General features: G+C 72.7%; 49 protein-coding genes (1 of these 49 cut by a window edge). 29 read left to right on the top strand and 20 right to left on the bottom strand.

Annotation, left to right across the window (positions count from 1 at the left end):
• Window positions 1-117 precede the first annotated feature (117 nt).
• The 3 genes from ABTZ17_RS13655 to ABTZ17_RS13665 all read right to left on the bottom strand — a co-directional run bounded on the left by ABTZ17_RS13655 (window position 118) and on the right by ABTZ17_RS13665 (window position 2,900).
• On the bottom strand, window positions 118-1,077 hold the full coding sequence (locus tag ABTZ17_RS13655) for a ParB/RepB/Spo0J family partition protein (RefSeq protein WP_352195757.1): 960 nt from the start codon (window positions 1,075-1,077) through the stop codon (window positions 118-120).
• Window positions 1,074-2,306, bottom strand: a complete 1,233-nt coding sequence (locus tag ABTZ17_RS13660; protein WP_352195758.1) for a ParA family protein — start codon at window positions 2,304-2,306, stop codon at window positions 1,074-1,076. The genes ABTZ17_RS13655 and ABTZ17_RS13660 overlap by 4 nt, the downstream gene beginning before the upstream one ends.
• A gap of 135 nt (window positions 2,307-2,441) precedes the next feature.
• On the bottom strand, window positions 2,442-2,900 hold the full coding sequence (locus ABTZ17_RS13665; protein WP_352195759.1) for a carboxymuconolactone decarboxylase family protein: 459 nt from the start codon (window positions 2,898-2,900) through the stop codon (window positions 2,442-2,444).
• Window positions 2,901-3,651: 751 nt separating this feature from the next.
• Between ABTZ17_RS13665 and ABTZ17_RS13670 the strand changes: the two genes are divergently transcribed.
• Together ABTZ17_RS13670 and ABTZ17_RS13675 are read left to right on the top strand one after the other, a co-directional pair.
• Window positions 3,652-5,043: an MFS transporter gene (locus ABTZ17_RS13670; protein ID WP_352195804.1), complete on the top strand. Its 1,392-nt coding sequence runs from the start codon at window positions 3,652-3,654 to the stop codon at window positions 5,041-5,043.
• Between the two features lie 584 nt (window positions 5,044-5,627).
• A complete protein-coding gene (locus tag ABTZ17_RS13675) occupies window positions 5,628-6,110 on the top strand; it encodes a winged helix DNA-binding protein (protein WP_352195760.1) in 483 nt (160 codons plus the stop codon).
• A gap of 54 nt (window positions 6,111-6,164) precedes the next feature.
• On the opposite strand, the gene ABTZ17_RS13680 is transcribed toward ABTZ17_RS13675, so the two are convergent.
• Window positions 6,165-7,301 carry a helix-turn-helix domain-containing protein gene (locus ABTZ17_RS13680; protein WP_352195761.1) on the bottom strand — a complete coding sequence of 379 codons (1,137 nt, stop codon included), beginning with the start codon at window positions 7,299-7,301 and terminating at the stop codon, window positions 6,165-6,167.
• A gap of 120 nt (window positions 7,302-7,421) precedes the next feature.
• On the opposite strand from ABTZ17_RS13680, the gene ABTZ17_RS13685 reads away from it, so the two are divergent.
• Entirely contained in the window at window positions 7,422-8,354 is a 933-nt protein-coding gene (locus tag ABTZ17_RS13685; protein ID WP_352195762.1) for an alpha/beta hydrolase, read from the top strand.
• A 1,062-nt stretch (window positions 8,355-9,416) separates the two neighbouring features.
• On the opposite strand, the gene ABTZ17_RS13690 is transcribed toward ABTZ17_RS13685, so the two are convergent.
• On the bottom strand, window positions 9,417-10,346 hold the full coding sequence (locus tag ABTZ17_RS13690) for a ScbA/BarX family gamma-butyrolactone biosynthesis protein (RefSeq protein ID WP_352195763.1): 930 nt from the start codon (window positions 10,344-10,346) through the stop codon (window positions 9,417-9,419).
• 111 nt (window positions 10,347-10,457) lie between these two features.
• On the opposite strand from ABTZ17_RS13690, the gene ABTZ17_RS13695 reads away from it, so the two are divergent.
• Both ABTZ17_RS13695 and ABTZ17_RS13700 read left to right on the top strand, forming a co-directional pair.
• Window positions 10,458-11,093 (top strand): ScbR family autoregulator-binding transcription factor, encoded by a 636-nt coding sequence (locus ABTZ17_RS13695; protein WP_352195764.1) that lies wholly within the window; start codon window positions 10,458-10,460, stop codon window positions 11,091-11,093.
• A 244-nt stretch (window positions 11,094-11,337) separates the two neighbouring features.
• Entirely contained in the window at window positions 11,338-12,108 is a 771-nt protein-coding gene (locus ABTZ17_RS13700; RefSeq protein WP_352195765.1) for an SDR family NAD(P)-dependent oxidoreductase, read from the top strand.
• 211 nt (window positions 12,109-12,319) lie between these two features.
• Here ABTZ17_RS13700 and ABTZ17_RS13705 read toward each other — a convergent pair whose 3' ends face one another.
• Entirely contained in the window at window positions 12,320-13,063 is a 744-nt protein-coding gene (locus tag ABTZ17_RS13705) for a TetR family transcriptional regulator (protein ID WP_352195766.1), read from the bottom strand.
• 206 nt (window positions 13,064-13,269) lie between these two features.
• Here ABTZ17_RS13705 and ABTZ17_RS13710 point away from each other — a divergent pair, with 206 nt between their 5' ends.
• Both ABTZ17_RS13710 and ABTZ17_RS13715 read left to right on the top strand, forming a co-directional pair.
• Window positions 13,270-14,484, top strand: a complete 1,215-nt coding sequence (locus ABTZ17_RS13710; RefSeq protein ID WP_352195767.1) for an IS701 family transposase — start codon at window positions 13,270-13,272, stop codon at window positions 14,482-14,484.
• A gap of 508 nt (window positions 14,485-14,992) precedes the next feature.
• Complete coding sequence (locus ABTZ17_RS13715; protein WP_352195768.1) at window positions 14,993-15,331, top strand: DoxX family protein; 339 nt, start codon at window positions 14,993-14,995, stop codon at window positions 15,329-15,331.
• Window positions 15,332-15,362: 31 nt separating this feature from the next.
• Here ABTZ17_RS13715 and ABTZ17_RS13720 read toward each other — a convergent pair whose 3' ends face one another.
• Genes ABTZ17_RS13720 through ABTZ17_RS13730 form a run of 3 tightly spaced genes read right to left on the bottom strand, consistent with a single transcriptional unit; the run spans window position 15,363 to window position 16,616 of the window.
• Complete coding sequence (locus ABTZ17_RS13720) at window positions 15,363-15,551, bottom strand: hypothetical protein (protein ID WP_352195769.1); 189 nt, start codon at window positions 15,549-15,551, stop codon at window positions 15,363-15,365.
• Between the two features lie 32 nt (window positions 15,552-15,583).
• Window positions 15,584-16,045, bottom strand: a complete 462-nt coding sequence (locus ABTZ17_RS13725) for a hypothetical protein (RefSeq protein WP_352195770.1) — start codon at window positions 16,043-16,045, stop codon at window positions 15,584-15,586.
• Window positions 16,046-16,055: 10 nt separating this feature from the next.
• Complete coding sequence (locus ABTZ17_RS13730; protein ID WP_352195771.1) at window positions 16,056-16,616, bottom strand: hypothetical protein; 561 nt, start codon at window positions 16,614-16,616, stop codon at window positions 16,056-16,058.
• Window positions 16,617-16,756: 140 nt separating this feature from the next.
• Here ABTZ17_RS13730 and ABTZ17_RS13735 point away from each other — a divergent pair, with 140 nt between their 5' ends.
• The 9 genes from ABTZ17_RS13735 (at window position 16,757) to ABTZ17_RS13775 (ending at window position 30,856) form a co-directional block, all read left to right on the top strand.
• A complete protein-coding gene (locus ABTZ17_RS13735) occupies window positions 16,757-17,200 on the top strand; it encodes a winged helix-turn-helix transcriptional regulator (RefSeq protein WP_352195772.1) in 444 nt (147 codons plus the stop codon).
• Window positions 17,201-17,348: 148 nt separating this feature from the next.
• Window positions 17,349-18,335: a DUF1702 family protein gene (locus tag ABTZ17_RS13740; protein WP_352195773.1), complete on the top strand. Its 987-nt coding sequence runs from the start codon at window positions 17,349-17,351 to the stop codon at window positions 18,333-18,335.
• 144 nt (window positions 18,336-18,479) lie between these two features.
• On the top strand, window positions 18,480-19,460 hold the full coding sequence (locus tag ABTZ17_RS13745) for a DUF1702 family protein (protein ID WP_352195805.1): 981 nt from the start codon (window positions 18,480-18,482) through the stop codon (window positions 19,458-19,460).
• Window positions 19,457-21,379, top strand: coding sequence for a CRTAC1 family protein (locus tag ABTZ17_RS13750; RefSeq protein WP_502994670.1), 1,923 nt, complete (start codon window positions 19,457-19,459; stop codon window positions 21,377-21,379). The genes ABTZ17_RS13745 and ABTZ17_RS13750 overlap by 4 nt, the downstream gene beginning before the upstream one ends.
• Window position 21,380: 1 nt before the next feature.
• A complete protein-coding gene (locus ABTZ17_RS13755; protein ID WP_352195774.1) occupies window positions 21,381-22,664 on the top strand; it encodes an enediyne biosynthesis protein in 1,284 nt (427 codons plus the stop codon).
• A complete protein-coding gene (locus ABTZ17_RS13760; RefSeq protein WP_352195775.1) occupies window positions 22,661-28,471 on the top strand; it encodes a type I polyketide synthase in 5,811 nt (1,936 codons plus the stop codon). The genes ABTZ17_RS13755 and ABTZ17_RS13760 overlap by 4 nt, the downstream gene beginning before the upstream one ends.
• On the top strand, window positions 28,468-28,968 hold the full coding sequence (locus tag ABTZ17_RS13765; protein WP_352195776.1) for an acyl-CoA thioesterase: 501 nt from the start codon (window positions 28,468-28,470) through the stop codon (window positions 28,966-28,968). The genes ABTZ17_RS13760 and ABTZ17_RS13765 overlap by 4 nt, the downstream gene beginning before the upstream one ends.
• Window positions 28,965-29,510, top strand: a complete 546-nt coding sequence (locus ABTZ17_RS13770) for a flavin reductase family protein (protein ID WP_352195777.1) — start codon at window positions 28,965-28,967, stop codon at window positions 29,508-29,510. The genes ABTZ17_RS13765 and ABTZ17_RS13770 overlap by 4 nt, the downstream gene beginning before the upstream one ends.
• Window positions 29,507-30,856: a cytochrome P450 gene (locus ABTZ17_RS13775; RefSeq protein WP_352195778.1), complete on the top strand. Its 1,350-nt coding sequence runs from the start codon at window positions 29,507-29,509 to the stop codon at window positions 30,854-30,856. The genes ABTZ17_RS13770 and ABTZ17_RS13775 overlap by 4 nt, the downstream gene beginning before the upstream one ends.
• A gap of 114 nt (window positions 30,857-30,970) precedes the next feature.
• On the opposite strand, the gene ABTZ17_RS13780 is transcribed toward ABTZ17_RS13775, so the two are convergent.
• Complete coding sequence (locus ABTZ17_RS13780; RefSeq protein ID WP_352195779.1) at window positions 30,971-31,714, bottom strand: helix-turn-helix transcriptional regulator; 744 nt, start codon at window positions 31,712-31,714, stop codon at window positions 30,971-30,973.
• A gap of 25 nt (window positions 31,715-31,739) precedes the next feature.
• Entirely contained in the window at window positions 31,740-32,831 is a 1,092-nt protein-coding gene (locus tag ABTZ17_RS13785) for a ParB/RepB/Spo0J family partition protein (protein ID WP_352195780.1), read from the bottom strand.
• Between the two features lie 326 nt (window positions 32,832-33,157).
• Here ABTZ17_RS13785 and ABTZ17_RS13790 point away from each other — a divergent pair, with 326 nt between their 5' ends.
• The 5 genes from ABTZ17_RS13790 (at window position 33,158) to ABTZ17_RS13810 (ending at window position 38,848) form a co-directional block, all read left to right on the top strand.
• Window positions 33,158-33,688 carry a DUF5987 family protein gene (locus tag ABTZ17_RS13790; protein ID WP_352195781.1) on the top strand — a complete coding sequence of 177 codons (531 nt, stop codon included), beginning with the start codon at window positions 33,158-33,160 and terminating at the stop codon, window positions 33,686-33,688.
• Window positions 33,685-35,340: an FAD-dependent oxidoreductase gene (locus ABTZ17_RS13795; protein ID WP_352195782.1), complete on the top strand. Its 1,656-nt coding sequence runs from the start codon at window positions 33,685-33,687 to the stop codon at window positions 35,338-35,340. The genes ABTZ17_RS13790 and ABTZ17_RS13795 overlap by 4 nt, the downstream gene beginning before the upstream one ends.
• Window positions 35,341-35,591: 251 nt before the next feature.
• Entirely contained in the window at window positions 35,592-36,080 is a 489-nt protein-coding gene (locus tag ABTZ17_RS13800; protein WP_352195783.1) for an acyl-CoA thioesterase, read from the top strand.
• 317 nt (window positions 36,081-36,397) lie between these two features.
• Window positions 36,398-37,198: a TIGR03084 family metal-binding protein gene (locus ABTZ17_RS13805; RefSeq protein ID WP_352195784.1), complete on the top strand. Its 801-nt coding sequence runs from the start codon at window positions 36,398-36,400 to the stop codon at window positions 37,196-37,198.
• Between the two features lie 126 nt (window positions 37,199-37,324).
• On the top strand, window positions 37,325-38,848 hold the full coding sequence (locus tag ABTZ17_RS13810) for a prephenate dehydrogenase (RefSeq protein ID WP_352195785.1): 1,524 nt from the start codon (window positions 37,325-37,327) through the stop codon (window positions 38,846-38,848).
• A gap of 151 nt (window positions 38,849-38,999) precedes the next feature.
• Here the strand turns inward: ABTZ17_RS13810 and ABTZ17_RS13815 are convergent, their stop codons facing one another.
• The 3 genes from ABTZ17_RS13815 to cmdF all read right to left on the bottom strand — a co-directional run bounded on the left by ABTZ17_RS13815 (window position 39,000) and on the right by cmdF (window position 42,494).
• Window positions 39,000-40,031 (bottom strand): carboxymuconolactone decarboxylase family protein, encoded by a 1,032-nt coding sequence (locus ABTZ17_RS13815; protein WP_352195786.1) that lies wholly within the window; start codon window positions 40,029-40,031, stop codon window positions 39,000-39,002.
• A 160-nt stretch (window positions 40,032-40,191) separates the two neighbouring features.
• On the bottom strand, window positions 40,192-40,653 hold the full coding sequence (locus ABTZ17_RS13820) for a hypothetical protein (RefSeq protein ID WP_352195787.1): 462 nt from the start codon (window positions 40,651-40,653) through the stop codon (window positions 40,192-40,194).
• 305 nt (window positions 40,654-40,958) lie between these two features.
• Window positions 40,959-42,494 carry a tyrosine 2,3-aminomutase gene (gene cmdF, locus ABTZ17_RS13825; RefSeq protein ID WP_352195788.1) on the bottom strand — a complete coding sequence of 512 codons (1,536 nt, stop codon included), beginning with the start codon at window positions 42,492-42,494 and terminating at the stop codon, window positions 40,959-40,961.
• A gap of 327 nt (window positions 42,495-42,821) precedes the next feature.
• Here cmdF and ABTZ17_RS13830 point away from each other — a divergent pair, with 327 nt between their 5' ends.
• Genes ABTZ17_RS13830 through ABTZ17_RS13840 form a run of 3 tightly spaced genes read left to right on the top strand, consistent with a single transcriptional unit; the run spans window position 42,822 to window position 45,678 of the window.
• A complete protein-coding gene (locus ABTZ17_RS13830) occupies window positions 42,822-44,465 on the top strand; it encodes an MFS transporter (RefSeq protein ID WP_352195789.1) in 1,644 nt (547 codons plus the stop codon).
• Between the two features lie 9 nt (window positions 44,466-44,474).
• On the top strand, window positions 44,475-44,930 hold the full coding sequence (locus tag ABTZ17_RS13835) for a hypothetical protein (protein ID WP_352195790.1): 456 nt from the start codon (window positions 44,475-44,477) through the stop codon (window positions 44,928-44,930).
• Window positions 44,917-45,678, top strand: a complete 762-nt coding sequence (locus ABTZ17_RS13840; protein WP_352195791.1) for a 4'-phosphopantetheinyl transferase family protein — start codon at window positions 44,917-44,919, stop codon at window positions 45,676-45,678. Before ABTZ17_RS13835 ends, ABTZ17_RS13840 begins: the two co-directional genes overlap by 14 nt.
• 93 nt (window positions 45,679-45,771) lie before the next feature.
• Here ABTZ17_RS13840 and ABTZ17_RS13845 read toward each other — a convergent pair whose 3' ends face one another.
• Window positions 45,772-46,179, bottom strand: a complete 408-nt coding sequence (locus ABTZ17_RS13845) for a DUF6415 family natural product biosynthesis protein (RefSeq protein WP_352195792.1) — start codon at window positions 46,177-46,179, stop codon at window positions 45,772-45,774.
• A 106-nt stretch (window positions 46,180-46,285) separates the two neighbouring features.
• Window positions 46,286-47,470: a helix-turn-helix domain-containing protein gene (locus tag ABTZ17_RS13850; RefSeq protein ID WP_352195793.1), complete on the bottom strand. Its 1,185-nt coding sequence runs from the start codon at window positions 47,468-47,470 to the stop codon at window positions 46,286-46,288.
• Between the two features lie 143 nt (window positions 47,471-47,613).
• Here ABTZ17_RS13850 and ABTZ17_RS13855 point away from each other — a divergent pair, with 143 nt between their 5' ends.
• Window positions 47,614-48,195 carry a Uma2 family endonuclease gene (locus ABTZ17_RS13855; protein ID WP_352195794.1) on the top strand — a complete coding sequence of 194 codons (582 nt, stop codon included), beginning with the start codon at window positions 47,614-47,616 and terminating at the stop codon, window positions 48,193-48,195.
• 27 nt (window positions 48,196-48,222) lie between these two features.
• On the opposite strand, the gene ABTZ17_RS13860 is transcribed toward ABTZ17_RS13855, so the two are convergent.
• Window positions 48,223-49,281, bottom strand: coding sequence for a proline dehydrogenase family protein (locus tag ABTZ17_RS13860; protein ID WP_352195795.1), 1,059 nt, complete (start codon window positions 49,279-49,281; stop codon window positions 48,223-48,225).
• 379 nt (window positions 49,282-49,660) lie between these two features.
• Entirely contained in the window at window positions 49,661-50,947 is a 1,287-nt protein-coding gene (locus ABTZ17_RS13865) for a helix-turn-helix domain-containing protein (protein ID WP_352195796.1), read from the bottom strand.
• A 386-nt stretch (window positions 50,948-51,333) separates the two neighbouring features.
• Here ABTZ17_RS13865 and ABTZ17_RS13870 point away from each other — a divergent pair, with 386 nt between their 5' ends.
• Window positions 51,334-51,945, top strand: coding sequence for an acyl carrier protein (locus ABTZ17_RS13870; protein ID WP_352195797.1), 612 nt, complete (start codon window positions 51,334-51,336; stop codon window positions 51,943-51,945).
• A gap of 142 nt (window positions 51,946-52,087) precedes the next feature.
• Here the strand turns inward: ABTZ17_RS13870 and ABTZ17_RS13875 are convergent, their stop codons facing one another.
• A complete protein-coding gene (locus ABTZ17_RS13875; protein ID WP_352195798.1) occupies window positions 52,088-53,221 on the bottom strand; it encodes a serine hydrolase domain-containing protein in 1,134 nt (377 codons plus the stop codon).
• An 89-nt stretch (window positions 53,222-53,310) separates the two neighbouring features.
• Window positions 53,311-53,979 (bottom strand): DUF4097 family beta strand repeat-containing protein, encoded by a 669-nt coding sequence (locus ABTZ17_RS13880; protein WP_352195799.1) that lies wholly within the window; start codon window positions 53,977-53,979, stop codon window positions 53,311-53,313.
• Between the two features lie 561 nt (window positions 53,980-54,540).
• Here ABTZ17_RS13880 and ABTZ17_RS13885 point away from each other — a divergent pair.
• The 3 genes from ABTZ17_RS13885 to ABTZ17_RS13895 form a co-directional block, all read left to right on the top strand.
• Complete coding sequence (locus ABTZ17_RS13885) at window positions 54,541-54,687, top strand: hypothetical protein (RefSeq protein ID WP_352195800.1); 147 nt, start codon at window positions 54,541-54,543, stop codon at window positions 54,685-54,687.
• 23 nt (window positions 54,688-54,710) lie between these two features.
• On the top strand, window positions 54,711-55,451 hold the full coding sequence (locus ABTZ17_RS13890) for a thioesterase II family protein (RefSeq protein WP_352195801.1): 741 nt from the start codon (window positions 54,711-54,713) through the stop codon (window positions 55,449-55,451).
• Window positions 55,452-55,544: 93 nt separating this feature from the next.
• Window positions 55,545-56,059 carry the 5' portion of a carboxymuconolactone decarboxylase family protein gene (locus ABTZ17_RS13895; RefSeq protein WP_352195802.1) on the top strand. The gene runs 49 nt beyond the window's last position, so 515 of the gene's 564 nt are visible here — the first part of the coding sequence; the start codon lies at window positions 55,545-55,547; the stop codon falls past the right edge of the window.

Below are 56,059 nucleotides of genomic sequence, written 5' to 3' on the forward strand. Positions count from 1 at the left end.
GCTCTTCCTATCTTTTTCCCCATCTTCATCCGTTTGTGGGGGTTATACCGGCTTTACCCCCTTTAACACCCCCACGTGCTGTTCCGTGACGGGCGGTTCGGATCCGGTCCGTGCTGGTCAGGCGCGGGCCACCAGGATGTTCGTGACCGCGGTCAGTTCGGCGGGGGAGAGCTGGGCGATCAGTTCCTCGGCGATGCCGGTGGCCGTGGCCGCGTGGATGTGGATCGGGGGGCGGGCGGGCCGCTCGGTGGTGCTTCCCGTTGCCTCGGCTGGGGGCCGGGGAGTGGTGGGCGAGGAGGTCGTCGCCGCCGGTGGGGGCGTCGTGGCCGGGGTGGTCGCGGTCGGCGGCTGGGTGCGTTGGCGGGGCGGGGTGGTCGGTGCGGTGGACTCCTCCGCGGCCGCCGCCTGCTGGTCCTGGGGGAGGCGGCCGATGCGGCGGGCCGGTTCCACCTTGAGTTCGCCGGTCTCCACCTTCTCCTGGAGGCTCGGGGTGAGGTTCAGGAGGCTGAGGCGCTGGGAGACCCAGGCCGGGGTTTTGCCGAGCCGTTTGGCGACGGCCGCCTGGGAGCCGTGGACGTCGACGAGCTCCTGGAGGGCGCGGGCCTGGTCCATCGGGGCCACGTCCACGCGGTGGATGTTGGCGATGAGCGCCGATTCCAGGATGTCCGCGGCGCTCGTGGAGAGGGCGTCGTTCACGTGGATGTGCATGGTCTTGAGGCCGGCCAGGCGGGCGGCGGCCAGGCGGCGGTTGCCGTCGATGACCACGTACGGGGCCCGGCCGAGGCCCTCGATCTGGCCGGGGTGGGCCTCCATGAACGCCATGCGGGTGGCGACGGCCAGGGGCTGGAGCTGGCCGCGGACCTTGAGGGACTCCGCCATCTCCTCGATCTCGGTGAGCTCTTCGCGGAGGTTGAACGGGTTGTGGGTGAGGGCCTCGATGGGGACCTCGGAGGGTGGGAGGACTCCGGAGGTGGGGGCGCCTGTGGCCTCCGCGATGGCGGCGCGGCGGGAGCTGACACTCACGGGCTGGGCGGCGGCGAAGGACGCCGAGACGCGGAGCTTGTCTGCCTTGCTCATGAGATCTCCCGTGCGAGGGCCCGCAGGACCACGGCCTGGTCGCCCTTGGGGGCGTAGACGAAGAGGGGCTGCTTGAGGCGGACGGCCTCGCGCTGCTCCTTCAGGTCGGGGACGACGGCCACGACCCGGGGGTCCTTGATGTCCAGCCAGGACTGGAGGGAGGAGGTGGCGATGTAGCCGCGGCGGCCGTCGTAGAGGTTCACGACGAGGCCGAGGTAGTCGATGTCGAGGCTGAGGTCGTCGCGGAGGTCGTTGATCTGGGAGGTGAGGAGGTCGTAGGCGTCGGCGGAGGAGTCCTCGGCCTGGACCACGATGAGGGCGCCGGAGGCGCCGGGCTCCTCGGAGGGGCGGCGGCGGCCGTAGTAGATGGCCGCGTCCATGGAGAGGCCCAGGCTCGGCGGGCAGTCCACGAGGATGACGTCGTACTCGGACTCGATGGGGGCGAGGGCGCGTTCGAGGGCGGCCTCGCGAGCGCGGACGGTGGAGAGCCGCACGTCGAGGAGGAAGGCGTCGGTGCAGGAGGGGAGCAGGTGCAGGCGGTCCCCGAAGCGTTCGTCGGGGATGGGGACGATGAGGTCCTGGAGGGGGCCCTGTCCCTCGCCGGCCATGTGGCGGGTGAGGCTGTCCCCGCCGATGGGGGCGGGCTGCTGGCCGAGCTGCTTGGTGAGGTGGCCCTGCGGGTCGAAGTCGACGAGGAGGACGCGCATGCCGAGACCGGGGAGGTCCTCGCGGTCGAGGACCGGTACCTCGTCGGTGTGCTGGGCGAGCTGACGGGCGATCCGTACCGGGTACAGGCGGGCCGGGTCCTCGGCGAGGGCTTCGGCGGTACCGGCGGTGATGGCCGTCTTGCCGACGCCGCCCTTCTGGTTGCAGACCACGATGCGGCGGACCACGGAGGGGCGCTGGACGGTCGGGGCCGGGTTCTTCTCCAGCCACAGTTGGACGGCCTGGGCCAGGCCCTGGATGAGGGAGACCCCGCGGTCCCGGGCGTGGGTGCGGAACTCTTCCCACTGGCCGGCCGGGAGCCAGGTGGAGAAGGACTCGGCTCCGGAGGTGGTGACGGGGGAGGGGGTGGAGGCGAGTGCGGTCCAGTCCGCGATGCCCTGGTGCACGGCGTCCTGGATGTCGACGCGCAGTTGGGCGGTGCGGACCTTCAGCTCCTGGCGGAGCCACGGGGGCAGCTTGGAGACGACCTTCTCTCGGTCGGCCTGGGACGGGGACGAAGTCATGAGGGGGACTTTACTAACGTTCTGTTGGGAACGTGGCACCAACACGGAAAATTACTAACGTTGGGCCGTTGGGGGACGTGGGTGGGGGCGTTAACGGCGTTAACGCCGTTAACGCCCCCGGGGCGGTCGGGTGGGTCAGGACCAGGGGGCGCCCGCCTGCTGGCGGGTGGCCAGGTTGACGCGGTTCCAGAGGTTGACCGTGGCGATCGAGAGGATCAGGGCGGCGAGCTGCTGCTCGTCGTAGTGCTTCGCGGCCTGCTCGTAGACCTCGTCCGGGACCGCGTTGCTGATGTCGGCGACCCGGGTGACCGCCTCTGCGAGGGCCAGGGCGGCCCGCTCGGCTTCCGAGAAGTACGCGGTGTCGCGCCAGCCGGCGATCGCGTGGATCCGCTCGTCCGTCTCGCCGAGCTTCTTCGCGATCCGCGGGTGCACGTCGAGGCAGACGCCGCAGGCGTTGATCTGGCTGGCTCGGATGTGGGCGAGTTCGAGGGTGCGCTCCGGGATGCCGGTGGCCGTCACGGCCTTGCCGAGTGCGGCGAGGGCGGGCATGGCACCGGGGACGACGAGGGCGGGATTGCCCATGCGAGCGGTCATGGCGGGCTCCTTGGCTTGAGGGGAGGGGACTGGAGGGGAGGCGAGTGGAGGGGAGTGGTGCGGTGCGGGTGAGTGGCTGGGCCGGGTGGTTCGGGCTTGCACAGCACTGACGGTGGGGGGTCGGGAAGTGTGACCGGGGGCGGCGGGATTTCTTTTGGAGGGGGGGCGGGCTGGGGGGTTCGGAGGGAGTCGGAGGGGGGCCGGAGGGGGTGGGGGCGAGAAGTTGATCATTAACGGCGTTAACGCCGTTAACGGTCCGGGGTGGGAGGAGGGCCGGCTCGCGTGCGCGGGCTCCCGAGGGCGGGTGTGCGGGGGTGGGTGCGTGGGGGTGGGTGGGCCGGGGTTCGGGTCATGGGGGTGGGGGCTTCCGGTCAGGTGGGGGAGTTGCGGGGTCGGGGGCGGTGCGGGGTCGTTAGGGTCCGCCGTGGCTCGGGGAAGGGGACCGGCTCGAGATCGCCGGGTGTGGGTGAGCGCGGGGTGAGTGGGCGGGAGGGGGCCTGGGTTCGAGGTCGTGCCTCCGCGTCCTGTGCGGGGCCGGGCGGGCGTCGGTGGGTGTGGGCGGCGGCGGAGTGGACGGGGTGGTGGGGTGTCCGAGGACGTGGTGCGGGGGACCGGGGCGAGTGCGGCCGGAGGTCGTGTCGGGGAGGGGGCGGCTGCCGGCGGTGGCGTTCGTGGGATCGGTGAGCTGGGTGGGCCCCGTGGGCTCGGTGGGGGAGGAGGTGGTGGGGGTGGTGGGGGTGCGCTGGTGGGGGTGTGCCTCGGGTGGTTCCTCGTGATGGTCGACACGACCGTCGTGACGGTGGCCCTTCCCGCGATCGGGGCGGGGCTCGGGGGCGGTACCGGGCTGTTGCAGTGGGTCGTGGACGCGTACGCGCTCGCCTTCGCCGGGCTGTTGTTGACCGGGGGTGCGCTCGCGGATCGGTTCGGGGCCCGGCCGGTCTACCTCGGGGGGACCGTGGTCTTCGCGGTCGGGTCGGTGGGATGTGCGCTCGCGGGTACGGGTGCCGCGCTCGTCGCGGCCCGGGCCCTGCAGGGCGTGGGGGCGGCCGCGCTGATGCCGAGTTCGTTGTCGTTGATCCGGGCCGCCTATCCGGATGCCCGGAGGCAGGCCCGGGCCGTGGGGATCTGGGGCGGGCTCGGCGGAGTGGCCGCTGCCTTGGGGCCGCTGCTCGGTGGGGCGCTGCTGACGGCGGTGTCCTGGCTGGCGTTGTTCTGGTTGAACCTGCCGCTGGCGCTGGTGACGTTGTTCCTCGCGCGGAGGTTTCGGGAGGAGCGGGGCGGGGCTGTTCCCGGGGACGGTGCGAGAGGCGAGGGACCGGGGCCGGGGCGGGGGCGGGCACCGGGTGGACGACGGGGTGGTGGGTTCGATGTGTGGGGGCAGGGGGTCGCGTTCGCCGCGTTGGTGCTGTCGGTCGCGGGGGTGATCCGGCTGGGGCACGCGGGAGGTGGTGGTGAGCTCGCGTCCGGGGCGGCGTTGACGGTGGCGGGGGTGGCACTGGGGATCGCCTTTCCGTACGTGGAGCGGCGGCAGCCCTCGCCCGTGGTGCCGCCCGGGCTCTTTCGGAGGAGCTGTCTGCGGGTGGCGGTGGTCACCGGGTTCGCGGTCAACTTCGGCTTCTACGGTCAGTTCTTCCTCGTGACCTTGTACGTGCAGCAGGTGCGGGGGCTCTCCTCGTTGATGACCGGGCTGCTGCTGGCAGTACAGGCGGGCGGGGCGGTGGCGGGAGCACCCTTCGGAGGCTGGGCCACGAACCGGTTCGGTCCGCGGACCACCACCCTGGTGGGGCTCGTGCTGGGGACGGCGGGGTTCCTGGCCCTGGCCGTCTCGGACGCCGGGTGGGGGTTGGGGTGGTTGGCCCTCGCGTTGTTCGCGATCGGGTTCAGCATCGATACGGCGATGACCGCCGTGACGGCGCTGGTGTTGAGGATCGCTCCGCGGGGGCAGGCCGGGGTCGCGACCGGGCTGTTGACCACGATGCGACAGGTGGGGAGCGCCTTGGGCATTGCGGTGCTGGGGGCCGTGGCCGCGGTGGCCGGGGGAGCGGGCGGCGAGGACGGATTTCGGGTGGCGATGGCGGTGGCGGGGGCGGCCTACTTGCTGTCGGCGGTGGCGGTGCGGATCGCTGCGCCTGGAGGGCGGTAAGGGGAGGGGAGTGGTGCTGACGCCGCGGACGCTTGTGCGGCGTTGAAGGGGCTGGGGCTGGGGCTGGGGCTGGGGCTGGGGCTGGGGCCGGGTGGCGCGAGTGGATCATTAACGGCGTTAACGCCGTTGACGCTGTGACGGGGCGGTGGCGGGCGGGTGCGGGTGCGGGGCGCGTCGGTGTGGGTGGGGTGGGGACTGTTGGTGTTGGTGGCGCTCCCTGGGAGAGAGGGCGAGTGGATCATTAACGCCGTTAACGGTGGCGTGGTCGGTCGTGGCTTTGGCCGTTGCGTGGAGGGAGAAGTGGATCATTAACGGCGTTAACGAGGCTGGGGCGTTCCGTGGGTTGGTGGGGCGTTAACGCCGTTAACGGGTGGCGCTGTTGTGGGTGGGGAAGGACCGGCCGGGGTGTTGAGGGCTCGGGCTCCTGGTCGATGACGACCGGTGTGGAGATCCCCGGCGCGAGGGTGAGTTGACGACGTTTCCGTTCTGGTGGTGGGGGTGGGCGGGCGGTGTGCTGGGGTGGCCGAGGAGAAGTCGATCATTAACGGCGTTAACGCCGGGTGGGGAAGTGGATCATCAACGGCGTGGACCAGGGGCGGCTGACGGATCAGGCCCCGGCGGATCCGGGTGCTGCGGACGAGGTGCTCGCGCACCAACCGGTGGGGTACTGGAGCGGGCTGGTGCACGAGGTGGTGACGCGGCGGCTGCGGGATCGCATGGCTCGGCTGGACGTCACGCAGCCGATGTACTGGGTGTTGAACCGGGTCGCGGGTGATGAGGAAGCCCCGGCGCGGGAGGACGTGGGCGCGCAGCTGACGCCGCTCGCGGAGGGGCCGTACGAGATCGCCCGGGTGGTGGAGCAACTGGCGTACCGGGGGCGGTTGCGGGTCGGTGCTCGGGGCGAGCTGTACCTCACGGAGGAGGGGGAGGCGGCTCGGGTCAGGCTGCGGGGAGTGGTCTCGGAGTTCCGGGCCGAGGTGCACCGGGGGATCGGGGACGAGGAGTACGTGGCGGCGTTGAAGGTGCTGCGGCGGATGGTGGCGAACGTGGAGGGCGAGGCGCCGTAGGACGGTCCGTGGGGAGGTCGCCGGGGGCGTTGACGGGTGTTGGTGTTAACGCCGTTAATGATCGACTTCGGGGGAGTCGTGGAGGCGCCAGGCCGTGAGGGCGAGGTGGGCGCGGGTCAGGCCGGTGGGTGTGGTCGGGTCGAAGCCCAGGGGGCGGGCGAGTTGGTGGAGGCGGCGGGCCACGCTGCTGTGGTGGAGGTGGAGGAGGCCCGCGGCACCGCGGAGTGAGCCGGTGGTGCAGTACGCGTCCAGGACCGCGAGGTCGTCGGGGGTGGCCGGGTCGGTGGCGAGGCGGTGGAGGGCCTGGACGTCCGGGTTGGCGCGTACGGCCTCCGGGGGCAGGTCCGCGAGGAGGGCGAAGGCGCCCAAGGCCGCGTGGGCGAGGACGGGTTCGCGCGGGGTGGTGAAGCGGAGCGCGGTGCGGGCCTGTCGCCAGGAGCGGTCCGGGCTGCCCGGGGCGCCGAGGCCGGCACGTACTCCGGTGGGGAAGCGGGTCGGGTCCACGGTGGTGGCGAGGAGCACCCTGGAGTCGGGGAGGCGGGCCGCCTTCACGGGGTGGGCGGGGCAGATCAGGCCGCCGATGCGGTCGAGCGGGTGGGTGGTGCGTACGGCCACGGCCTGGACGGGGCGATCGGGGGCGAAGCCCAGCAGGCGTAGGGCGCGGGTCCGGGCGGCTTCGTCGGTGCCCGGGCTGATGGCGAGTTTGACGAGGGCCGGGTCGGCCATCGTGGTGCGGGCGGGGCCGTAGCGCTCGACGGCCGCGGCGGTGGCGAGGGCCAGGCGGTCGAGGAGGAGGGCGTCGAGGGGGTGGGGTGGGCCGGGGCGCTCCAACCAGACGGTGCCGATCTCCTCTTCGTCGAGGGTGACGGGGGCGGTGCTGGAGGCGGGGGTGGGAGGGGTCGCGGTGGGTGCCGGTGTCGGTGCCGGGGTGCCGTCGGGGGAGGCGCGGTGGGCGCGGGTGACGGGAGTGGGGATGGGGCCGGTGCTGTTCCTGGGCGTGCTGGTGCTCGTGATCGTCGTGTCCGTGTGGAGGCGGATGCCCGTGACGCACTCGGCGAGGGCGGCGGAGGCTCGGGCCAGGGCGGGCAGGTCCACGCGGCGGCGCATCAGGGTGTCGTAGAACGCGACGATGCGGAGGGCGCCGTCCACGTACGGGTCGAGTCCCGAGAGCCGTAGGGCCAGTGCCTCCATGACCCGAAGCATAGGGAGGGCGGGCGCGGGCGGGGGAGCGACGGCCGGTGCGCGGACGGGCGTGGTCGGGCGACGGACGGCGGGGGACCCGGGGGATCGGGGCCCTTGAGGATGGCGGGCATGGACCCTGAACTCGAAGCATTCGTGGCGTTGTTCCCTTCGACCGATCTCGCGGATCCGGTGGCGGCACGTGAGCGGTTCGCCGGGCTGGCGGCCGCCGTGCCGGTGCCGGACCTGGGGGCTGTGGAGGTACGGGACCTGTGGGTGCCGGGCGGTGGCCCGGGCGGCGGCGCGGGGGCCGGGCGCTCCGTGGGGCCGGAGGTTCCGGTGCGGGTGTACCGGCCCGAGGGGGCTCGGGGTGCGGTGGTGTGGTTGCACGGGGGCGGCTTCACGATGGGCGATGTCGACACCGAGCATCCGTGGGCGGCGCGGCTCGCGGTGGGGTCCGGGGCGGTGGTGGTCTCGGTGGGGCACCGGCAGGCGCCGGAGGATCCGTTCCCCGCGGGGTTCGACGATGCCTTCGCGGTGTTGGAGTGGACGGTGGCGCAGGCGGAGGCGTGGGGGATCGATCCGGAGCGGATCGCCGTCGGCGGGCACAGTTCCGGGGGCGGGATCGCGGCGGCGGTGGCCCTGCGGGCCCGGGACGAGGGGGGTCCGGCGATCCGGTTCCAGCTGCTGAACCAGCCCTGCTTGGACGATCGGCTGGAGAGCTGGTCGGCGCGGCACGCGGTGGGGGCGCCGTGGTTCGACCGCGACAAGCTGGCGGCGGCGTGGCGGCACTACCTGGGTGGGCGTCCCGGAGTGCCGTACGCGGCGCCGGCGCGGGCCGTGGATCTGTCGGGTCTGCCGGCGGCGTACATCGCGACGGCGGAGTTCTGCCCGAACCGGGACGAGGACCTCGCCTACGGGATGCGGCTGTTGGAGGCGGGGGTGTCCGTGGAGCTGCACCAGTGGGCGGGGGCCTTTCACGGGTCGCAGGCGATCTTGTCGGCGGAGGTCTCGCAGCGGCAGAACGCCGAGTTGGGGGCGGTGTTGCGGAGGGCGTTGGGGTGAGGGGACCGGGCCTTCCCGAGGGGTGGGCTCGCCCGGGGGCGGGGCGAGGTGGCGTGGGGCGGGTTCGGGTGGGGCGAGGTGGGGTCTCGGTGGGTGCGGGCGGGGCCGAGTGCGGGTGTGGGTGAGTGGGTGGATCGGTGGGGGTTGGTCGGGCTGGGCTTGGTGAGGGCTTGGGGGTGGGGAGGCGGGTCTCGGTCGGTGGCGGGGAGGGACGGGATCGGGCCGAGTGCGGGGGGTGGGTTTGAGCGGGGACGGGGGCGGAATGCGGAGGGGCCGGGGAGGTGCGTGGGAGGGGGTGGGGAGAGGTGGAGAGGGTTCCGTTTGCATTCCGCTTATGGGTGTTCGGGGTCTGCTCGGGGCCGCGTCGTAGGGGTGTGAGGTGGGTCCAGGGGGTGGGTGTGACGGATGAGGGGTGGTGCTCGGTGAGGGGGTGTCGGGGGGTGCGAGACGGGGTCTGGCTCGTGGGAACGGTGCCGATCGGCCAGGTGGGTAGCCGGAATACGGACCTGTGGTGAGGCTCGGGGAGGTGGGGGTTTCCCGTGGGGGCTGCCGTGAAACTCCGCTGATTGGCGTGGCATGACTACTGCGATGTGTGTAGAGGGTCGTACGTGGAGGTGCGGCGGGGGTGTGGGCGAAGTGGGGGAGGTGGGCTGGTATCGGAGCGGGGCGGGGGTGGGTGTGGGGCGGGTCCGGATGGGGTGGGGGCCGGGTGCGTGGTTCCTGACGGTCCTGGGCGGGGCTGGGCTGTCGTGTGGGTGCGAGCCCGGTGGGGTGTGCTCGCGCAGTTCCCCGCGCCCCTGGGTGGGTGGGCGTGGGTTTCTGGATGCGGGGCGGAGGGGGCTGCTCGCGCGGTTCCTCGCGCCCCCGGCGGGGCTGGGCCGTTGTGTGTGTGCGGGCCGGTGGGGGTTGAGCGCGCGGTTTCCCGCGCCCCTGGGTGGGGCCGAGTCGTCGTTCGCGTGCGGGCCGGGGGCTGGGTGTTCGTGTGGGGGTTCTTCGTGCTTGTTCGGGCATGGGAAGAGGTCGCGGCTCGGGTGGATGCCGCGACCTCTGGGTGGGGCTGGTTCAGGGGGCCGTGAGGGTGATCGTCGAGGTGAAGGCCGGGGTGTCGTGGTCGCCTTGGCGGGCCGTGACCTGCAGGCCCTCCGCAGTGCCCGTGGGGTCGGCGGTGATCCAGCAGGGCGCGTCGAATTCGACGTACCGGTGGAAGGAGATGTCCATGGCCGCGGGCCAGGAGGGCTCTCCGGGGGCGGCGCATGCGTGGGCTGCCTGACGGGCCGCCTCCAGGAGGAGCATGCCCGGGACGTGGTCCACGGGGTGGTCGAAGAGGACGGGATGGGCGGTGTCCACGCGGAGCCGCCAGTGCCGGCCGGGTCCCGCGGGGGAGAGCACGACGTCCTGCGGGCGGTCCCGCCCGCAGAGCTCTTTCGTTAACGGCGGAGCGGGCTCGGGCACGTTCCAGAAGATCTGGCCCGGGTTGCCCTTGCCGGCGCGAAGCCGCTGGTAGAGGGCCGGGGTGTGACAGTGGAAGCGAGTTCCGGCCACGGCCAGCAGAAGATCGCCGCGCATGATCTCGTAGTGCAGGTCCAGGGAGACAGGGAGTCCCCGCCGGTAGGTGATGTCGGTGACGCTCACGTGGAGCTTCAGCTCCGCGGGGGTGCGCTCGACGCGCATGGCCGGCGTGTGGACGGCGTAGTGGAAGTGGGACCAGCTCAGCTGGTGTCCGAAGGGCACACCGAAGGCGGTGTGGGTGAGGAGCGGCAGCGTCTGGCGGACGGTCTCGCAGAGCAGCAGCGGGTCGTACAGTCCGTGCTCGGAGGCGTAGAAGCCGTGGTACCGGGGCCATTGGGCCTCGATCGTGAAGGCGTCCGCGCCGTTCTGGGACCAACCCGTCAGGAACACGTCGGCCAGCGCGGCCCGGTGCACGTATTCCTTGGCGACGGTAGAGGTCAGGGCAGTGGTGTCTGGTGCGGGGCGATCAGTCGATACGAGCATGCCATCCCCTTTGGCCTGCGGTATGTGGGGGCCCCTTATGACCTGTGAGGTCGTCGACCCGGACGGTAAAATAAAGTGCGTTCGCTTTGTTTGTCGAGAGAGGGTACGACCGTGGCGGAAGCTCGGCTGAAGCAGGAACGGGCGGTGAAGACACGGCAGACGATCATTTCCGCGGCTGCCGAGGTGTTCGACGAGTGCGGTTACCACGGCGCCAGCATGCGCGAGATCATGAAGCGGGCGGGGGTCACGCTCGGGGCGGTGTACTTCCATTTCCCCAACAAGGAAGCCCTCGCGATCGCCGTCATGAATTCGCAGCCCGAGACGATCATGCCTAAGTTGGCCTCGGAGGGTCTTCAGCGTCTGGTGGACCTCACTCTGGTGTGGTCCCATCAGCTGCAGGTGGACAAGATCCTGCGGGCCGGGGTGCGGCTGGCCGTGGAGCAGACCGGCTTCGGTCTGCACGATCCGGAGTCCTATGAGGAATGGCGTCAGATCATGGAGGACTGTCTCCATGAAGCCCAGGACCGTGGCGAGTTGAGAGATTTCGTCGACGGTCGGAAGGTCGCGGAGTTCGTCGTCGGGGCCTGTACCGGAATGCAGCTCTACTCCGATCTCGTGGCGCGGCGCAAGGATCTGCCCCGGCGCACCGTGAACATGTGGGAATTGCTGATCCCGTCCATCGCGACGGAGCTCGGGCGCTCCAGTGTGAAGGTGAGCCTGCGGAGGGCGACAGCCCTCACTCGGTGACGGATTTTCCGGCGATGGTACGGGCCGGGAGCCGCGGGCGGGACCCGTGGAGCAGGGACGGCCGTGATCCGGCGGAGGCCGGACACGGGCCCGTCCCGTGTCGGCCCGCCGGTGGACGTCCAGGGACGGTTTCCCTCGGGCAAGGTTTCGGTCATACTCTCGAACACGCCGCGCCCGCGGTGCCCCAGTTGTGCATGTGACACCTGTCAATTGCCAGTGCCCCGTGCACCGTTGAAGGACGACCATGACCTCATCGCGCCTGTTGGAGAACAAGGTCGTCATGGTGACCGGTGCGTCCAGCGGCATAGGTGCCGCGGCCGCCCGGCTCTTCGCCGCGGAGGGCGCGGCGGTGGTGGTCACGGCCCGCCGCGAGGACCGGCTGGACGCCCTCGTCAAGGAGATCGCCGACCAGGGCGGCCGGGCGGCGGCGGTGGCCGGCGACATCACCTCGGTGGCCGACGTGGAGCGCGCCGTGGACACCGCGGTGGAGCTGTACGGGGGACTGCACGGCGCCTTCAACAACGCGGGCTGGGCCACCGCCGGGACCCTGCTGCACGAGACCGGCGACGAGGTCTTCGACCGCACCCTCGCCGTGAACCTGCGCGGGGTGTGGAACTGCATGACCCGGCAGATCCCCGTCATGCTGGCCTCCGGGTCCGGCGGGTCGATCGTGAACACCTCCAGCGTGGCCGGGCTCGGGGCGACCGGGGCCAGTGCCCCGTACGTGGCCGCCAAGCACGCCGTGATCGGGCTGACCAAGGCCGCGGCGGGGGAGTACGGGCGGCTGGGGATCCGGGTGAACTCGCTGGTGGTGGGCAGTACCCGCACCGAGATGATGCAGTCCGTGGTCGGTGAGAACCCGGCCCTGGAGGAAGCCTTCACGGTGCGCTCGATGCAGCACCGGATGGCGGCCCCGTCCGAGGTGGCGGAGGCGGCGGCCTGGCTGCTCAGCGACCGGTCCTCCTTCGTGACCGGGGCGCCGGTGCCCGTCGACGGCGGGTGGACGGCTGCCTGACGGGCGGCTGCCCGAGGGATGGTGCGCCCGCGGGCGGCGCCCTGGGAGCCCGACGCTTGGTGGGGCTGACGCTTTGTGCGGCGGGCTGAGGGCTGAGGGCCCGCGGGCTGAGGGCCTGACGGCCTGAAGTGACGGATGACCACGGGCCCGCCGGATACAGGGGGTCCGGCGGGCCCGTGGCGTTCTCCGGTCCGGTGCCGCCGCCGTGAGGTCAGCGGCGGCCGGCCGGGCGGCCGGGTTTTCGTTCGTACGAGACCCCGGGGAGGGGTCCTCGGACCGATCCGTTCCTTGGGGCCGGAGCCGGTTCCGCGGGTGGGGTCGGGCCACGCGGGGCGGGGTCCGGGAGCGTGCCGGCCATGTCCTGGCCGGGGGCCAGGATCCCGGCGAGCACCAGGGTCCAGATGCCCGCCAGCAGGGCGGCGGAGCTCTCCGTGGCGGAAGCGCCGGGCATCCTGGCCCGGCGGGCCAGGACATCGGCGCCGGTCACCAAGTGGACCGCGAGCGAGGCCACCGCCTCCGGCCTGGCCGTCGCCTTCAACTGCCCCGAATCCTTGGCCTCCTGCACGAGTTGACGGGCCGTCGCATGCCACAGCGCCGACCACTGGGGGGCACCGGGCCGTTCCCGTTCGAGGCGGAGCAGGGCCCGTACGACGAGCTCCTCCTCGACCTGGCGGGCCAGCTCCAGCGTGAGGGACACGAGTCTGCGCAGCGGCAGGCCGGTCCGGGCGTACACCCGGTCCACGGTCGCTTGCAGTGAAGCGCGGCCGGTCTCCTCCACGGCCCGCGCCAGATCCTCTTTCGAGGAGAAATGGAAGGTCAGACCTCCCATGGAGATGCCGGCCGCCTTGCAGATCCTCGACAGGGACGCGCCCGCGTACCCGTCGAGGTCGAATTGTGCGGCGGCCGCCTGTACGAGGGAATTGCGGCTCCTCGCTGCCCTTTCCTGTTTCACCATGATCTCTCCGGGTGCGATTCGTCCCAGAGTGCGCCTCCTGTCGCGTCCAGGGCAACGGAGAGTTGCCGAAGTGACCCGGACTTGCCGAAGTCGCAGCGAGAGGTGCGAGCCGGGAACCCGGCAGCCGCAGCCGGTGGAAAAAAAGAGAACGATCGCTATGCTAATTCCGTGTTCGCTCGGACGGCCGATGCAGAGGGGAACGTGCCATGGCAGCCAACGACCTGACCCGCGCTCGGGTGCCGGTGTCCGTGATCACCGAACAGATCTTCGGGCACCTGCCGAGGGCCGATCAGCGCCACTGGGCACACGCCTACCTGCAGGGACTGCTCACCACCGAGGGGAAGAAGTCGGTCCGGCGCCTCGCCGCGACCGTCTCCGACTCACCGACCGCCTCCCAGTCCATGCACCAGTTCGTCAACGCCAGCCCGTGGGAATGGGCCCCGGCGCGAGCCGAGCTGATGCGATGGGTCGAGCGGCGGATCGCCCCCAAGGCCTGGGTGCTGGAGGTCGCGGTGCTGCGCAAGCGCGGCGACCACTCCTGCGGCGTGCACCGGCGCTTCGTCCCGGAGACCGGCCGCTCGGTGAACTGCCAGGTGGGCGTGGGCGCCTTCCTGACCAACGGCACCGAATCCCTGCCCACGGACTGGGGCCTTTTACTGCCCGGCAGCTGGGCCACCGACGAGGACCGGCGCTCCCGGGCCCGGATCCCCGACGGGGTGGCGCACCGCGCGATCGAGCAGCACGCCCTGGACCTGGTCGACAGCCTCGGAGCCGGCAGCCAGCTGAGCCCGCCGCCCGTGGTGGCCGACCTCAGTTGCTACGCCGGTGCCGCCTCCCTCGTGCGGGGGCTCAGCGCCCGCGGCCGTGACTTCGTCGTGGCGATCCCCGGCCGCACCCCCGTCGTACCGGGCAGCCACCTCGTGTCCCACCAGCCGTACTCCGGTGAGCTTCCGGCGGCCGTGGAAGCCCAACGGTTCTTCGAGCTGAAGACCGGCAGCCACCTGCGGATGGACGCCGTCGGCTCGATCGCGGGCGGACGGGACGGGCGTCCCGCACGGGCCTCGGTGCTCACCGGCCTGGTGCGCCTGCCCGAGGCGCGGCTCGGCCGCCAGCAGCCGCAGCACACCTACCGGCTCTTCGCCGTACGGCACTACGCGGGGCGGCGGTCCACGCGGCTGTGGCTCACCAACATGGTGCACCGGCGGGCCGAGGAACTGGTCGCGCTCGCGCAGTTGCAGCGGCGGGCCGGGGCCGGCGTGCAGACCCTGGAGCAGGACTTCGGTCTGCTGGACTTCGAAGGGCGTTCCTACCCCGGGTGGCACCACCACATGACCCTCGTGTCGGTGGCCTACGCGTACAGCCGGCTGGAGTTGCCGGGTGGGGCGGGGGAGCCGGCGTTGGTGGGGGTCCGCTCGGCCTAGGGTTCCGGGGCGGGCCAGGGTTTTTGGTCCGGACCGGGGCGAATGAGCGGGGCGGGTCCGACTCCCCCCATGTTCGGCCCGATTGCGGCCGGGCCCGTCCTTGTACGTGCGTACCGCCGATTGCTCGGCCCCGCCTTTCCGTGTTCGTCCCCCCGTGACGGAGAGGCGGGGCTCTTTCGCGCGCCGGGTGGGGGGCTTCGCCCCCTGCACCCTCGTTCGGGGGCTCCGCCCCCGGGCCCCCGCGCCTCAATCGCCGGCGGGGCTGGGTTTTGGTCGGGGTGGGTGGGCCCGTGCTTCCCGTGTGTTGGGTACTGGGATTTGGCCGGGGTGGGTGGGCTGGTGGTGCCGCCGTCAGTGGTTGGGGAAGGGTGGGGGAAGAATTCTTTCGGGAGTGGTCACATGCGCTTCGTGCTCGTCGTCAGTGGGGTGACGGGCACGTGAGCAGGCGTGCCGCAGACGGGCGGGTGGGGTCGATCACGGCTTCGCCGGCCTTCGGAAGGAGTTCGCCATGTCGACCGGATACCTCGTCCTCACCCTCGTCGCCGCGCTGATGAGCGGCTTCTCGGCGGTCTCGGTGCTGCGCGGGGCGGCTTTCGTGACCGGGCCATTGGAGGAGTACGGGGTGCCGCGGAGCTGGTGGAACCGGCTCGGGCTGCTGAAGGGGGCCGGGGCGGTGGGGCTCGTCGTGGGGCTCTTCGTGCCGGTGGTCGGGGTCGCCGCGGGGGTCGGGCTGGTCCTGTATTACGCGGGGGCCGTGGCGACCGTGGTCCGGGCGCGGGCCTTCGGGCACGTGGCGTTCCCGATGATGTACGCGGGGCCGGTGGTGGTGGCCTTGGTGCTGATGTGAGGGCCGTGCGGGTGCCGGGTTCCCCTTGGTGTCAGGGGTCCACGCAGCCGGCCGTGCAGTCGCCACAGGTGGAGAGCAGGGCGCCCAGGACGAGGATGCCGAGGATGATCAGGAGGACGTGCCGCACGTCGGTGTCCTCGTACCATCTGCCGGGCGTGGGGCGGCCCGGGGTCGGGTCCTGGGCTTCGTTCGCCGGGTCTTCGTCTTCCGGTGGGGGCATGGGGGGCACCTGCCGTGTTCGGGACCGGTCGGTCAGACCTTCACGAGGGTGGCGGGCTTCGGCGGCATCAGGTGGCGGCGGGCCAGGTAGGCCAGGAGGCCGTACGAGAGGGCCAGCAGGGCCAGGGTGAAGATCCACTCGTGGGAGCCGCCGGGGCGGTAGACGCGGCCGGGGTTGCCGACGTCCACCGCGGGGGTGGCCTTGCCGACGGTGAGGGAGCCGCGGCCGGAGCCGTAGAGGGAGATGCCCTCCCGGCTGACCCGGCCGTCGGTGGAGCGGAAGGTGCCCGACCATTCGCAGGTCTCGTGGCCGGGGTGGGCCACGCAGCTGAGCCGGCTCGCCGTGAAGGAGCCCGAGACCCCGTCCGCCGTCGCGGCCCGGACCACGTTGCCGACGTTCGGCAGGGCCAGGTACATCAGCAGGGCGGCGAAGGCCAACATCAGCGAACCGTAGAAGCCCGAGGGGCGCGGTCGGACCGCCTTCCGCTCCTCCATCACTCCTCCATCACGCGGTCAGGGCGCAGTCGCAGCGCGCGGTGGCGTTGTCGGCCCGGTTGGCGCGGGTGTGGTAGACCATCGCGACGATCATCGGGATGGTGACCAGCGCGTTGTAGAAGAGGTGCAGTTCCACGCGGGGGAAGACCAGCTGCAGGATGCTCGTGGGGACGGCCTTGCCCGCGATGTAGGCGCCGGCGAGGGCCTGGACGAGCAGCAGCAGGTGCTCGAAGTGGTGCCAGACCTGCACGCCGAGGGTGACGTTCCACCAGGTGCGGGAGCGGCCGTGGAAGCCGCTGCGGAACATGATGAAGCCGATGAGCATGAGCACGGCGTAGCCGTAGTGCATCCACTCGGACTTGACCAGCCACGGGAACGGGACGCCGAGGACGCCGCGCGCCTCGGGCACCGACCAGCCGAGGATGTAGATCTGGGTGGCCTGGGCGAGGTGCTCGGCCCAGTGCGCCAGGACCAGGACGAGGAACACCCTCAGCCCGATCTTGTGGAACCTCGTGTTGAGCGACTCCATGACACCGGACTTGACCGGTGGCGCCTGCGTGTCTGCAGCCATGTTCGGAAACCTCCCTGCTCCGGATCCGGAGGCTATGTCAGCAGCGGGCGGGTCGACGGGTCTTCTTCAAGATTGCTGAGTTGCGTTCAAGCAGGAACCGAGAGGGTCCTATCACGCAACTGACCAGCTACCTTGGCCGCATGCTGAAACGGACGTACGAAGGTCAGGACTGCAATCTGGCCCGGTCCCTGGAAGTGATCGGGGAACGCTGGAGCCTGTTGATCGTCCGCTCGGCGCTGCTGGGCGTGAAGCGGTTCGACGGGTTCACCGGGCACCTCCAGATCGCCCGGAACATCCTCACGAGCCGGCTGGCCCGGCTGGTCGAGCTGGGGATCATGGAGAAGGTGCCGTACCAGGACAAGCCGGTGCGCTACGAGTACCCGCTGACGCCCATGGGCCGGGACCTCGCCACCGCGGTCATCGCCCTCATGCAGTGGGGGGACCGCAACCTGCCGCTGGAGCAGGGGCCGCCGCGGCGGGCCGAGCACATCGGCTGCGACGGGCACGTCCATGTTCGACTCGGCTGTGGCAAGTGCGACCGGGAGGTCCACGGGGAGGAGGTGGCGGTGCGTCGTATCCGCTGATCAGCCACTCTTCCCCTACGTCGAAACCACTAGATCGGTGTTCTGGTGGGGGGAGATGCGCACTTCCGAAGATGCCACGTGATATAGGCCCCCCACACGATGAGCCCTCCCGCCACCCACCCGCGGTGGCCGGCAGAGGAGGCACAGCGTGGGAACGGCAACGGGCGCTCTGCGCAAGCTGCTCATGGCTCCGGCCCTGAGCGAGGTGAGCTTCGCCGGACGGGGCTTCCCCGTCATCCCGACGGCGGCGACCGCGCAGCTGGAATCCATCCCGCAGGCGGTGGTGACCGGCTTCGAGTGGGGCATCGAGTCCCGCGACCTGTGGGAGACCGAGCGGCGGCTGGCCCTGGTGGACGCCGAGCTCCAGGGCTTCGCCTACGAGGGCGCGACCATGGCCTCCGTCATCCGCGACGTGATGGGCCCCGGGCGCGGTCCCCGCACCAAGGAGCTGATGGAGGGCGCCAACGGGCGCCGCCACATCTTCCTCAACTACATCGGCATCGGCTTCGCCATGGCCAAGCTGCCCCGGCCGCTGTGGAAGAAGGTCATGCCGGACCTCCAGGGCGAGGAGTTCTACCCGCCCATGCTCTGGCTGGCCGTGGACGGCTACGGCTTCGACCGGGCCTACTTCGACACCCGGCGCTGGATCGACGAGCAGCGGCTTGACGCGCCGTACGCGTGGGACGGCCACCCCGACTACTTCCGGCGCGCCTTCGACCAGGGTGTCGGGCGCGCGCTGTGGTTCATCCACGGGGCGCAGGTGGACAACGTCACCGCGGCCGTGAACCGGTTCGCCTCCGAGCGGCACGCCGACCTGTGGGCCGGGGTGGGCCTGGCCGCGACCTTCGCGGGCTGCTCGACCCCGGAGGACCTGTCCTCGCTGTACGCGGCGAGCGGGGAGCACCGCGGGCACCTCGGGCAGGGCTCCGTCTTCGCGGCGAAGGCCCGGCACTTCTCCCGGACGATCCCGGAGCACACCCGGACCGCCGTGCACGCGCTGGCCGGGCTGACGGTGGAGCAGGCCGCGCGGCTCGCCGACGACAGCACCCCGGACCTCTCGGGGGCCGGAGCGATCCCGACGTACGAGCTGTGGCGGACCGCGGTCCGCGAGGGCCTGAAGGTCAACGCGACCTGATCCATTTCCGTGCACGGAATTCCGCGCCGTTCGAGCAAGAACGGAGTGGACGCCCCGCCGGGGGCCGTCGCTAGATTCGAAATACAGGTAATTCGTAAGGGAATTCAGGCAGGTCTTACACGAGGGGCGGTTCGGTAAGTGTCCATGTTGCGTGCGCTGAGGCGCAGGGTCCTCACACCCAATGTCCGGGAAACGCATCTGGATCGACGCGGTTTCCACGTGAAGAATCCAGAGGCCAAGCATCAGCTGGAGACCGTGGGGTGCACCTTCTTGCAGGGGTACGCCTACGCGGTGGAGGCCCGTTCCGCGGCCGAGGCCGAGGAATGGCTGGAGACCGTGCCCCGCGCCTACCGGGGCTTCGCCTACGAGGGCGCCGGGATGGGCGCCGTCATGCTCGACGCGCTGAGCGGCAGTGACAAGCGGCTCTCCGGCCTCCTGGAGGGCGAGGGCGCGAAGCACGACTACATGATCTGGGTCGGGGTGGGCTGGGCGATGGCCCGGCTGCCGAAGTTCCTGTGGCCGGACGTCACCAAGGTCGACCCGGTGCTGCGCTGGCTGATCCTGGACGGCTACGGCTTCCACCAGGCCTACTTCAAGACCGAGGACTACGTCCGCAAGCCGCACCTGGAGCACCCCTTCAGCTGGGCGGGCGGCACCGACGCCTACAGCCAGAGGGCCCTGGACCAGGGCATCGGCCGGGCCCTGTGGTTCGTCGGCGGCACCGACCCCGACGTGGTGGCCGGGCTGATCGCCGCCTACCCCGAGCACCGGCACGGCGACCTGTACGCCGGCTCCGGGCTGGCCTGCACCTACGCGGGCAGCGCCGACGAGCAGGAGTTGAAGAAGTTCGCCGAGTACGCCGGCAAGAACCTCCCCAACCTCGCGCAGGGCTCCGCCTTCGCCTCCGAGGCGCGGGTGAAGGCCGGTACCACCATCGACCACACCCGGATGGCCGCCCGCGTGCTGTGCGCCGGCCGGACCCCGGAGGAGGCCGCGCAGGTCTGCCTGGACACGCGGCCCGACACCTGCCCCGGCGGGGACACCCCCGCCTTCGAGACCTGGCGTCGTGACATCGCGGCCAGGGTCGTCGTCCCCTCGTACTCCCAGAAAGGCGCCAGCGCATGACGCACCCAGTTGGCTGGCTCAGGAAGCAGGCAGCCGGAGTAGTCGCCCTCGCCCTCATGGTGAGCGCTTTCTACGCAGTGAAGCCTGATTCTTCCTCGGCCGCGGAAAAGAACGATGTGGCGAAGAGTTTCGCATTCGAACCGATGTCGATTGCGATGCCCTCCGGATATCGTCAGCAGACCGTGCGCAAGGTGAACAAGGCGTACAAGCACATCGAGGCGTGGATTTCCTCGGTGGGCGCCGGTGTCGCGATGAACGACATCGACGGGGACCGCCTCCCCAACGACCTGTGCATCACCGACCCGCGCATCGACCAGGTGGTCATCACCCCGGCCCCCGTGCCCGGCCGCAAGAGCGCCACGTACGCGCCCTTCGTGCTGGACCCCGCCCCGCTGCCCAAGAGCAAGACCAGCGCCCCGATCGGCTGCGTCCCCGGTGACTTCAACGAGGACGGCGCCACGGACCTGCTGGTCTACTACTGGGGCCGCACCCCGGTGATCTTCCAGCAGAAGAAGATGGCCTGGGACAACAAGATGCCGCTCAAGGCCGAGTGCTTCGAGCCGGTGGAGCTGCTGCCCGGCAACGGCGGCAGCATCTACACGGGCCCGCTGTGGAACTCCAACGCGGCCGCCGTCGCCGACTTCGACGGGGACGGCCACAAGGACATCTACATCGGCAACTACTTCCCCGAGAGCCCCGTCCTGGACGACACCAAGGACGGCGGGGTCACGATGAACGACTCCATGTCGCACGCCCAGAACGGCGGCGGCGGGCACTTCTTCCTGAAGACCCCCGGCGGCTACAAGCTGGTCACCGACCGGATCATCCCCAAGGGCCGCGACAAGGGCTGGACCCTGGCCGCCTCGGCCACCGACCTCGACGGTGACCTGCTGCCCGAGCTGTACCTGGGCCTCGACTTCGGCTCCACGACCCTGCTGCACAACCGGTCCACCCCCGGCAAGCTGAAGTTCGTCGAGGTGAAGGCCAAGCACTCCGGGCTGATGCCGAAGTCCAAGGAGATCGGGCGCAGCTCCTTCAAGGGCATGGGCATCGACTGGGCCGACCTCAACGGCGACGGCCTCCTCGACTCCTTCATCTCGAACATCACGACCTCCTTCGGCATCCAGGAGTCGAACTACACCTTCATCAGCAAGGCGAAGGACCAGACGGACCTGCGCAACAAGCTGAGCAAGGGCGAAGCCCCCTGGAAGGACGAGAGCGCCTCCCTGAACACCGCCTGGTCCGGCTGGGGCTGGGACGTGAAGATGGCCGACTTCGACAACAACGGCTCCCCCGAGATCACCCAGGCCACCGGCTTCGTGAAGGGCAAGCGCAGCCGCTGGGCGCAGCTCCAGGAGCTCGCCACCGCCAACGACCAGCTGGTCCGGCACCCCTACTTCTGGCCGAAGGTCGAAGCGGGCGACGACCTGGCGGGCGACCAGTTCATGCGGCTGTGGGCGCGCAACGGCGACAAGTACGACAACATCTCGAAGGAGCTCGGGCTCGACGTGCCCGTCCCCACCCGCGGCATCGCCACCGGTGACGCCGACGGCGACGGCCGCCTCGACATGGTGATCGCCCGGCAGTGGGACTCCCCCGTCTTCTACTGCAACCTCAGCCCGGCGAACAACGACTTCCTCGGCCTGAACCTCGTCGACGACAAGGGTTCCGCCGTGGTGGGCGCCGAGGTGACCGTCACGCTGCCCGACGGGAAGACCCTGCTGGGTCGCGTCGACGGCGGCAGCGGGCACTCCGGCAAGCGCTCCACCGACGTCCACATCGGCCTCGGCAAGGTCAGCGGTCCGGTCCAGGCGAACGTCGCCTGGCGGGACACCACCGGCCAGGTCCGCAAGCAGGCTCTTTCGCTGAGCCCCGGCTGGCACACGGTCCAGCTCGGCACCGAAGCCAAGGAGAAGTGACGTGTCCACCACCGCCACCGCCGCTCCCGCCGCCGGGGGCCCAGCCAAGCCGGCCGGACCGCCGCGCCACGACCCGAAGGTCATCACCGCGCTGAAGCGGTTCGCCATCTCCATCACGGTGCTGAACATCCTCGGCTACACCGTGCTCGGCTTCGAGCAGGGCTGGCTCTGGCCCTTCATCGCCGTCGCCACCGGCTACGTCACCGAGCTGGCCCTGGAATGGGTCAGCGCCAAGGGCGAGGGCCGTCCGCCGCGCTACGCGGGCGGCGGGTTCAAGGGGCTCGTGGAGTTCCTGTTCCCGGCCCACATCACCAGCCTCGCGGTCAACATGCTCACCTACGTCAACGACCGCTGGTGGGTCATGATGTTCGGCGTCATCGTCGCCGTCGGCACCAAGCACGTGCTGCGCGCCCCCCTCAAGGGCCGGATGCGGCACTACATGAACCCGTCCAACTTCGGGATCATGATCATCCTGGTGCTGTTCCCCTGGGCCAGCATCGCCCCGCCGTACCACTTCACCGAGTACCTGACGGGCACCACCGCCCCCGGTGACTGGATCCTCCCGGCGGTCATCCTCACCCTCGGCACCATGCTCAACGCCAAGCTCACCAACCGCATGTGGCTGATCATGGGCTGGCTGGTCGGATTCGCCCTCCAGGCGATCATCCGGGGCTGGATGTTCGACACCTCCATCCCCGCCGCCCTCGGCATGATGACCGGCACCGCCTTCGTGCTCTTCACCAACTACATGGTGACCGACCCCGGCACCTCCCCCTCGAAGAAGTCCTCGCAGATCGCCTTCGGCGGCGGCGTCGCCGCCGTCTACGGCCTGCTGATGGCCGTGAACATCACCTACGGCATCTTCTTCGCCACCGCCATCGTCTGCGGCATCCGCGGCGCCTACCTGTGGGGGCTGCACTTCCAGGAGAAGCAGCGCGCGGGCCTGGCCAAGGCCGCCGCCCTGCGTCCGGCCGAGCCGCTGACGGTCGTCCCGACGCCCGCCCCGGCCCCCGGCCCGATCTCCGCGCCCGTGCCGGTCCCGGCCGCCGCGTCCGCCCCGGTCGAGGCCCCGGTCAAGCTGCCCGCCGGCGCCGACACCATCCCGGTGTCCGTGGTGCCCGCACCCGCCGCGGACGCCTGCGCCGCCGGCAGCTGCGACCACGCCGCCTGCGCCGCCTCCCGCGCCGCCGCCGCCGACCCGTGCGCGGCGGGCAGCTGCCAGCACGGCAAGTGCGCCGCCATGCGCTCCGCAGCCGCCAAGGAGAAGGTGACGGTGACCCTGTGACCAGAATCGCCATCGTCGGGATAGCGGGCCGCTACCCCGACGCCGCCACCCACCGCGAGCTGTGGGAGAACGCCGTCGCCGGTCGACGCGCCTTCCGCCGCCTCCCCGACGTGCGGATGCGCCTCGCGGACTACTGGGACGCCGACCCGACCACCCCCGACCGCTTCTACGCCCGCAACGCGGCCGTCCTGGAGGGCTACTCCTTCGACCGCATCGCCCACCGCATCGCGGGCAGCACCTACCGCTCCACCGACCTCACCCACTGGCTCGCCCTCGACACCGCCGGACAGGCCCTCGCCGACGCCGGGTTCGCGGGCGGCGAGAACCTCCCGAAGGAACGCACCGGCGTCATCGTCGGCAACACCCTCACCGGCGAGTTCTCCCGCGCCAACGTGATGCGGCTGCGCTGGCCGTACGTACGGCGGGTCCTCGCCGCGGCCCTCAAGGCCGAGGACTGGGAGGACGAGCGCACCGCCGACTTCCTCGCCGGCGTGGAGGACGCCTACAAGCAGCCCTTCCCCGCCATCGACGAGGACACCCTCGCCGGCGGACTCTCCAACACCATCGCCGGACGGATCTGCAACTACTACGACCTCAACGGCGGCGGCTACACCGTCGACGGAGCCTGCTCCTCCTCCCTGCTGTCCGTCACCACCGCCGCCACCGGCCTGGTCAACGGCGACCTGGACGTGGCTGTCGCGGGCGGCGTGGACCTCTCCATCGACCCCTTCGAGATCATCGGCTTCGCCAAGACCGGCGCCCTCGCCCGGCGCGAGATGCGGCTCTACGACCGCGGCTCCAACGGCTTCTGGCCCGGCGAGGGCTGCGGCATGGTCGTCCTCATGCGCGAGGAGGACGCCCTGGCCGGCGGCCACCGCGTCTACGCCTCCCTCGCCGGCTGGGGCATCGCCTCCGACGGCCAGGGCGGCATCACCCGCCCCGAGGTCAGCGGCTACCAGCTCGCCATGCGGCGCGCCTACGAGCGCGCCGGATTCGGCGCCGACACCGTGCCCCTCTTCGAAGGACACGGCACCGGCACCGAAGTCGGCGACGCCACCGAACTCAAGGCCATCATGGGCGCCCGCGCCGACGCGAACGCCAAGGCACCCGTCGCCGCCATCTCCTCCATCAAGGGGATGATCGGCCACACCAAGGCCGCCGCCGGCGTCGCCGGACTCATCAAGGCCACCCTGGCCGTGGACGCGGCCCTGCTGCCGCCCGCCATCGGCTGCGTGGAACCGCACGACCTGCTCACCGCCGACGGCGCCAACCTGCGCGTCCTCCGCCAGGCCGAAGCCTGGCCCAAGGACGCCCCGCTGCGCGCCGCCGTCACCGCCATGGGCTTCGGCGGCATCAACACCCACGTGGTCGTCGACAAGGCCGTGCCCAAGCGGCGCCCGGCCCCCAGCCGCCGCGCCACCACCCTCGCCCGGTCCCTCCAGGACTCCGAGCTGCTCCTGCTCGACGCCGAGTCCCCACAGGCCCTGGGCGAACGCCTCACCGAGGTCGCCGCCTTCGCCGCGCAGCTGTCCTACGCGCAGCTCGCCGACCTCGCCGCCACCCTCCAGCGGGAACTGCGGGAGCTGCCCTACCGGGCCGCCGCCGTCGTCACCTCCCCCGAGGACGCCGAGGCCCGCCTCACCGCCCTCGCGGGCACCGTCGCCGAGGGCACCACCCGGCACTTCGCCACCGACGGCCGCACCTTCCTCGGCAAGGCCGCCGACGGGGACGCCCGCATCGGCTTCCTCTTCCCCGGCCAGGGCTCCGGCAAGGGCACCGGCGGGGGCGCGCTGCGCCGCCGCTTCACCGAGGCCGCCGAGATCTACGCCACGGCCGGCCTGCCCACCAGCGGCGACATGGTCGCCACCGACGTGGCCCAGCCGCGGATCGTCACCGGCTCCACCGCCGGACTCCGCGTCCTGGACTCCCTCGGCATCGAGGCCGACCTGGCCATCGGCCACAGCCTCGGCGAACTCTCCGCCCTGCACTGGGCCGGAGCGCTGGAGGGCCCCCGGCTCCTGGAGGCCGCCCGTGTCCGCGGCGCCGCCATGGCCGAACACAGCGCCTCCGGGACGATGGCCTCCCTGGCCGCCGCCCCCGGCGCCGTCACCACCCTCACCGAAGGGCTGCCGGTGGTCATCGCCGGCTACAACGGCCCGAACCAGACCGTGGTCGCCGGACCCGTCGACGCCGTCGAGACCGTCGCCGAACGGGCCAAGGCCGCCCAGGTCACCTGCACCCGACTCGCCGTCAGCCACGCCTTCCACTCCCCGCTCGTCGCCCCCGCCGCCGAATCCTTCGGCGAATGGCTGGCCGCCGAGGAGTTCGGCACCGTGGACCGGCGGATCGTCTCCACCGTCACCGGCGAGGACCTGGAGCAGGACGGCGACCTCGCCAAGCTGCTCCGCCGCCAGATCACCGACCCGGTGCTCTTCACCCAGGCCGTCGAGGCCGCCGCCGCGGACGTCGACCTCTTCATCGAGGTCGGCCCCGGACGCGTCCTCAGTACCCTGGCCGCCGCCACCGCGGACGTACCGACCGTCGCCCTCAACACCGACGACGAGTCCCTGCGCCCGCTGCTCGCCGTCGTCGGCGCCGCCTACGTCACCGGCGCCCCGATCATCCACGAGCGGCTCTTCCGCGACCGGCTCACCCGGCCGCTGGAGATCGGCACCGAGTTCTCCTTCCTCACCAGCCCCTGCGAGCAGGCCCCCGAGATCAACCTGCCCGCCGGACGCGCCACCCGCCCGGCCGCCGACGACGGCACGGACACCGGCACCGACGCCCACGACGGCGCCGGGTCCGCCGACACCGGGGCGACCCCGCTGGAAGTCCTCCGCGCCCTCGTCGCCGAACGCGCCGAACTCCCCCCGGAGCTCGTCGCCGACGACAGCAGTCTCCTGGACGACCTGCACATGAGCTCCATCACCGTCGGCCAGATCGTCAACCAGGCCGCCACCAAGCTCGGCATCGGCGCCGCCCACGTGCCGACCAACTTCGCCACCGCCACCGTGGCCCAGCTCGCCGAAGCCCTCGAAGAGCTCATCGGCTCCGGCGGCGCCGCCACCGGCGGCGGACCCCTCGTCACCGGCTCCGCCGTCTGGGCCCGCCCCTTCGCCGTGGACCTCGACGAGGTACCCCTCGGCCCGCCCGGAACCACCGACAGCAACGGCACCTGGGAACTCCACACCGCCGGCCCCGGCGACTTCGGCCGGCAACTCAAGGAAGCCCTGGAAAGCGCGGGCGTCGGCTCCGGCGTGGTCGTCTGGCTGCCGCCGGCCTGCCCCGCCGACCACATCGCCCAGGCCCTCGACGGAGCCAAGGCCGCCCTCGCCGGCGACCGCGAACGCCGCTTCGTCCTCGTCCAACACGGCCGCGGCGCCGCCGGCCTCGCCAAGACCCTCCACCAGGAAGGACACCTGCGCACCACCATCGTCCACACCCCCCGACCCGGAGAGGAGACCGTCCGCGCCGTCCTCGCCGAGGTCGCCGCCACCACCCGCTTCACCGAGGTCCACTACGACGAGCAGGGCACCCGCCGGGTCCCGACCCTGCGCGCCCTGCCCGTGGCCCCGGCCCGCACCGAACACGTCATCGGCACCGGCGACGTCCTCCTCGTCACCGGCGGAGGCAAGGGCATCACCGCCGAGTGCGCCCTCGCCGTGGCCAAGGAGACCGGAGCCAAACTCGCCGTACTCGGCCGCTCCGACCCCGCCCAGGACAAGGACCTCGCCGACAACCTGGCCCGCATGGCCGACGGCGGCATCCCCGTGGCCTACGCCCGCGCCGACGTCACCGACCCGGCCCGGGTCACCGCCGCCATCGCCGAACTCACCGCCGAACTCGGCCCCGTCACCGCCCTCCTGCACGGCGCCGGACGCAACGAACCCGGCGCCCTCACCTCCCTCGGCATAGAGGACTTCCGGCGCACCTTCGCGCCGAAGGTCGACGGCCTCCGCGCCGTCCTCGACGCCGTCGGCGAGGGCAGCCTGAAGCTGCTCGTCACCTTCGGCAGCATCATCGGCCGGGCCGGCCTGCGCGGCGAGGCCCACTACGCCACCGCCAACGAATGGCTGGCCGACATCACCGAGGAAGTCGCCCGCACCCAGCCCGGCTGCCGTGCCCTCTGCATGGAATGGTCGGTCTGGTCCGGGGTGGGCATGGGAGAGAAGCTCTCCGTCGTCGAAACCCTCTCCCGCGAGGGCATCGTCCCGGTCTCCCCCGACGCCGGAGTCGAGATCATGCTCCGGCTGATCGGCGACCCCGACGCCCCCGTCGTCACCGTCATCAGCGGCCGCACCGAAGGCATCGGCACCGTCCGCAAGGACCTGCCGCAGCTCCCGCTGCTCCGCTTCACCGGCACCCCGCTCGTCCGCTACCACGGCGTCGAACTCGTCACCGAGGTCGAACTCAACGCGGGCACCGACGCCTACCTCGCCGACCACCTCCTCGACGGCAACCTGCTCCTCCCCGCCGTCCTCGGCATGGAAGGCATGGTGCAGGTCGCCCGCGCCGCCACCGGCTGGGAGAAGGTCCCCGTCATCGAGGGCGCCAAGTTCCTGCGCCCCATCGTGGTGCCCCCCAACGGCACCACCCGCATCCGGATCGCGGCCACCGTGACCGGACCCGACACCGTGGACGTGGCCGTCCACTCGGAGGAGACCGGCTTCGTCGCCGAACACTTCCGGGCCCGGCTCCTCTACGGCGACCTCCCCATCCCCGAAGGACAACCCCTCCAGGTGCCCGACGGGGTCCCGGCCGCCCCCCTGGAGCCCGTCGCGGACCTGTACCGCAGCGGGGTCCTCTTCCAGGGCGACCGCTTCCAGCGCCTGCGCCGCTTCCACCGGGCGGCCGCCCGGCACGTGGACGCCGACGTGGCCCTGGGCGCCCCCACCGGCTGGTTCGCCCCCTACCTCCCGGCGCAACTGCTCCTCGCCGACCCGGGCATGCGGGACGCGCTCATGCACGGCAACCAGGTCTGCGTCCCCGACGCCACCCTGCTGCCCTCCGGCATCGAGCGGCTCTACCCGCTGGCCGCCGGCGCCGACGTCCCCGCACAGGTCCGGTACTGCGCCACCGAGCGCTACCGAGACGGGGACACCTACGTCTACGACATCGCGGTCCGCGACGCCGACGGCACCATCGTCGAGCGCTGGGACGGCCTGACCCTGCACGCCGTCCGCAAGAACGACGGCGCCGGCCCCTGGGTGGAGCCCCTCCTCGGCTCCTACCTCGAACGGACCCTGGAGGAGGTCCTCGGCACGCACATCGCGGTCGCCGTGGAACCGGACGCCCCGGACCACGACGGCTCCACCGCCTCCCGGCGCGCCCGCACCGCGGCCGCCGTCCAGCGGGCCCTCGGCGACACCGCCGAGATCCGCTACCGCCCCGACGGGCGGCCCGAGACCGACGGGGACCGGCACGTGTCGGCCGCCCACGGCCTCGGCGTCACCGTCGGCGTCGTCGCCGACCGCACGGTCGCCACCGACGTGGAGGCCGTCAACGTCCGCTCCGAAAAGGACTGGGCCGGACTGCTCGGCGAGTACGCGGCACTCGCCGCCCTCGTGGCCACCGAGACGGGCGAAGCCCCGGACACGGCCGCCACCCGGGTCTGGAGCGCCGTGGAGTGCCTGAAGAAGGCGGGCGTCCTCGCGGGCGCACCGCTGACCCTGGCCCCCGGGAACCGACCCAACTGGGTCGTCTTCACCGCCGGGGAGCTGCGCATCGCGACCTTCGTGACCGCGCTGCGCGGCACCCTGGACCCGGGTGTCTTCGCCTTCCTGACCGACGGCACGGACGCGTCATGACGGGGCGGGCGGACCACTTCGCGTACCGGCACACGGTCGCCTTCGTGGAGACCGGACCGGGCGGCGCCGCGGACTACGTGCACTACCTGCACTGGCAGGGACGCTGCTGGCAGCTGTTCCTCCGGCAGGCGGCGCTGGACGAGCTCGACGGGATCAACGGCCCCGTCGGGCCCGACGGGATCGGTGGTTCGCCCGCCGACCTGCGGCTGTTCACCCTGCAGGTCGACTGCGAGCTGTTCGAGGCGGTCAGTGCGCAGGACCGCTTGTCCGTACGGATGCGCGTGGCCGAACTCGGCCACACGCAAGTCGACCTGACGTTCGACTACGTCAGGGAGACGGGGGACGGGGAGGTGCCGGTGGCCCGCGGCAGCCAGCGCGTGGTGTGTCTGCGCGGGCCCGACGACGCCCCGGTCCCCGCACTGATCCCCGAGGCGCTGGCACAGGCGCTGGCGCCCTATGCGGCCGGGATTCGGCCGCCGGCAGGGAGGCAGACATGACTCTGATGGCCGCTCCGACCCTGGAGCTCGTCGACATGGGCGACCGGACCCAGCTGCGCAGGACCTTCGGAGCGTTCCCCACCGGCGTCACCATCGTGACCGTCGGCGGGAACGCCCCCCGGGGCATGACAGCGAACTCCTTCACCTCGGTGTCCCTCGAACCACCGCTGGTGCTGATCTGCGTGAACAAGGACGCCATCATGCATGGCAGCCTGCTGCGCTCCGACACCTTCTCGGTGTCGGTGCTCTCCTCCGGCCACGAGACCGTGGCCCGGCACTTCGCCAACAGCCGCCGGCCCGCCGGGGCCGACCAGTTCCACGACGTGGAGTGGATCCCCGGCCGCGCCACCGACGCCCCGCTGATCTCCGGCGCGGTCGCCCACTTCGAATGCGAGAAGTGGGCCGGCTACGACGGCGGCGACCACACCATCTTCCTCGGCAAGGTGCTCTCCGCGGCCCGGCAGCCCGAGGAGGAGGCCATCCTCTTCGCGGGCGGCCGCTTCCGCGCCCTCGCGGACCGTCCGGAAGGCGGACTGGCGTGAAGGTCCACCCACCCGGCCCGCCGCTGCGGGCCATGCCCGGACTGTTGAGGAAGCTGGTCGCCGACCGGCTGGCCCTCATGCAGGACGCCGCCGACCTCGGCGACGCGGTCCGGGTCAACATGGGCCCCAAGAAGATGTACATCTTCAACCGGCCCGACCTGGCCAAGCACGTCCTGGCCGACAACGCCGACAACTACCACAAGGGCATCGGCCTGGTGCAGGCCCGCCGTGTCCTGGGCGACGGACTCCTCACCAGTGACGGCGAGGTGTGGCGCACCCAGCGCCGGGCCGTACAGCCCGCCTTCAAGCCGGGACGCATCACCCGGCAGGCGGACGCCGTCGCCGAGGAGGCCGCGAAACTCGTCGCCCTGCTGCGCCGCCACGAGGGCCAAGGGCCCGTGGACGTCCTCCACGAGGTCACCGGACTCACCCTCGGGGTCCTCGGCCGCACCCTGCTCGACTCCGACCTGGCCCGCTACGACTCGATCGCGCACGCCTTCGAGGAAGTACAGGACCAGGCCATGCTGGAGATGGTCACCCAGGGGGCCACCCCCGGCTGGTTGCCCTTCCCCGCCCAGGCCCGTTTCCGCAAGGCCCGGCGCGAACTGCACCGGGTCGCGGACGCCCTGGTCGCCGAACGGGTGGCCCGGATGGCCGACGGCGAACAGCCCGACGACGCCCTCTCCCGGATCATCGTGGCCGCCCGCGCCCAGGAGAAGGACGCCGAACGGGAACGGCAGCGGCTCCGGGAGGAGTTGGTCACCCTGCTCCTCGCCGGGCACGAGACCACCGCCAGCACCCTCGGCTGGACCCTGTACCTGCTGGAACAGCACCCCGAGGCCCGCGAGGGGGTGCGCGCCGAGGCCCGCGCGGTCCTCGGGGACCGGATCCCGGAGGCCGCGGACCTGCACAAGCTGACGTACACCACCAAGGTCATCCAGGAGGCCATGCGGCTCTACCCGCCGGTGTGGGTGCTGCCGCGGGTGGCCCAGGAGGACGACGAGGTGGGCGGATACCACGTGTCCGCCAAGTCGGACGTGCTGGTCTGCCCGTACGTCATGCACCGCAACCCGCGGCTGTGGGAGGACCCGCTGCGCTTCGACCCGGAGCGCTTCGACCCCAAGCGGGTCGCGGGCCGGGACCGGTACGCCTACATCCCGTTCGGCGCCGGACCGCGGTTCTGCATCGGCAGCAACCTCGGGATGATGGAGGCCGTGTTCGTGGCGGCCCTGGTCACCCGGGACCTCGACCTGCGGATGCACCCCTGCCACCCGGCCGTCCCGGAGGCCATGCTCAGCCTGCGGATGCGGGGCGGCATGCCGATGACGGTGCACCCGGTGAGCTGAGGGACCGGCCACAGCGCGAAAAGAGGAGGGGCCCGACGCGGTGCACGCCGCGTCGGGCCCCTCCTTCGTGCTGCCGGTGTCCTCAGGCCGTGGTGCGCGTGACCCCGTGTGCCCTCACGGGATGCGGGCCAGCAGGACCGGCGGGTCGAGTACGTCCAGGGGACGCAGCACGATCTCGGCGGGCCGCAGCAGCGCCCCGGGCCGGACCGTGACGGGCCCGTGCTGCCCCACGGAGAGCACCTCGGCGCCCTCCTCGGCCCCGTACGGGGTCGTGTGGACCAGGATGTGCCAGGTGCCCGAGGGCACGTCCCGCAGCTCGAAGGAGCCGGGCTCCTCCAGCACCGCCCAACGCACCGGCCGGCCCTGCCGGACCCGGGTGGGGAAGAGGCCCACGAAGACGGTGCCGGGCTCGTTGCCGGGCGGCAGCACGACCCGGCCGCGCAGGGCCAGGCTGTGGGCCACGGAGCCGCCCGTACCCGCCCCGCGGGGGCCGGCGTCGACGTGCTGGGCCATCTTGGGGAGGACCCCGCCGAATTCCCGGTAGGCGCTCGGAGAGACGCCCACGCACGCCTTGAATCGGGAACTGAAGGTGCCCACGCTGCTGTATCCGACCTGGCTGCTGATATCGGCCACGCTGAAATCGGTCAGCACGAGCAGGCGTTTCGCTTCCTGCATGCGTAATGCGGACAGGAATCGACCCGGGGACGTTCCGGTCACGTCACGGAAGATCCTCGTGAAATGGAATTTGCTGAACATCGCGGTGCGCGCCATGTCGTCGATCGTGAGGTCCTGCCCCAGATTGACGTGCATGTATCCGATGGCTCGGCGGACGGCGTGCTCGATGGTCGTCGTGGTCACCGTATCTCCCTGTCACTGAGGGGCGTCAACGCCGAGTTGGCTGAGTGGTGTGGAGTTCCGCGAGGTCGGGGCCGGCGTGTCTGCGCACGGCCAGTTCCTCGGCGAACCGCCGCCAGGCGTCGGAGCAGTGCCGGGCCAGGTCGGCCACGGCGTCGACGCTGTGCGGGGGTATGGCGTCCAGGCGCTTGCGCCACGCCTCGTCGACCATGAAGTGGGTGTGGAGCCAGCGGATGAATTCGCGGCCGGTGTCGGTGTGCCGCAGGGACGGGTCGGTGGCGAGCCGCCGCAGCGTGTCCATCGGCGGCCGGGAGCGCGGCGACAGGGCCGCCTGGGGGCCGCGGAGGGCGCCGGCCTGACCGGTGGGCCCGGCGGGGCCGCGCAGGCCCGCCTGGGGGCCCGTGCCGGGCGGCACGGGCGGGCCCGCGGCCCGCTTCGCGGCCGCGCCGGCGGCCTGCCGGCTCTGGGGGACGGGGTCCTCGCCGCGCAGCAGGCGTTGCCGCACGTCGTGGGCGGTGCCCAGGGAGAGTCCGGTCTTCTCCACCACGGTGCGCAGCGGCAGGTCCGGGTCCTGGGCGAAGAGTTCGGCGGCGTGCATGCGCTCGGCGGTGCGGTCCAGCGGGTGGGCCCGGCCGTCGGCTCCCGTACGCATGTTCAGCGGCGGAGATCCCGCGGCTGAACAGACGCGCACGCCGGCGACCGTCTTGGCGTCGAGGCCCACGTAGGAGGCGACGGCGCGGTCGGAGAGGCTGGGGTGGGAGGCCAGGATGCGGGCGGCGGCCGTCTTGCGCTCGGCCACCGACAACGGCAGCCCGTGCGCGAGGTTGGCCGCCACGGACCGCAGGAACACCTGGTCCTCGGCGGCGTCCAGGTACCGGACCTCGATGGTGTCCAGCCCCTTGAGAGAGGCCGCGTGGATCCGGTGCATGCCGTCGACCACCCGCATCGTGGTCCGGTGGACCAGGACCGGCGGGAGCGCCGCGAAGACGGCGGCCAGGCGACGGACGTGGGACTTGTCTATGCCTCCGAGCCGAGGGGAGTCGGCGGGGAGGAGGTCGGCGATCGGAACCCTGTGAGTGTCGTGCGCCGACGGGAGCGGGGCATCGTCAGCACTTTTCACGTTGCCCCCAAGCAAGCAGACCGAAGGCGCACTTCCGCAGGACGCCTGTGCCTCGCAGAAGGAATGTCACGTGCAGGTGCGGAATGCATCCGGGACCCGAGCCTAGAGAGGGCCCCCACCGGCCGCGAACTCCGGGGCCCGGGCCGCGCCGACTCTGGGGAGTCGCGTCCGGTCTCGCTGCGACTTTGGCTGGTTGCTTGAACTGACGCCCGAGTTCTAGTTTTCTCTCACGCCGCAAGGCAACCACTCAGAACCGAAGCAGAAAGGGGAATGAGATGCGATCGGAAAACGCACGAGTGGCGCCTGACAGCGGCGAAGGCCGGACGATGACCTTGGAGGCTTACGCCGACACCATCGTCCCGGGGCAGAAGCGCTGGGCCGAAGACCGCGCGATCGCCGGTGTCTCCACCGGTGGGGGCGCGGTCGAGGCCGGGGCGCTGGAACTGCTCCGCTGGGACGCGACCGGGATCCACGACGGTCTCGACGACCTGGCCGACCTCGCCAACGAGCACGCCCGCGGTTACGCCGCGGAGCTCGGGCTCACCCTCGACGAGGAGGTACCGCCTTTCGTAGCTCTCGATTACCAGGACCGGGTCGCGCTGATCGTGCGACTGACGACTCCCGGCCACCCGGAGAAGGACTTCTGGGTGATGCTCTCCCTCTTCTGCAACATGGCCTTCGACTCCGCGGCCCACCTGCACACCGCGCAGGCGCTCGCGGACGGTCACCCCGGCCTCGCCGCCATGGGGATCTCCCAGCCCGACGCCGACGGCCTCTGGCGCTTCAAGGAATTCGGCTACGGCAAGCAGTTCGCGCGTCTCCACCCGGACACCACGCCTCAGGGGAGCCCAGCATGAGCAACAGCGTCGAGCGCACGGACGTCCTGGTCATCGGCAGTGGGTTCGGCGGCTCGATCGCCGCCTACCACCTGGCGGCCGGCGGCGCGAAGGTGACCGTGCTGGAGCGGGGACCCTGGCTCCAGACGGAAGACTTCGAGCACGACTACAAGCTCGGCTCCTCCTACACCCGCGCCTTCGACTTCACGGTCGGTGACGGGATGAGCATCCTCGGCGGCAACTGCGTCGGCGGCGGCAGCGTGGTCTACTTCGCGGCCATGCCGCGGGCCCCGCGGTTCGTCTTCGACCGGCACGGATCGATCGGCCGCCGGATGTGGCCGGAATCCGTCAGCCGCGCCACCCTCGACCCCTGGTACGACCGGGTGGAGGAGTCACTGTCCGTCACCAAGCAGGATTGGAGCGACGTCACGTACGCCGGCGGTCTGTGGGCCGCCGCCTGCAACAGCGCGGGCCGTACGGCGAACCCCCTCGCCGCCGCGGTCGACAACTCCAAGTGCGTCAACTGCAACTGGATGATGGCCGGGTGCCGGTTCGAGGCCAAGCAGTCCCTGCTGGTCAACTACCTGCCCGCGGCTCTGGCGCACGGCGCGGAGATCCGCCCCCTCCACGAGGTGCAGTACATAGCCCGCACCCAGGAAGGTGACTACCGGGTCCACTACGACCTGGTCCACGAGGAGGACTACCGGATCCACGTCGGAACCGGCGAGATCGAGGCGAAGATCATCGTGATCGCCGCCGGAGCCGGTGCCACCCCGGTGATCCTCCAGCGCAGCGAGGCCCACCTGGGCACCATGCCGCACGCCGTCGGCCGGTACTTCTCCGGCAACGGCGAACGACTCAACACCGCCATCATCAACGAGGACAAGGCCGCCGAACTGCTCGGCCTGGACCGCGGCGACGGACTCGCCTACGCCGCGAACCAGATCGGCAAGGGGCCTACGGTGGCCAGCTGGGACCGTCTGGACGGATCCCTTCCCGAGTACTCCCGCTACTCGCTGGAGCAGCTCTACTTCCCGCCGGGTCTGGGCACCATCCTCGCCCAGGTTCCCGACGCGACCGGACCGACCTGGTTCGGGGCGGAGAAGAAGGAGATCCTCAAGCGCTGGACGTCCTGGCTGACCATCTTCACGATGATCGAGGACGACAACGAAGGGGTCTTCGGACCCCCGCCCGCCACCGGCAACGCCCACCGGATCTCCCAGCAGATGCTGGGCCGGGGCAATCTGCGCTACGACCCCACCCCGAACACCCTCGGGGCCTGGGACAAGTCCGACGCCGAGGTGAAGGAGATCCTGGAGAAGGACGGCCTCGCCAAGGTGATGCCGTGGACCAACGACCTCGTGGGCGCCTACACCGTCCACCCCCTGTCCTCCTGCCGGATCGGAGACGACCCGCACACCTCCGCCCTCGACGACCGCAACGAGCTGCGCGGACACCCCGGAATCTTCGTCACGGACGGCTCGGCCGTCCCCGGAGCCCTGACCGTCAACCCGGCCAACACCATCGCCGCGCTCGCCGAGCGCGCCGTGCCCGGCATCGTCCGGGCGGCCCAGGAGAAGGGCGTCGCCGTCACCTACGGGGCACCGGCCCCGGACGGCTCCCGGAGCGGACGCAAGGGCGTCCTGCCCCTGCTGCCCACCCTGACCCGCTGATCGCCGAACCGTCGACCTGCTGATCCGCTGACGCACGACCCCCTTTCACCCGGCCGTACCGGCCGGGAGCGCCACGACCGCGCCGTCCGACAGCGAGCCCCGCTCGCTGCGGGCGGACGGGTCCGACGGGTGGGTTGTTTCAAGCAACCCGCCTGAACACAGTGACTTCCGAGCACCGCCGGCACCCCGCCACATCCCACCGCGGGACCGCCGGACCCACTTCCGCACCCCTACCCGAAGGGCACACGACCATGACGCTCACCGCCACCGCCACCACCCCCGCCGTCGACTACTTCGAGTACCGCCACACCGTCGGCTTCGAGGAGACCAACCTCGTCGGCAACGTCTACTACGTGAACTACCTGCGCTGGCAGGGCCGGTGCCGCGAGCTGTTCCTGAAGCAGAAGGCCCCGGCGGTGCTCGCCGACGTCCAGGACGACCTGAAGCTCTTCACGCTCAAGGTGGACTGCGAGTTCTTCGCCGAGATCACGGCCTTCGACGAGCTGTCGATCCGGATGCGGCTGAGCGAGCTGGGCCAGACGCAGCTGGAGTTCACCTTCGACTACGTCAAGCTCGGCGAGGACGGCACGGAAACCCTGATCGCCCGCGGCAAGCAGCGGATCGCCTGCATGCGCGGCCCCAACACCGCCACCGTGCCCTCGCTGATCCCGGACGCGCTGTCCCAGGCCCTGGAGCCGTACTCCGCACAGGTGCGTTCCCTCGTCGGCCGCGCCGCGTGAGCTCCGCCCCGCACCCCCGGCACCGTCGCGTCCTCTCGGCCGGTGAGTTGCATCAAGCAACCCGGACCGGCCCCACCGGGAGGAGCCCACCAGGCACCCGGACCCCCGCACCCCACACCACGGACCTCGCACGACGCACGCTCCGCACCACCCGTACCGCCCGATCGAGCACCACCGACGGGGGCGCCCGCCCCGCCCCGTCCACCCGGAACACGGCAGCACCCGCAGGACCCGTACCGCCCGCTCCGTACGGCCAGTGAGTTTCATCAAACAACCCGCCCCCGGCCCGAACCGGGAACCACCGAAGGAGACACCCCATGAGCCTCAACGACGTCCTCAAGGCCCTGTCCGCCGACATCGACGCCGTCGCCGACCTGGTCGCCGACCTCGACGACGACGCCTGGTACACCGAGACCCCGGCCACCGGATGGAACATCGCCGACCAGATCGCCCACCTCACCTTCATCTTCACCCTGGCCAAGACCGCGGCCGCCGCCCCCGAGCAGTTCAAGGCCATCACCGCCTCCGCCGCCGACGACTTCGACGGCGCCGTCCACGCCGCCCTCAAGCAGTTCAACGGCTTCCCGCCGAAGGAGCTCCTGGCCCGCTTCCGGGCCGAGGGCGAGGCCTCCGTCGAGGCGCTGGCCGCGGTGCCGGAGGGCTCGGTCGTGCCGTGGCTGGTCAATCCACTGCCCCCGGTCGTCCTCGCCTGCGCCGGGATCATGGAGCTCTTCGGCCACGGGCAGGACATCGCCGACGCCCTCAAGGTGCGCCGCCGTCCCACCGACCGCCTGATCCACCTGGTCAACTTCGCCTTCCTGACCCAGTCCTTCGGCTACGAGTCCCACGGCCTGCCGGCCCCGTCCGAGAACCTCCGCTTCGAGCTGACCGGCCCCAACGGGGAGCGCTGGAACATCGGTGCCGAGGACGCCACCCAGATCATCACCGGCCCCGCCCACGACTTCTGCCTGCTGGTCACCCGCCGCCGCCACCGGGCCGACCTGGGCCTGAGCGCCACCGGCGAGCAGGCCGACCAGTGGCTGGACATCGCCCAGGCGTACCGCGGTCCCGCCGGTGAGGGCCGCCGGCCCGGCCAGTTCGAGGACACCCAGTGGTGAACACCGCCCGAGCCGCCCGCACCACGCACCGCGGCGGCGGCACCGGCGGGACACCCCGCCGGTCCGCCCGCCCGCGCCCCGCCCCCAGCCGCCGGACCCGAGCCCGAAGCCCACCAAGGAGCCGCAGTGACCAGCAGCACCGACCCCCGAGACGCGTTCGACGCCCTGATCGGCGCCACCGGCGGCCTGACCCACGTCACCGTCATCGGCTGCGGACTGATCGGCACCTCGATCGCCCTCGCCCTCACCGGCGCGGGAGTCACGGTCACCCTGGAGGACCGCTCCCGGGAGGCCCTGGAGACGGCGCTGCGGATGGGCGCCGGCTGGGAACTGACGGAGGACATGCCGCCCGCGGACCTCGTGGTGGTCGCCACCCCGCCCTCGGTGACGGTGGACACCCTGTACGAGGCCCAGGCGCGCGGTCTCGGCCACGCCTACACGGACGTGGCCAGCGCGAAGGAGCACATCTGGACGGAGGCCGAACTGCGGGGAGCGGACCTGCTCGGCTACGTCCCCGGGCACCCGATGGCGGGCCGCGAGCTGTCCGGCCCGGCCGCCGCCCAGGCGGACCTCTTCGAGGGCCGGCCCTGGATCCTGTGCCCGTACCCCACGGTGGAGCCCCGCGCCCTGGAGGCGGTGGCCGCGCTGGTCGCCCTCTGCGGGGGAGTCCGGCGGGACATGGGCCCCGCCGAGCACGACCGGGCGGTGGCCGCCCTCTCCCACGCCCCGCAGCTCGTCTCCTCGGCCCTGGCCGCGCAACTGGCCGGGCTGGAGCGGGAGGTGCTGGCGCTGGCGGGCACCGGGGTGCGGGACACCACCCGGATCGCGGGCAGCGACCCCCGGATGTGGGGCGACATCCTCGGCCAGAACGCGACCGCCGTCGCCGACGAGGTCGAGCGGATCGCCGCCGAACTGGCCCTGACCGCCCGTGCCCTGCGGGAACGCGGCACGGAGGGCGCGGCGGCGACGGCCGACCTGAGGGTGGCGGACCTGCTGGGCCGGGGCAACGAGGGGCGGACGGCCCTGGTCGCGGCGGGGGCGGTCGCGGGTTCGGGAGCGGTCGAGGGCGTGGGCGCGGGTTCGGGTTCGGGCTCGGCTTCGGGTGTCGGGTCCGGTGCGGATGCGGTGGTGGCGGCGGTGGCGGTGGCGGGTCCGGCGACAGGGGTGTCCGCCGGTTCCGCCGCCACGACCACCGTGACCGCCGGGGTCGGGGCGGCCGGAGGGGAGGGGAGCGCGGCGGGTGCGGCCCCCGGTCCGGCGGCCCCCGGTACGGAGGCCGGTGCGGCGGGTGCGGTCCCGGGAGCGGGCGGGCCCGTGGGCGAGCGGGTGGACGCGGGTGCGGTGACGGGTACGGCGGCAGGGATGTCCGCCGGGAGTGCGACCGGGGTCGGGTCCCCGGTCGCCGCCCGAACCGGTGCCGCGTCCCCGGCGCCCACGGCCGCCCGGCCCGGGGCGGCCCCGCCCGCCGGCTCCGTCGCCGCCCACGCGGTGGCCCGGGCGGGCGGTCGCGGGGCGGGCGGGCGCGGGACCGGCCGGGGCGGCGGTCGGGCGCCGGCCCGGGCGGGCTCCGGTCGTCGGGCCCGGCCCGGAACGTGCCCGGCCACCGCGGTCGCGGCCCGGGGGCCCGCGCTCCTCGGGCGGAGCGGGTAGGGAAGGGCGGTCGACGGCACGGAGCGCCGGGGCCGGTGGCGGACGGGTTCATCGTCCGCCACCGCCCCCGGCGCTCCGCGCGTTCCCGCGCACCCCCGCTGCCGTCAGCGGGTCAGAGGGGCAGAGGGTCAGCGGTCAACTGGTCGGTGGGTCAGCGCGTCACCGGGGTGACGGCGAGGCGGGAGCCGACGCACAGGGCGGCGGACAGGGCGGCCCAGGCGGTCAGTTCGATGAGGGCGCGGTCCTCGGGGAAGCGGGTCCGGAAGGCCGCGAAGTCCTCGTCCACCGCCTGGTACGGGGCGAAGGCCGTGAGCAGCGCCAGCCGGGCCGCGGGCCGGTCCTCGTGCGGCAGGCCGGTCAGGGCCTCCGTCAGCCAGGCCCGGCTCGGGCCGACCGGGCCGCCGTCCCACTCCTCCAGCCGCTCCGCCAGCCGGTCCCGGACCGCCGTGGGCACCCAGTGCGCGGCGCCCTCCATGGCGGCCACCGCGCGGCCCATGGCCTCGGCCACCACCGGGTTGGGGCGGGCCCAGGACAGGGCGGCCGGCAGCGGGGCCGCCGGCAGCAGCTCCAGCGCGGTCCCCGGTTCCAGGGGCCGGCCCGACACCGGTCGCATGGACCGGGCCACCGTCCGCATGATCGGGCCGCGGACGAATCCGGGGGCCTGGCCGGGCACCGGGGACTCGTCGAGGTACAGCCCCACCATCCGGTTGATGTAGTGGAAGGTCACGGCGGTACCGGCCAGTTCGGGGGCCTGGGCGGCCGGGAACGGCGGCTCCGTCGGCGCCCCCCGGCCCGGCTTGCGGCCCGTCGAGGCCGCCCACACGGCGAGGGCCCCGCCGGGCGCCCCCGGCTGCGCCGACAACGAGTCCAGGGTGGCCTGGTGGACGGAGACGCAGTACGGGCAGGAGTTCGCCCGGGACACCTCGGTGGCCACCACCTCCTTGGCGGTCCGGCCCACCGTCCCCTCGACGAGCAGGGTCTCCCGCAGCATCAGCCAGCCCGCCGCGAGCACCGGCGGGGCGGGGGAGTGCAGGGCCAGCGGCGGGGCCAGCACCCCGAAGTCCCGCTGGGCCTGCTCGTACACCTCGGCCACCAGGCCCCGGGCGCGGCCCGGATCGGTGGCCCGCACGTGGTGGATCTGCCGGAGCGAGCCGCGCAGCACGGCGCGGACGACGGGCCTCATGTCACGTACCTCCATCGGAGCGGTCGGACGGGTCGGAAATTCGGATCGTGTGATGAACGGCAGTGTTAACGCCGTTAACGCCGTTAACGCCGTTAACGCCGTTAACGGCCGGCCGGCCGGAGGGCGGGCCGTGCGGGGGGAGGGCGCGGGCGAGCGGTGGTCAGCCGGCGTCCTCCAGGACCGGGTCCGGGTTCCGGGAGGCGCGGCGCACGATCTCGCCGACCAGGCGCAGGCTGGGCACCACGGGCAGCTCCGGGCCGTCCGCCACGGGCCCGGCCACCGCACCGCGTCGGGCCTCGGCCCGGTCCACGGCGGAACGGGCCCGCTCCCAGTCGGTGGCCCGCGGGGCGTCCGGCGCCGGCGGGGCGAGGGGCTCGGGCTCCGGCCCGTCCTCCGGCGCCGTCGGGAACGGGCCGAAGACGCCCTGCTCCACGAACATCCGGATCAGGGCCGTCGCGGCGTTCTGCGCGGCGGAGGCGGTGTAGGCGGGGACGGCCGTCGCGGCCGCGGAGAGCACCGCCGAGGCGGGTCCCTCCGGGGGCGGGCCGTCCCCCGCCGGATCCGGTGCGGTCACGGCCCCTTCCAACGCGGCCCCCGGGGCCGCCGGTCGGATCTCGCTCATGCTGTGCCTCCTGTGTCCCTGGACGTGCTCCCTGGTGCTCCTTGTGGACGTGCGGTCGTGAGGACGTGCGGTCGTGCCGTGGTGCGGTCGTGCGGTCGTGCCGTGGTGCGGTCGTGAAGTCCCGACGGGTGGTGCGGTGGTGCCGTGGTGCGGGCCCGTTCTCCGGCGGCACCCGGACGTACGGGCTTACGGGCCCCCGGCAGTGCGGCGGTAGCGCGACGGCAGGACGCGTGGTCAGCCGCCCGGGGTCGGCGCGGGCGGGCGGCGCGGGCGGCGGCGGCCGGGCCCACCCGCCCGGCGGTCGGTCAGCGCAGGGCGGCTCCCCCGTACCGGCCCACCGCCCGGAGCAGTTCGCCCCGGGACAGCGCCGTGGTGATCAGCTCGATGTCCTCCGACATCACCCGGTCCACGCCCAGCGCGGGCACCAGCGAGCGCACCGCGTCGTACGCGGCCTGCGCCGCCGGACCCAGCGCGTCGAACCGCCGCCCCAGGTCCACGGCCTGAGCCGCCGCCAGGAACTCCACCGCGAGGATCCGGTTGTTGTTCTCCAGGACCCGCCGGGCACCCCGTACGGCCAGCAGCCCCAGGCCGGCCACGTCCTCCGGGTCCCCGGCCGCCGGGACGCTCTGCACGCTCGCCGGGCCGATGGTGCGGTTCTCCGCGACCAGCGCCGCCACCGGGAACCGCACCCCCGCGAACCCGTGGTGCAGCGCCGGGTCACCCGCCACCAGGAACGGCGGCAGCCCGCCCGGCCGGTCCGGGTCGAGCAGCCGGTGCACCTGCCGCTCGGCCAGCACCCCCAGCTGCACCAGTGAGATCGTCACGAAGTCCAGGGCGAACGCCACCGCCTGGCCCTGCCCGTTCGCCCCGTGGAAGACCATCCGCTCCTCGAAGTACAACGGGTCCTCACCGGCGGAGTTCAGCTCCGTCTCCAGCGTCCCCACCGCCTGGTACAGGGTGTGCCGGACCGCTCCCAGCACCTGCGGCACCGCCCGCAGCGCGTACGCCCGCTGGGCCGCCGGACCCGGATCCGCCGCCCCCCGGCCCGTACCGGCCCCCGCCGGGCCCACCGCGTCCGCGGCCCCGCCGCGCAGCAACGCCCGCAGGTTGGCCGCCGTGTCGATCTGCCCGAGGTGCGGACGGGCCAGGTCGTGACCCGCGGGCAGGAAGGGGCCCGCCGTACCGCCCATGGCCTCCGTGGCCAGCGCCGCCGCGATCTCCGCCTGCCGCACCTGGTCCAGGGCCCGCACCACCACCAGCGCGCCCAGGCCCGTGGCCCCGGCACCCCCGCCGATCAGCGCCCGGCCCTCCCCGGTGCCCAGCGTCAGCGGCGCCAGACCCAGCTCGCCCAACACCCGTGCGGTGTCCACCCGCTTGCCGTCCCGCAACACCTGTCCCTCGCCGATCAGCGTGGCCGCCAGGTGCGCCAACGGCACCGCGTCCCCGCCCGCGCCCAGCGAGCCGATCTCCGGCACCGCCGGGGTGATCCCGTGGTTCAGGTAGCGGGCCAGCCGGGCCAGCACCTCCGGCCGCACCCCCGAGTAGCCCTTCGCCAGGGAGTTCAGCCGGGCCAGCAGCACCGCCCGCGCCTCGTCCTCCCCGAACAGCGGTCCCACGCCCGTGCTGTGACTGCGCACCAGGTTCGCCTGTCGTACGGACTCCTCCGGCCCGGCCTCCCCGGCCAGCCCCCGCAGGATCCGGCGGCTCTTGTGGGCCCGCGTCACCACGGCGTCGGTGAGGCTGACCGGCGCACCTTCCTCGGCGACGGCCCGTACGGCCTCCAGGGTCAGGTTCTCCCCGTCCACGACGACGCAGGCGACCCCGGTCTCGAACACTGACAACGTCCCACTCCCTGCTCGTACCGCGGCTCCCGGCGGACGTACCGGCCGGCCCGGATCCGGGGCCCGAGGCCCCCGCCGGTCCTTGCACGAGGCGCGTACGCTCCGCGGAGCGTCCGGGTCCACCCGGAAATGTCATCATCCGAGCCCGGCACCGACAGCGCGTCTCCTCACGTGCGCAGATCCCCGCCCGGCGGGCGAGCCGGATCTGCCTGAGTACGCCCGGACGGGCGGCGCCGCCGGACACTTGGCCAAGTCAGGCTGCCGGTCGCGGCCGTTTCTCCTTTGGATGGATCCGGGAAATCCGAACTCCGAGAGGATTCGCCGGACATGGCCGGGGAGCTCGTCGACGACAGGGACGGGAGGACGGTGCCCCGTGCGCCGACCGCCTCCCCGCGGGTGCCCGCACCGGCCCACCGTCCCGCCGCCCCGGCCGCTGTCCGCCCCACCACCGCACCCGCACCCATCACCGCCACCGCACCCATCACCGCCACCGCACCCGCCGGGCAGGACGCACCGGTCGCGCGGCGCGCACCCGCCGGGCAGGACGCGCCCGCCGCCGCCGCGCCCGCCGGCCCGAGCCCCTTCCGCGGACTGTGGCTGCTGCTCCTCGGCCCGTTCCTCTCCCTCTTCGACGCCTTCTGCGTGAACCTCGCCGCCGCCTCCATCGACCGCGACCTCGGCCTCAGCGCCTTCGAGTTCCAGGCCGTCGCGGGCGGCTACGGACTGGTCTACGGCCTCGGCCTGATCACCGGCGGCCGCCTCGGCGACCTCCACGGACTCCGCCGCACCTACCGGACCGGCCTGCTCCTCTTCGGCCTCACCTCCCTCGCCTGCGGCCTCGCCTGGTCCCCGACCGCCCTGATCGTCGCCCGCCTCGCCCAGGGCGCGGCCGGCGCCGTGATGCTCCCGCAGGTCCTCGCCCTCATCCGGGTCCGCTTCCCGGGCCCCGCCCGCCCCAAGGCCCTCGCCCTGTACGGACTCGCGATGAGCCTCGGCATGGTCGGCGGACAGCTCCTCGGCGGGGCCGTCCCCGCCTGGGACCCGTACGGGCTCGGCTGGCGCCCGGTGTTCCTGCTCGTGGTCCCGCTCTGCCTGCTCGCCGCCGTCCTCACCGGCCGCGCCCTGCCCGCCGACGGCCCCCGCGACCCCTCCCGCGGGCTCGACGGCACCGGCGTGGCCCTCAGCGCGCTCGGCTTCACCCTGCTGCTCCTGCCCCTGGCCGCCGTACGGGACCTCCCCGGGCCCGCCGGGGCCGCCCTCTTCGCCGCCGGGACGCTCGTCACGCTCGGCTTCGTGGCCCAACAGGTGCGCCGGGACCGCTCCGCGCGGACCGCGCTGCTGCCCGTACGCCTCTTCCGGGTCCGGCCCTTCCGCCTCGGGGTGCTCCTCAACTTCACCCTGTACGTGGCCACCGTGCCCTTCTTCGTGCTGCTCGGCCTCTACCTCCAGGAGGAGGCCGGCCTCGGCCCCGCCGCGGCCGGACTGGCCTTCACCCCCGTGGCCGTCGGCATCGCCGCCGGGGCCCGGCTCGGGCTCGTGCTGCGGGCCCGCTTCGGCCCCGGCACCCTGGTGGCGGCCGGACTGTGCACGGTGGCGGGCCTGGCCGGGGTCCTCGCCGCCGTCGCCGCCTCCGGCCACGGCCCCCACGGACCGGCGGAGCTGACCGCGCTCCTGCTCTGCCTGGCCCTCTTCGGCTTCGGCAACGGCACCAGCGTGCCGCTCGTCGCGGGCATCGTCCTGGAACGCGTACCGGCCGCCGACGCCGGTGCCGGCGCCGGGGTGTTCACCGCGGCCCAGCAACTCGGCGCGGCCGCCGGGGTCGCCGCCGGAGGGGTCTTCCTGTACCCGGCCGCCGAAGGGGACCGGCTGACGTACGTCCCCGCGCTCTGGGTGGCGCTCGCCGCCGCCCTCGTCACCCTCGGGTGCGCCGGACTGCTCGTGTCCGGCGACTCCACCCGGACCGCTGCGTGAGGAGTCACCATGCCCACCGTGCCCAACAGCCCCGCGCGGCAGCCCCGCGTCCAGCCCCCCGGGGTGGTGTGCCTGGACACCGCGCTGAAGGCGCTCGCGGGCGACGCGCGGCGCGGCACCTGGACCGCGACCCCGCTGGAGCGGCGCATCGCCGAACTGCTCTCCATGGCCGCCGCCGGTGGCGGCCTGCCCACCGTGCAGCAGGTCCGCGCCGCCCTGTGGGAGGGCGCCATGACCCTCATCCAGGAGAACGGCGGCCGCTTCGCCGCGCTGCTCGCCGACCTCGTCACCGTCCTGGAGGAGATGGCCGTCGCCCCCGACGGCGAGGACTACCTCGCCGGCTACGAGGCGGCCCGCGAGACCTACGGCTTCATCACGGCGACCGCCGAGGCCCCCGAAGGGCCGGACACCGGGCCCGGCAGCGGGCCCGCGGACCCGGGGCCCGCCGACCATGCCGCGCATTGACCTCGCGCCGCCCGCGCCGTCCGCCCCCGGCCTGCCCCGGGTACCGCGGCCCCTCTCCCTGGACTTCCCGCCCGGCCCGCAGCGGCTCGCCGACACCGGGGCGCAGGTCTGGCTGGCGGACGCCACGCGCGAGGCGGGCGCCGTCGAGGAACTGGCCCGCCGCGTCCTCGACGAACCGGAACGGGCCCGCGCCCGCCTGCTGCGCCGCGCCTCGGACCGGCGCTGCTACCTGACCGCGCACGTGGCCCTGCGGGTGCTCCTCGGCGCCTACACCGGGACCACGCCCGAGCGGGTCCGCTTCCGCCGCGAACCCTGCCCGGTCTGCGGGGAGCCGCACGGCCGGCCGGCCCCGGCGGACCCGGCGCTGCCCGTGCACTTCTCGCTCTCCCACAGCGGGGACCTCACCCTGATCGCCTTCGCGACGGCGCCCGTCGGCGTGGACGTGCAGACCCTCGGCTCGGTGGAGGACGCCGACGAGGTCCGCGGGGTCCTGCACCCCCGCGAGGAGGCCGAGCTGACGGTGGCGCCCCCACGGGCCCGGCCGGCCGCCTTCGCCCGCGCCTGGGTCCGCAAGGAGGCGTACCTCAAGGGGCTGGGCACCGGGCTGGCCCGCAACCCGGCCCTGGACTACCTCGGGACCAGCGCCGGCCGACCCGTCAGCCCGCCCGACTGGACGGTCTCCGACCTGGCCGTGACCCCCGCCTACGCCGCCGCACTGGCCCTCCGGACCCCCCGCCGGGCGGCCTGAACGGTCAGCCGCCGTCCCGGGCGAGCCCGCACCCGAGGGCGACGAGCAGGCTCATGACGCTCAGGACGTACAGGGCCTGGCGTTGCCACTCCCTCACGGGCGGGCCGTCCAGGACCCGAGCTCGTGGCCCTCGATCCAGCGGCGCTCGGACGGGGTCTCGGGCACGGGCAGCCCGAGGCCCCGGCGCAGCGTCCGGACGGCGCGGGCCAGGGCCCGGGCATACCCCCAGTTCGCCAACGGGCCGTCCCCGGGCCCGTCCGTCGTGAGCCGCCGCCAGTCCCGCAGGGCGCCGGCCACCCGCCGGTCGTCCCCCTCGGCGAGCCGCCGCGCGGCGGGCAGCAGCTCCGCCCCGTGCGTCAGCAACCCGTCCACGAGCCGCGCCAACTCCCGGTCCTCCGGCACGTCCGCGTACGCCACGAGCACCCGCCCGATCAACCCCCCGACCGCCGCGGCGGCGACCGCCGACTCCTGAAAGGACCCTGCGGAGGACTGGTCGTACATGGCGGCGCTCCCTGCCGTCGATGGTGTGACGAGCCAAGGGTGGGGGAGCGGCAAGGCCCCGACTGTCACGTCCTGGTGATAGCCGGGGCCCTGGAATGACGCAGCGTCAGGCGCTGAGCCAGGAGCCGTAGGAGAGGAAGGATTCGGGGAGCCTGCGGCGTGCCGCTTCCAGTCCGGCGTACGTCTCCCGGACCGTCTGGTGGTAGCGGGCCTGCTGGGGTGCGGCCTTCCGTGCGGCCTGGAGGTTGCGGAAGGAACCGTCGAGGTCGCCCGACCACATCTGCGCGCGGGCCAACTCGGCGTGGTGGTGCGAGCGGCGCGAGGCGGGCCAGGAGCCAGGGATGCGGATGCGGCCGCCCTCCTCCGCTGCCTGCCCGTACTCATCGAGTTCTGCGAGTACGGAGACCCGGTGCACGGCCACGTTGGTCGGGCCGAAGGCCAGCCAGTGCACGTCCACGGCCTCGCCGGTGCCCGTGGCGATCCGCTCGGCTTCCCGGAGATGCCCTTCGGCCTGCGAGGCGTCCTTGGAACGTCCTGCCATCACGGCCGCGCCGAGGTGGAGCTGCCCGGTCACCGCTTCCCGCTGCCGGCCCGCGTCGGCCTGTTCCAGAGTGTGCAGCCCGAGCGCCACCAGCCGTTCCCCGATGCGGTACTCACCCTCTCTGAGGTAGGTCAAGGCCCGCATGTATCGGTACATGCCGCCCACGACGGCGTCCGAGGCCCGCTCTGCCGCCCAGTCCATCCGGGCGAGCGCGATGGCCGCGAGATCGTAGTACCCGAGCTTGCTGGCCACGTCGTACGCGGTGCGGTAGGTGCTGGCCAGCAGCTGCCAGGACTCGCGGGACCGCTCCGAGTGGGCCGCAGTCGTCACTTCCTGGATCAGCCCGGCCACCTCACCGGCCGCCCGCTTGATCTCCCCCGCGCGCACGGCGACGAGCAGTCCCTCGGCCTCGTCGGCGAGCAGGCGCCGGTCCCTGGGAGTTATGTCCGGATCGACTCCGAGGTCGTACACGTCGAGGGCTTCGCGGATCGGCCGGATGAGTACGTCGAGCTGGTCGGCGCGCAGTTCGCTCACGTACGGCTGGCCGGTGACGGTCGCGACTTCCACCCGCAGGGCCCTGGCCACGGCGGCGATGACGTGGGGGCTGGCGGCGATGACGCCCTGCTCCGTCTTGGTCAGGGTGCTGTACGGCACCTGAGACAGGTCGGACAGGGCCTGCTGGGTGAGATGACGTTCGAGACGCAGTCGCTTGATGCGTGCGCCGGTGTGGTCGTGAGGAAGAGCGTGCATCCTGAGCTCCGTTCTGACTCGACACCAGAACGGTACCGGCCCCGATATCGGGCGCAGACCTCCCCGACCGCCTCGGTGCGTGGGGACGCCGGCCCGCTCCCTGGGCCACACTGGGGGCAGGCGATGAGAGAGGTGAAGGGGACGTGAGCATTGCCAGTTTTGCCGAGCATCACGGGCCCTGGACCGTGGAAGCGGTCCTGGCCCTGGGTGAAGACCGTTCGCACCGCTACGAACTCGTTGGTGAGTCGCTCGTGATGTCCCCCGCTCCCGGTCTGCGTCATCAGCGGGCCAGTTTCCGTCTCCACGTCGCACTGGACGCGGCCGCTCAGGCGGCCGGCGCCGCCGTCGAGGTGCTGGAGGCGATCAACGTGATCCTTCCCTCCGGGCTGGTCGTCCCGGACATCGTCGTCGCCGATGCCGGCGCGACCGAGGAGGACGCCGTCAGCATCGATGCCGAAGCGGTCCAGCTGATCATCGAGCTGGTGTCACCCGGCAACAAGACGATGGACCGCAAGTTCAAGCCCATGCTGTACGCCGAGGCGGGGATCGAGCACTACTGGCGGCTCGAGTTCGACCCCGCCCCGCGTCTCATCGTGTGCGAGCTGGTCGACGGCCGGTACGTCGAGAGGACCACCGCCCTCCCCGGGACCACGACCCGGATCCCGAGGCCGTTCCCCTTCGGGATCGATCCGGCAGGTCTGGCCGACGCCAAGCGCGGGGGCTGATGCGGCCGTCCGTCCGGGTGGGCCCGGTCAGTAGGCCGTCGTCGGGGACGGGGGGGTGCCCTGGGCTATGTCGGCCAGGGCGTTGAGGACCATCGGGGGGTGTTCCGTCAGGCGCTGGAGGAGGTGGAGCCACCAGTTGGTGCCGTAGGTGGCGTAGATGCGGCAGGGGCGGCCGGTGTCGCGGTGGTGGCGGAGGAGTTCGGGCTGGACCCCGTACAGCATCTCGATCTCGCTGACCCGGGCCAGCAGGCCGGTCTCCTCGGCGGTGGCGAGGACGGCCGGGTCCTGGGTGGCGAGGCTGACGCGGACGCCTCGGTCCACGAGCATGCGGGCCAGGTGCAGGAAGCGGTCGTCGAGGGCGGGGCCGCGGCCGAGGGCGATGTGTCGGGCCTCGGGGTGGGCGCCCTTGACCAGGCGGACGCGCCGGCCGGGCCGGGCCACGGCGACCACGTCGTCCTCGGTGCGGTGCAGTTGGGCCTGGAGGGTGACGCCCAGGTTGGGGTGGCGGCGGGAGAGTTCTTCGTGGACGGACAGGACGGTGTCCACGCCGGGGGAGCGGTCCATGCCGAGGACGACCTCGGCCCCGCGGAGGGCGGCCGCCGCGGCGATCCGGCCGGTGTTCGCGAGGGCCAGGCCCCGGGAGACGGAGAGGCCGACCTGTCCCAGGTCGAAGCCGAGCCGGTCGGGGGCGGAGCCGTGGGCGAGCAGGGCCAGGTACTCCGTGACGGTGTGCTCGACCCGGTCCGGGTCGTCCCCGTCCTGGTCGGAGGCGGTGAACTCGGCCGTGACCCGGTACCCCTTGGCGCGCAGGGCGCCGATCCCGCCGAGGAACCCGGCGCGGTCGGGGGCGAGGACGTACCGGCGGGCGGCGGGGGCCAGCAGTTCCTGGAGGGCGGAGCCGGGCGCGGCGAAGGCGGCCCGGCAGCGAACGTCCGTGGCGATCTTGCGCAGCCCCTCGGCCGCCGCTTCGAGCAGGGCGCGCTGTGAGGTGGCTGTGGGGGCCGTGGCGGTCGGGGAACCGGTGGTATAAGCTCCGTTGGCAACAAACCGTGGCCAATGGTTGCCAACCTCAAATTCCCTGTTCACGTCCGTACCTGCCATGCTCATCCACCCCCTGAGCGGAGTCGTCTCGCTGACTTGGATGCGCGGAGTTGCCAATTCTAGGCAACATGTTGCCATAGTCGCGCGGATGTGGCAATGCGTGCGGGTGCGTGAAGGGCCTGGGAAGGGCCGGGAAAGGGCTGAGGGGGAGCGGGCGGTGGCCGGGCGTCCGCGGGCATGCCGGCGCGCGGCCTCGTGGGGCCGGGGTGCGTGACATCGGGGCGCGGCGGCGGTGGGACGGCACCTGTCGGGCGCGGCCTGCCGGCGGCCCGTACCCGCAGGTGGCGGCGGGTACGGCAGGTACGGCGGCGACTGCTCGTCCGAACGGGCGAGCGGGTCCGGCGGCCGGGCCCGGCCGCCGGGGTCAGGCCGGGAGGTCGCCCGCGGCGCCGGGGGGCGCGGGGGTGCCGGCGGCCGTGGCCGCGGGGTCGCCCTGGGCCCGGGCGCGGGCCTGCATCAGGCATTCCGCGGCCAACCGCCAGATCTCCGCCGCCAGATCGATGGCGGAGTTCTCCTGTGCTTTGACGGCGAGGCGCTGGAGCCCGGCCAGGCCCTCGTCCTCGTCGCCGCTCAGGATCTTGAGCTGGTTCTCCAGGACTTCCAGGCGGATCTGGGTCTGGTACGGCAGCCGCAGCTCGGACCGGCTGAGCCGGTCCAGCAGGGCGCGGGCGTCGGGGTGCCGGCCCTCGTGGAAGGCGAGCCGGGCGCGGAGCGCGGTCAGCGCCTGCTCCAGCGGCGGCGTGCCGGCGAAGGGCAGCCCGGCCTCGGCGGCCTCGATGCAGCGCTGGGCGGCGTCGGCGTCCGGGGGGAACTTCTGGAGCTGGAGCTCGGCCATGGCCACCCGCAGCCGGAGCCAGAGCGAGAGGTTCTCCCGGCTGTCGAACCGCTCCAGGGCCTGTTCCAGGAGGGCTTCCGCGGCGGCGGCCTCGCCCTGCCTGATCCGCAGGGCCGCGGCCGTCCAGATGGCCTCGGCCCACATGGCGTCGCTGCGGCCCTCGACCAGCTCGGTCAGCTCGTCCGCGTGCTTGCGGGCGTCGGGCATCCGGCCCGCCTCGGCCTCGACGGAGACCAGTACGAGCAGGGCGCCGGCGATGTCCTGGGTGGCCGGGCTGTGGTCCCGGGCCAGTCGGAAGGCGGTGGAGGCGGCGTCGACGGCGGGCAGGATCTCACCGGAGACGCGGAGCGAGCGCGCGTACTGGGTGAGGGCCCGCGAGCGCAGCTCGGGCAGCCCGATCTCCTCGCTGACCTCGACGAGTTCCTTGAGGTAGGCGTGTTCGGCGGCCCGTTCGCCGTGCCGGCGCTTCCACTGGGCCAGCAGCCACAGGGCCTGCCAGCGCAGCATCGGGTCCTGGCCGTGCGAGGACTCCAGGGCCTCCGCGAGGAGTTGGCTGTTCTCGTCGGAGTCCAGGGAGGTGGCCAGGGAGAGGCTCTGGGCGAGCGAGGCGGCCCGGGACTCCTCGAAGTCGGCGGGACTGATGCCCAGCTGCCCGGCGAGGTGGGTGACGGCGCGTTCGGTCGGCTGGCGCGCGCCCGACTCCAGGCGTGACAGATAGCCGGTCGACATTCCGTCGCCGGCGAGGGCGGCCTGCGAAAGGCCCCGCTCGGTCCTCAGCTGCTTCAGCCGACGACCGAAGGATGGCTGCTCCAGCACGTGTATGCCCCAACGGTGTGAAGGACTGCGAAGGCTCCGGGCACCGTCTTGCCGCTGCCGTGTCACATGATGCGCTTCTCTTGTGCCAGAGCGTATCCGTGAACAGTGCAGGTTAGCAAGGAAGTGGTGGCCGGGGCCCGCGCTTGTGGACCATGGGGAGGGGCATTTCAGGCAAGGCAGACTCTGGCGTACTGCCGCCAAGGTTGGCAAGTCGTTGCCAAAAGTGGCCCGATTGTCGTACGCTTCTTGGCAACGCCGGGCGGCGGGGCTCCCGAGGGGCCCCGAAGGTCGCGGCATCCGCATGACGACGCCCGGGCGAGTCCCGGACGAGCCCGATCCTCGACGTGCCCGGACGAGCCCGGACGATGCCCATGGGAGTGGCGAAGATGACCCGTGACCGCTCTGCCGTCATCGCCGTGAACGGCGCGTCGGCCGCGACGGCCCCCCCGACCGGGAGCACGGCCGCCGAGGCGGTCGACGAGACCGGCGAGGTGCGGGCGTTCATGTTCCGGGCCTGGGGCGAGCTCCTCGGCTGCGACAGCCTCACCGAGCACTCCGACTTCTTCGCCCGCGGCGGGGACTCCCTGCTGCTGACCCGGCTGGTCCGGCGGATCGGCCGGGAGTTCGGCGTCGCGGTGCAGCTCCACGACATGTCCTGCCGCAACCTCGGCGACCAGGTCCTCCTCGTGGAGGGCATGCGGTCCCGGGCCGGGGCCGGCGTGCGGGACGTACGGGCCTTCCTCGCGGGGGAGTGGGCCCGCCTGCTCGGCTGTGAGGGCACCGAACTCGCCGAGCGCTCGGACTTCTTCGCCCTCGGCGGGGACTCCCTCCTGATGACCCGGCTGGTCCGCCGGGTGGGCCGGGAGTACGGGGTCTCCGTGGCGGTCCACGACATGCTGGCCGCGCCCACCCTCAGCGGTCAGGCCCTGCTCGTCAGCAGCCACCTGACGGCCGCCCCGCGGCTGACCCTCACGATTCCGGGCCGCTCGGCGGCCTGAGCCCGCCGCGGTCCTCCGCCGTCGTCCGCCGTCCTCTTCCGCCGTTTCCCGCAGTTCTCCGCGGGCCGGGTCACCGGTCCCGCGGTTCCCGCGTGTCCGCCCGGGGCGGTTCGGTCCGCCCCGGGTCCTTCGTGCGCGCCCCTCATCCGGCGGCCGGGCCGGTGCCGCCCGCGTTCCCGAACACCGTCTCCAGGAGTTCCCGCGCGGCCCTGGCGAACGGGCCGGCCAGGGACAGTCCGGCGTCGTCCACGTAGTTCAGACCCGCCGTCAGCGTGGTGGCGCCGTCGGGCGTGGAGTACATCAGCGCCGCGTGCCCGGCCGCGCCTCCGTTGTGCGTGAGGACGGTGGCCCCGTCCTCGGTGCGCTGCACCATGATCCCCAACCCGTATCCGGCCTTCGGGTGTGCCTCGTACATCGCGGCGAGCAGCGGGGCGGGCAGCAGCCGGCCGCCCACCAGCGCGGAGACGAACAGGTGCAGGTCCCTCGTGGTGGAGACGAGGTCACCGCCCCCGGAGATCCAGGACGGGTCCTGGCGGGTGACGTCCACCGTCTCGGTGACCCCGCCCTCCTCGTACCGGTAGTAGGCGTGGGCGTGCGGCCCGGGCAGGTCGGAGAGGGTGCCGGGCCGGGCGGGGTCACCGGGCTGGAAGGTCCCGGTCAGTCCCAGCGGGTCCACGATCCGGCGCCGCAGCTCCTCGCCGGAAGGGCGGCCGGTGACCTCCTCCACGAGCAGCCTGGCCAGCACGTAATTGGTGTTGGAGTAGCTCCAGTCCGCCCCCGGCTCGAACCGTGGGGCCTTCGACAGGGCCAGGCGGACCAGCTCCTCCGGCGGTCGGGCGGTGAACCGTCCCTCCACCCACTCCCGACCCTGCCAGACGATGCCCGGCACGATCGTGCCGTCCTCGTAGTACTCACCGGTGAAGTTGAAGATCCCGCTGGTGTGTCCGAGCAGCATCCGGACCGTGATCCGCCGGTCCAGCCCGAACGAGGACAGGTGGTCCGCGACCGGGTCGTCCAGACCGATCCGGCCCTCGGCGACCAGTTGGAGCACGAGGACCGCGGTGAAGGTCTTGGTCGTGCTGCCGATCCGGATCAGGCCGTCCACCGGCGGTGCCGCGGTGCCACCCAGCTCGGCGAGTCCGGCACTGCCGGTCCACTCGCCCCGCCGGTCGTCGACGCGCAGCTGGACCCCGGTGACACCGGCCTCGATGAATCCCCTCATGACGCGGCGCAGTTCGGGACGGTCGTGACGGGTGTCGGTGACGGACGTGGACATGGGATCGGTGCTCCTCGCGGCGTGGTGGGTGTGTGGGTGTGCGGGTGTGCGGTGCGCGGGGGTGGGCGTGCCGCGACCGGACCGTCGGTTCAGACGGTGCGGGCGGAGATGTCGCCGTAGGACGTGGTGGCGCGGATGCGGAGCTCCGGGGCCTCGCCCTGGTTCCGCAGGGCGTTGTGGATCCGGCCGTAGCCGGTGCCGGCGTCCAGGGTGGCGGAGGTGCCGCGGGCCGCGCCGATCGAGATCCGGCCGTGCTCGGTGCGCAGTTCCACCTCGCCGCGGCTGGCCTCGGTGACGGTGATGTCCCCCTTCTGCGTACCGATCTCCGCCGGGCCGCCCAGCCGGCCGACCGCGATGTCACCGGCCATCAGGGACAGCCTGGCCCCCGCGGTCTCGTCGAGCTTCACGGTGCCGTGCGCACCCTCGAAGACCACGTCGCCGAGCCGGCCGACCCCGCGCAGCTCCCCGGCGGCGGTACGGGCCTCCACGCTCGATCCGGCGGGCAGCTGGACCGTCACCTCGACGGCCCCCGAGGCGCCCAGGAAGCGCTTCTCCGGCTGCGGGGCGACGATCCGCAGGACCGCGCCGTCGAAGGCGACCTCGACCTGCTCGGCGGCCTTCACGTCCCGGCTGCGGGACGGGTCCGCCGGGCGGACCTCGACCACGGTGTCCGTGCGGTCCGCGGCGATGAGGCGGACCGGGCCGGCGGGGACGTCCAGGACGACGGCGACCGGGGCGGGGGTGGCGAACTGTTGCATGACGGGCTCCATTGGCATCGGTGCGGCCGGCCGGCCGCTTCGGTGTCTCGTGTGGTGTCGCTGTGTTTCCGACATCACGAACGCTACGTTGCGTTCCCGGTCTCGACAAGCAATCTGTTGCTTGGGTTGAGTGTTTTAGCAGGTCAGGGCTGGCAATTCGTTGCAACGGTTCGAAATTTAACGCAACGTCACTTGACGTTACGTTGCAATGATCTGAGGCTGAACGCACCGTCGGGTCGTATCGCGCGCCCCCTGTCCCGCGCTCGCGGGTCCGGCGGGGCCCGCGGGGCGGAGTTGCCAAAAGCGGGGCGGGTGGGGGCGGGTTGCCAAAGGGGGGCCGAACGGGGGGTGCGACCGGTCTGGCCTGCGGGTTCAGCGGGGGCAGGGAAAGCCGGGTTGTCCGGGACATGCAGGCAAGTTGCCAAAGTCTGGCAAGTGTTTGCCAAGCGGGGTCGGGCTTCGCTAGCGTCCTCGCATCGGACGTCGGAGCCCACACCGGGACCGGCGGAAGAGCACCGCGAAGCCGCGCCCGCGCGTCGCGGCAGACCCCGAGGAGTTCCGATGAGAAGCGCCCTGCACGTCGCCCGGATGTCCGTCGTCGCCGGTCTCTTCGGGATCGTCGCCGTCTTCGCCACCGTGCCGGCCGCCGTGGCCGCCGCCCCCGTCGGCGCGGTCCCCGCGACGACGAACGAGATCGAGTGGCCCTGAAAACCCGTCGGCGACCCACGTCCATGACTCCCTGGCTGCAGTGCACGACGGCACGACCGGACGCCGCACAGCGTCTGGTGTGCTTTCCGCACGCCGGCGGAGTGCCCGCGTTCTACTCCCGCTGGGCCGACGGCCTGCCCGCCACGGAGATCCACGCCGTGCGGTACCCGGGCCGCGCCGAGCGCACCGGAGAACCCTGCGCCACCGACCTGCACGAGACCGCCCGTGAGATCGCCGAGGCCCTGCGCCTCGTCGCCGACCGGCCGCTCGCGCTCTTCGGGCACAGCATGGGAGCGTGGATCGCCTTCGAGACGGCCCGGCTGCTGGAGGCCGACGGCATCACCGTCAGCCACCTCTTCGCCTCCGCCGCCCCGGCCCCCCAGACCCGCACCGCCCCCGATCCGGACGTGCCGCTCGACGACGACGAGCTGACCGCCACCCTGATCGGACTCGGCGGGACCCCGGCGGAACTCCTCGCCGAACCGGTCCTGCTCAAGCTCGTCTTCCCGTACGTCAACGCGGACTTCCGGATGGCCGGACGGTACGTCTACCGGCCCGGGCCCCCGCTCGCCTGCCCCGTCACCACCCTCGTGGGCGCCGACGACCCGGTCGCCGGACCGCACGCCACCGAAGCGTGGTCCCGCCAGACCCGTGGCCCGTACCGCGGCCACACCGTGAAGGGCGACCACTTCTACCTCGCGGAGAAGCCCCCCTTCGACCTGATCCAGGATCTTCTCGCGGGTTGGCCGGAAGGCCGTCGCTGACGGCGGTGACCTGGCTAGAGTCACTGCCGTCGTGACCATGCCAACCGGGACGCGCACCGCGCGATCCCGGGGGCCGCCGAAAGGACGCCGCACATGCCGCACATCCGGATCGACAACGACCTCCCCGGCATCAGCGGCCTCCTGGCCCAGCGCACCGACACCGCCCGCCCCCTGGGGCTGCTGGCGGACGCACTGCTGCGCGCCCCCTCCTCGCTGCCCCCCGGCGAGCGCGAACTCATCGCCGCCTACGTGTCCGAGCTGAACGCCACCCAGTTCTGCTCCGCCTCGCACAGCGCCTTCGCCGCCGCCCAGCTCGACGGCGGCGCCGAACTCGTGGCCGCCGTCCTCAAGGACCCGGACACCGCCGCCGTCTCCCCGAAGCTGCGCGCCCTGCTCAAGGTCGCCGCCGAGGTGCAGGCCGCCGCCCGCCCCGTCGCCGAGGAGACTGTGGCCGCCGCCCGCGCCGCCGGAGCCGACGACACCGACCTGCACGACACCGTGCTCATCGCGGCCGCGTTCTGCATGTACAACCGCTACGTCAACGGTCTCGCCACCGAACTGCCCGCCGACCCCGGCCACTACGACCGGGCCGCCCAGCGGATCGTCAC

The sequence above is a fragment of the Streptomyces sp. NPDC097619 genome (assembly GCF_040302735.1).
GTDB lineage: Bacteria > Actinomycetota > Actinomycetes > Streptomycetales > Streptomycetaceae > Streptomyces.

Bases quoted from the DNA above. Each gene is read 5' to 3' on its own strand.
- ABTZ17_RS13870 (WP_352195797.1), top strand. From the start codon at position 51,334: ATGACCCGTGACCGCTCTGCCGTCATCGCCGTGAACGGCGCGTCGGCC.
- ABTZ17_RS13700 (WP_352195765.1), top strand. From the start codon at position 11,338: ATGACCTCATCGCGCCTGTTGGAGAACAAGGTCGTCATGGTGACCGGT.
- ABTZ17_RS13705 (WP_352195766.1), bottom strand. From the start codon at position 13,063: ATGGTGAAACAGGAAAGGGCAGCGAGGAGCCGCAATTCCCTCGTACAG.
- ABTZ17_RS13845 (WP_352195792.1), bottom strand. From the start codon at position 46,179: ATGTACGACCAGTCCTCCGCAGGGTCCTTTCAGGAGTCGGCGGTCGCC.
- ABTZ17_RS13850 (WP_352195793.1), bottom strand. From the start codon at position 47,470: ATGCACGCTCTTCCTCACGACCACACCGGCGCACGCATCAAGCGACTG.
- ABTZ17_RS13835 (WP_352195790.1), top strand. From the start codon at position 44,475: ATGCCCACCGTGCCCAACAGCCCCGCGCGGCAGCCCCGCGTCCAGCCC.
- ABTZ17_RS13735 (WP_352195772.1), top strand. From the start codon at position 16,757: ATGCTGAAACGGACGTACGAAGGTCAGGACTGCAATCTGGCCCGGTCC.
- ABTZ17_RS13685 (WP_352195762.1), top strand. From the start codon at position 7,422: ATGGACCCTGAACTCGAAGCATTCGTGGCGTTGTTCCCTTCGACCGAT.
- ABTZ17_RS13750 (WP_502994670.1), top strand. From the start codon at position 19,457: ATGACGCACCCAGTTGGCTGGCTCAGGAAGCAGGCAGCCGGAGTAGTC.
- ABTZ17_RS13730 (WP_352195771.1), bottom strand. From the start codon at position 16,616: ATGGCTGCAGACACGCAGGCGCCACCGGTCAAGTCCGGTGTCATGGAG.
- ABTZ17_RS13820 (WP_352195787.1), bottom strand. From the start codon at position 40,653: ATGAGCGAGATCCGACCGGCGGCCCCGGGGGCCGCGTTGGAAGGGGCC.
- ABTZ17_RS13655 (WP_352195757.1), bottom strand. From the start codon at position 1,077: ATGAGCAAGGCAGACAAGCTCCGCGTCTCGGCGTCCTTCGCCGCCGCC.
- ABTZ17_RS13885 (WP_352195800.1), top strand. From the start codon at position 54,541: ATGAGAAGCGCCCTGCACGTCGCCCGGATGTCCGTCGTCGCCGGTCTC.
- ABTZ17_RS13660 (WP_352195758.1), bottom strand. From the start codon at position 2,306: ATGACTTCGTCCCCGTCCCAGGCCGACCGAGAGAAGGTCGTCTCCAAG.
- ABTZ17_RS13890 (WP_352195801.1), top strand. From the start codon at position 54,711: ATGACTCCCTGGCTGCAGTGCACGACGGCACGACCGGACGCCGCACAG.
- ABTZ17_RS13790 (WP_352195781.1), top strand. From the start codon at position 33,158: ATGACCTTGGAGGCTTACGCCGACACCATCGTCCCGGGGCAGAAGCGC.
- ABTZ17_RS13770 (WP_352195777.1), top strand. From the start codon at position 28,965: ATGACTCTGATGGCCGCTCCGACCCTGGAGCTCGTCGACATGGGCGAC.
- ABTZ17_RS13765 (WP_352195776.1), top strand. From the start codon at position 28,468: ATGACGGGGCGGGCGGACCACTTCGCGTACCGGCACACGGTCGCCTTC.
- ABTZ17_RS13745 (WP_352195805.1), top strand. From the start codon at position 18,480: ATGTTGCGTGCGCTGAGGCGCAGGGTCCTCACACCCAATGTCCGGGAA.
- ABTZ17_RS13815 (WP_352195786.1), bottom strand. From the start codon at position 40,031: ATGAGGCCCGTCGTCCGCGCCGTGCTGCGCGGCTCGCTCCGGCAGATC.
- ABTZ17_RS13720 (WP_352195769.1), bottom strand. From the start codon at position 15,551: ATGCCCCCACCGGAAGACGAAGACCCGGCGAACGAAGCCCAGGACCCG.
- ABTZ17_RS13710 (WP_352195767.1), top strand. From the start codon at position 13,270: ATGGCAGCCAACGACCTGACCCGCGCTCGGGTGCCGGTGTCCGTGATC.
- ABTZ17_RS13665 (WP_352195759.1), bottom strand. From the start codon at position 2,900: ATGACCGCTCGCATGGGCAATCCCGCCCTCGTCGTCCCCGGTGCCATG.
- ABTZ17_RS13880 (WP_352195799.1), bottom strand. From the start codon at position 53,979: ATGCAACAGTTCGCCACCCCCGCCCCGGTCGCCGTCGTCCTGGACGTC.
- ABTZ17_RS13680 (WP_352195761.1), bottom strand. From the start codon at position 7,301: ATGGAGGCACTGGCCCTACGGCTCTCGGGACTCGACCCGTACGTGGAC.
- ABTZ17_RS13875 (WP_352195798.1), bottom strand. From the start codon at position 53,221: ATGTCCACGTCCGTCACCGACACCCGTCACGACCGTCCCGAACTGCGC.
- ABTZ17_RS13800 (WP_352195783.1), top strand. From the start codon at position 35,592: ATGACGCTCACCGCCACCGCCACCACCCCCGCCGTCGACTACTTCGAG.
- ABTZ17_RS13795 (WP_352195782.1), top strand. From the start codon at position 33,685: ATGAGCAACAGCGTCGAGCGCACGGACGTCCTGGTCATCGGCAGTGGG.
- ABTZ17_RS13715 (WP_352195768.1), top strand. From the start codon at position 14,993: ATGTCGACCGGATACCTCGTCCTCACCCTCGTCGCCGCGCTGATGAGC.
- ABTZ17_RS13805 (WP_352195784.1), top strand. From the start codon at position 36,398: ATGAGCCTCAACGACGTCCTCAAGGCCCTGTCCGCCGACATCGACGCC.
- ABTZ17_RS13690 (WP_352195763.1), bottom strand. From the start codon at position 10,346: ATGCTCGTATCGACTGATCGCCCCGCACCAGACACCACTGCCCTGACC.
- ABTZ17_RS13840 (WP_352195791.1), top strand. From the start codon at position 44,917: ATGCCGCGCATTGACCTCGCGCCGCCCGCGCCGTCCGCCCCCGGCCTG.
- ABTZ17_RS13725 (WP_352195770.1), bottom strand. From the start codon at position 16,045: ATGGAGGAGCGGAAGGCGGTCCGACCGCGCCCCTCGGGCTTCTACGGT.
- ABTZ17_RS13830 (WP_352195789.1), top strand. From the start codon at position 42,822: ATGGCCGGGGAGCTCGTCGACGACAGGGACGGGAGGACGGTGCCCCGT.